At 63.1% G+C, this 56,517-nt stretch carries 52 protein-coding genes and 1 riboswitch (1 of these 53 only partly in view); of the genes, 26 read left to right on the top strand and 26 right to left on the bottom strand.

Annotated features, from left to right (window positions below; translation table 11 throughout):
- Positions 1–40: 40 nt before the first annotated feature.
- Both DMX11_RS21265 and gshB read right to left on the bottom strand, forming a co-directional pair.
- Positions 41–946: an energy transducer TonB gene (locus DMX11_RS21265; protein ID WP_110746506.1), complete on the bottom strand. Its 906-nt coding sequence runs from the start codon at positions 944–946 to the stop codon at positions 41–43.
- A gap of 91 nt (positions 947–1,037) precedes the next feature.
- Positions 1,038–1,991 carry a glutathione synthase gene (gene gshB / locus DMX11_RS21270; protein WP_110746509.1) on the bottom strand — a complete coding sequence of 318 codons (954 nt, stop codon included), beginning with the start codon at positions 1,989–1,991 and terminating at the stop codon, positions 1,038–1,040.
- 252 nt (positions 1,992–2,243) lie between these two features.
- Between gshB and DMX11_RS21275 the strand changes: the two genes are divergently transcribed.
- The 7 genes from DMX11_RS21275 to DMX11_RS21305 all read left to right on the top strand — a co-directional run bounded on the left by DMX11_RS21275 (position 2,244) and on the right by DMX11_RS21305 (position 11,784).
- Positions 2,244–2,645: a PleD family two-component system response regulator gene (locus DMX11_RS21275; RefSeq protein WP_110746511.1), complete on the top strand. Its 402-nt coding sequence runs from the start codon at positions 2,244–2,246 to the stop codon at positions 2,643–2,645.
- Positions 2,646–2,691: 46 nt separating this feature from the next.
- Positions 2,692–3,057 (top strand): twitching motility response regulator PilH, encoded by a 366-nt coding sequence (gene pilH / locus DMX11_RS21280; RefSeq protein ID WP_110746513.1) that lies wholly within the window; start codon positions 2,692–2,694, stop codon positions 3,055–3,057.
- Positions 3,054–3,608 (top strand): chemotaxis protein CheW, encoded by a 555-nt coding sequence (locus tag DMX11_RS21285; RefSeq protein ID WP_110746515.1) that lies wholly within the window; start codon positions 3,054–3,056, stop codon positions 3,606–3,608. The genes pilH and DMX11_RS21285 overlap by 4 nt, the downstream gene beginning before the upstream one ends.
- A 47-nt stretch (positions 3,609–3,655) precedes the next feature.
- Complete coding sequence (locus DMX11_RS21290) at positions 3,656–5,692, top strand: methyl-accepting chemotaxis protein (RefSeq protein ID WP_256590651.1); 2,037 nt, start codon at positions 3,656–3,658, stop codon at positions 5,690–5,692.
- A 9-nt stretch (positions 5,693–5,701) separates the two neighbouring features.
- The gene (locus tag DMX11_RS21295; protein ID WP_110746520.1) at positions 5,702–10,639 is read left to right on the top strand and encodes an Hpt domain-containing protein; all 4,938 of its coding nucleotides are present in this window, start codon (positions 5,702–5,704) and stop codon (positions 10,637–10,639) included.
- A complete protein-coding gene (locus DMX11_RS21300; RefSeq protein WP_110746522.1) occupies positions 10,632–11,105 on the top strand; it encodes a chemotaxis protein CheW in 474 nt (157 codons plus the stop codon). Before DMX11_RS21295 ends, DMX11_RS21300 begins: the two co-directional genes overlap by 8 nt.
- Positions 11,106–11,166: 61 nt before the next feature.
- Positions 11,167–11,784, top strand: a complete 618-nt coding sequence (locus DMX11_RS21305) for a hemolysin III family protein (protein WP_110746525.1) — start codon at positions 11,167–11,169, stop codon at positions 11,782–11,784.
- Here the strand turns inward: DMX11_RS21305 and DMX11_RS21310 are convergent, their stop codons facing one another.
- The 3 genes from DMX11_RS21310 to DMX11_RS21320 all read right to left on the bottom strand — a co-directional run bounded on the left by DMX11_RS21310 (position 11,785) and on the right by DMX11_RS21320 (position 14,559).
- Complete coding sequence (locus tag DMX11_RS21310; protein WP_110746528.1) at positions 11,785–12,504, bottom strand: 16S rRNA (uracil(1498)-N(3))-methyltransferase; 720 nt, start codon at positions 12,502–12,504, stop codon at positions 11,785–11,787.
- Positions 12,505–12,581: 77 nt separating this feature from the next.
- Entirely contained in the window at positions 12,582–13,988 is a 1,407-nt protein-coding gene (locus DMX11_RS21315; RefSeq protein WP_110746530.1) for an adenosylmethionine--8-amino-7-oxononanoate transaminase, read from the bottom strand.
- 79 nt (positions 13,989–14,067) lie between these two features.
- Positions 14,068–14,559 (bottom strand): hypothetical protein, encoded by a 492-nt coding sequence (locus DMX11_RS21320; RefSeq protein ID WP_110746532.1) that lies wholly within the window; start codon positions 14,557–14,559, stop codon positions 14,068–14,070.
- 210 nt (positions 14,560–14,769) lie between these two features.
- Here DMX11_RS21320 and DMX11_RS21325 point away from each other — a divergent pair, with 210 nt between their 5' ends.
- From DMX11_RS21325 to DMX11_RS21335, 3 genes are all read left to right on the top strand, one after another.
- Positions 14,770–16,626, top strand: coding sequence for a flavin monoamine oxidase family protein (locus DMX11_RS21325; RefSeq protein WP_110746534.1), 1,857 nt, complete (start codon positions 14,770–14,772; stop codon positions 16,624–16,626).
- 190 nt (positions 16,627–16,816) lie between these two features.
- Positions 16,817–17,368 carry a cytochrome b gene (locus DMX11_RS21330; protein WP_110746536.1) on the top strand — a complete coding sequence of 184 codons (552 nt, stop codon included), beginning with the start codon at positions 16,817–16,819 and terminating at the stop codon, positions 17,366–17,368.
- A 32-nt stretch (positions 17,369–17,400) separates the two neighbouring features.
- Positions 17,401–17,979 (top strand): YceI family protein, encoded by a 579-nt coding sequence (locus DMX11_RS21335; protein ID WP_110746538.1) that lies wholly within the window; start codon positions 17,401–17,403, stop codon positions 17,977–17,979.
- A 149-nt stretch (positions 17,980–18,128) separates the two neighbouring features.
- Here the strand turns inward: DMX11_RS21335 and DMX11_RS21340 are convergent, their stop codons facing one another.
- The 5 genes from DMX11_RS21340 to ahcY all read right to left on the bottom strand — a co-directional run bounded on the left by DMX11_RS21340 (position 18,129) and on the right by ahcY (position 24,712).
- A complete protein-coding gene (locus tag DMX11_RS21340) occupies positions 18,129–20,024 on the bottom strand; it encodes a DEAD/DEAH box helicase (RefSeq protein WP_110746540.1) in 1,896 nt (631 codons plus the stop codon).
- A 219-nt stretch (positions 20,025–20,243) separates the two neighbouring features.
- Complete coding sequence (locus DMX11_RS21345) at positions 20,244–21,032, bottom strand: ABC transporter substrate-binding protein (RefSeq protein ID WP_110746542.1); 789 nt, start codon at positions 21,030–21,032, stop codon at positions 20,244–20,246.
- 88 nt (positions 21,033–21,120) lie between these two features.
- On the bottom strand, positions 21,121–22,197 hold the full coding sequence (locus DMX11_RS21350; protein ID WP_110746544.1) for a hypothetical protein: 1,077 nt from the start codon (positions 22,195–22,197) through the stop codon (positions 21,121–21,123).
- A 93-nt stretch (positions 22,198–22,290) separates the two neighbouring features.
- Positions 22,291–23,136: a methylenetetrahydrofolate reductase [NAD(P)H] gene (gene metF, locus DMX11_RS21355; protein ID WP_110746546.1), complete on the bottom strand. Its 846-nt coding sequence runs from the start codon at positions 23,134–23,136 to the stop codon at positions 22,291–22,293.
- Between the two features lie 166 nt (positions 23,137–23,302).
- Positions 23,303–24,712: an adenosylhomocysteinase gene (ahcY, locus tag DMX11_RS21360; protein WP_110746548.1), complete on the bottom strand. Its 1,410-nt coding sequence runs from the start codon at positions 24,710–24,712 to the stop codon at positions 23,303–23,305.
- 20 nt (positions 24,713–24,732) lie between these two features.
- Positions 24,733–24,829, bottom strand: a riboswitch (S-adenosyl-L-homocysteine riboswitch).
- Positions 24,830–25,007: 178 nt separating this feature from the next.
- Here ahcY and DMX11_RS21365 point away from each other — a divergent pair.
- On the top strand, positions 25,008–25,409 hold the full coding sequence (locus DMX11_RS21365; RefSeq protein WP_012274534.1) for an acyl-CoA thioesterase: 402 nt from the start codon (positions 25,008–25,010) through the stop codon (positions 25,407–25,409).
- A gap of 32 nt (positions 25,410–25,441) precedes the next feature.
- Here DMX11_RS21365 and DMX11_RS21370 read toward each other — a convergent pair whose 3' ends face one another.
- Positions 25,442–26,677, bottom strand: coding sequence for a sodium:proton antiporter (locus DMX11_RS21370; protein WP_110746551.1), 1,236 nt, complete (start codon positions 26,675–26,677; stop codon positions 25,442–25,444).
- A gap of 191 nt (positions 26,678–26,868) precedes the next feature.
- On the opposite strand from DMX11_RS21370, the gene DMX11_RS21375 reads away from it, so the two are divergent.
- Positions 26,869–27,702, top strand: coding sequence for an EamA family transporter (locus DMX11_RS21375; protein WP_110746553.1), 834 nt, complete (start codon positions 26,869–26,871; stop codon positions 27,700–27,702).
- Positions 27,703–27,728: 26 nt separating this feature from the next.
- On the top strand, positions 27,729–28,115 hold the full coding sequence (locus tag DMX11_RS21380) for an MAPEG family protein (RefSeq protein ID WP_110746555.1): 387 nt from the start codon (positions 27,729–27,731) through the stop codon (positions 28,113–28,115).
- Between the two features lie 49 nt (positions 28,116–28,164).
- On the opposite strand, the gene DMX11_RS21385 is transcribed toward DMX11_RS21380, so the two are convergent.
- Positions 28,165–29,316, bottom strand: a complete 1,152-nt coding sequence (locus DMX11_RS21385) for a murein transglycosylase A (RefSeq protein ID WP_110746558.1) — start codon at positions 29,314–29,316, stop codon at positions 28,165–28,167.
- Between the two features lie 119 nt (positions 29,317–29,435).
- On the opposite strand from DMX11_RS21385, the gene DMX11_RS21390 reads away from it, so the two are divergent.
- Positions 29,436–29,882, top strand: a complete 447-nt coding sequence (locus tag DMX11_RS21390) for a cytochrome c (protein WP_110746560.1) — start codon at positions 29,436–29,438, stop codon at positions 29,880–29,882.
- Positions 29,883–30,070: 188 nt separating this feature from the next.
- Here the strand turns inward: DMX11_RS21390 and DMX11_RS21395 are convergent, their stop codons facing one another.
- Together DMX11_RS21395 and ligB are read right to left on the bottom strand one after the other, a co-directional pair.
- Entirely contained in the window at positions 30,071–30,463 is a 393-nt protein-coding gene (locus tag DMX11_RS21395) for a DUF1090 domain-containing protein (RefSeq protein ID WP_110746562.1), read from the bottom strand.
- A gap of 132 nt (positions 30,464–30,595) precedes the next feature.
- Positions 30,596–32,296, bottom strand: coding sequence for an NAD-dependent DNA ligase LigB (gene ligB / locus DMX11_RS21400; RefSeq protein WP_110746565.1), 1,701 nt, complete (start codon positions 32,294–32,296; stop codon positions 30,596–30,598).
- A gap of 229 nt (positions 32,297–32,525) precedes the next feature.
- Here ligB and DMX11_RS21405 point away from each other — a divergent pair, with 229 nt between their 5' ends.
- Positions 32,526–32,708 (top strand): hypothetical protein, encoded by a 183-nt coding sequence (locus DMX11_RS21405; RefSeq protein WP_110746568.1) that lies wholly within the window; start codon positions 32,526–32,528, stop codon positions 32,706–32,708.
- Positions 32,709–32,747: 39 nt separating this feature from the next.
- Here DMX11_RS21405 and DMX11_RS21410 read toward each other — a convergent pair whose 3' ends face one another.
- Positions 32,748–33,020: a transposase gene (locus tag DMX11_RS21410; protein WP_256590650.1), complete on the bottom strand. Its 273-nt coding sequence runs from the start codon at positions 33,018–33,020 to the stop codon at positions 32,748–32,750.
- Between the two features lie 140 nt (positions 33,021–33,160).
- A complete protein-coding gene (locus DMX11_RS21415) occupies positions 33,161–33,427 on the bottom strand; it encodes a hypothetical protein (RefSeq protein ID WP_110746570.1) in 267 nt (88 codons plus the stop codon).
- A gap of 196 nt (positions 33,428–33,623) precedes the next feature.
- Between DMX11_RS21415 and DMX11_RS26270 the strand changes: the two genes are divergently transcribed.
- A complete protein-coding gene (locus DMX11_RS26270) occupies positions 33,624–33,746 on the top strand; it encodes a hypothetical protein (RefSeq protein WP_256590653.1) in 123 nt (40 codons plus the stop codon).
- On the opposite strand, the gene tnpB is transcribed toward DMX11_RS26270, so the two are convergent.
- From tnpB to DMX11_RS21435, 3 genes are all read right to left on the bottom strand, one after another.
- Positions 33,733–33,912, bottom strand: a complete 180-nt coding sequence (gene tnpB, locus DMX11_RS26525; protein ID WP_110746575.1) for an IS66 family insertion sequence element accessory protein TnpB — start codon at positions 33,910–33,912, stop codon at positions 33,733–33,735. The genes DMX11_RS26270 and tnpB overlap by 14 nt on opposite strands.
- Before the next feature lie 61 nt (positions 33,913–33,973).
- Positions 33,974–35,164 (bottom strand): methionine adenosyltransferase, encoded by a 1,191-nt coding sequence (gene metK, locus DMX11_RS21430; RefSeq protein WP_003249375.1) that lies wholly within the window; start codon positions 35,162–35,164, stop codon positions 33,974–33,976.
- Between the two features lie 18 nt (positions 35,165–35,182).
- Positions 35,183–36,175 carry a metalloregulator ArsR/SmtB family transcription factor gene (locus DMX11_RS21435; RefSeq protein ID WP_110746577.1) on the bottom strand — a complete coding sequence of 331 codons (993 nt, stop codon included), beginning with the start codon at positions 36,173–36,175 and terminating at the stop codon, positions 35,183–35,185.
- A gap of 228 nt (positions 36,176–36,403) precedes the next feature.
- Here DMX11_RS21435 and tkt point away from each other — a divergent pair, with 228 nt between their 5' ends.
- The 9 genes from tkt (at position 36,404) to DMX11_RS21480 (ending at position 45,923) form a co-directional block, all read left to right on the top strand.
- Entirely contained in the window at positions 36,404–38,401 is a 1,998-nt protein-coding gene (tkt, locus tag DMX11_RS21440) for a transketolase (protein WP_110746579.1), read from the top strand.
- A 190-nt stretch (positions 38,402–38,591) separates the two neighbouring features.
- A complete protein-coding gene (epd, locus tag DMX11_RS21445) occupies positions 38,592–39,653 on the top strand; it encodes an erythrose-4-phosphate dehydrogenase (RefSeq protein ID WP_110746581.1) in 1,062 nt (353 codons plus the stop codon).
- Positions 39,654–39,665: 12 nt separating this feature from the next.
- Positions 39,666–40,829 (top strand): phosphoglycerate kinase, encoded by a 1,164-nt coding sequence (locus tag DMX11_RS21450; protein WP_110746583.1) that lies wholly within the window; start codon positions 39,666–39,668, stop codon positions 40,827–40,829.
- Positions 40,829–41,083 (top strand): hypothetical protein, encoded by a 255-nt coding sequence (locus DMX11_RS21455; protein ID WP_110746585.1) that lies wholly within the window; start codon positions 40,829–40,831, stop codon positions 41,081–41,083. Before DMX11_RS21450 ends, DMX11_RS21455 begins: the two co-directional genes overlap by 1 nt.
- Before the next feature lie 115 nt (positions 41,084–41,198).
- Positions 41,199–41,528, top strand: coding sequence for an MliC family protein (locus DMX11_RS21460; protein ID WP_110746588.1), 330 nt, complete (start codon positions 41,199–41,201; stop codon positions 41,526–41,528).
- A 100-nt stretch (positions 41,529–41,628) separates the two neighbouring features.
- Complete coding sequence (gene fba, locus DMX11_RS21465) at positions 41,629–42,693, top strand: class II fructose-bisphosphate aldolase (RefSeq protein WP_012274520.1); 1,065 nt, start codon at positions 41,629–41,631, stop codon at positions 42,691–42,693.
- 254 nt (positions 42,694–42,947) lie between these two features.
- Entirely contained in the window at positions 42,948–45,074 is a 2,127-nt protein-coding gene (locus DMX11_RS21470; RefSeq protein ID WP_110746591.1) for a bifunctional diguanylate cyclase/phosphodiesterase, read from the top strand.
- A 39-nt stretch (positions 45,075–45,113) separates the two neighbouring features.
- Positions 45,114–45,614, top strand: coding sequence for a M48 family metallopeptidase (locus DMX11_RS21475; protein ID WP_110746594.1), 501 nt, complete (start codon positions 45,114–45,116; stop codon positions 45,612–45,614).
- A gap of 12 nt (positions 45,615–45,626) precedes the next feature.
- Positions 45,627–45,923 carry a helix-turn-helix domain-containing protein gene (locus tag DMX11_RS21480; RefSeq protein WP_110746596.1) on the top strand — a complete coding sequence of 99 codons (297 nt, stop codon included), beginning with the start codon at positions 45,627–45,629 and terminating at the stop codon, positions 45,921–45,923.
- Positions 45,924–45,955: 32 nt separating this feature from the next.
- Here DMX11_RS21480 and DMX11_RS21485 read toward each other — a convergent pair whose 3' ends face one another.
- Positions 45,956–46,408, bottom strand: a complete 453-nt coding sequence (locus DMX11_RS21485) for a GNAT family N-acetyltransferase (protein ID WP_110746597.1) — start codon at positions 46,406–46,408, stop codon at positions 45,956–45,958.
- A gap of 155 nt (positions 46,409–46,563) precedes the next feature.
- Between DMX11_RS21485 and DMX11_RS21490 the strand changes: the two genes are divergently transcribed.
- A complete protein-coding gene (locus DMX11_RS21490; protein ID WP_110746599.1) occupies positions 46,564–47,301 on the top strand; it encodes an ABC transporter substrate-binding protein in 738 nt (245 codons plus the stop codon).
- Between the two features lie 41 nt (positions 47,302–47,342).
- Here DMX11_RS21490 and yccS read toward each other — a convergent pair whose 3' ends face one another.
- The 6 genes from yccS to DMX11_RS21520 form a co-directional block, all read right to left on the bottom strand.
- On the bottom strand, positions 47,343–49,526 hold the full coding sequence (gene yccS / locus DMX11_RS21495) for a YccS family putative transporter (protein WP_110746602.1): 2,184 nt from the start codon (positions 49,524–49,526) through the stop codon (positions 47,343–47,345).
- Between the two features lie 83 nt (positions 49,527–49,609).
- The gene (locus tag DMX11_RS21500) at positions 49,610–50,791 is read right to left on the bottom strand and encodes an NAD(P)/FAD-dependent oxidoreductase (protein ID WP_110746604.1); all 1,182 of its coding nucleotides are present in this window, start codon (positions 50,789–50,791) and stop codon (positions 49,610–49,612) included.
- 76 nt (positions 50,792–50,867) lie between these two features.
- On the bottom strand, positions 50,868–52,205 hold the full coding sequence (gene dbpA / locus DMX11_RS21505; RefSeq protein WP_256590652.1) for an ATP-dependent RNA helicase DbpA: 1,338 nt from the start codon (positions 52,203–52,205) through the stop codon (positions 50,868–50,870).
- Between the two features lie 112 nt (positions 52,206–52,317).
- Positions 52,318–53,745: a multidrug transporter subunit MdtD gene (gene mdtD / locus DMX11_RS21510; RefSeq protein WP_110746609.1), complete on the bottom strand. Its 1,428-nt coding sequence runs from the start codon at positions 53,743–53,745 to the stop codon at positions 52,318–52,320.
- A gap of 66 nt (positions 53,746–53,811) precedes the next feature.
- Complete coding sequence (locus DMX11_RS21515; RefSeq protein WP_110746611.1) at positions 53,812–55,131, bottom strand: TldD/PmbA family protein; 1,320 nt, start codon at positions 55,129–55,131, stop codon at positions 53,812–53,814.
- Positions 55,131–56,517 carry the 3' portion of a TldD/PmbA family protein gene (locus DMX11_RS21520; protein ID WP_110746613.1) on the bottom strand. It continues 56 nt past the right edge of the window, so 1,387 of the gene's 1,443 nt are visible here — the last part of the coding sequence; its start codon lies off the right edge, out of view — the gene reads right to left on this strand; its stop codon occupies positions 55,131–55,133. The genes DMX11_RS21515 and DMX11_RS21520 overlap by 1 nt, the downstream gene beginning before the upstream one ends.

Genomic DNA, 56,517 nt, shown 5'->3' on the forward strand with positions numbered 1-56,517 from the left:
GCGCCGCCCCTTACCGAAAGCCCTACAGCCAAAGCAACAATCAGTTACTGGACAAACGGTCCCCACGGGCAAAGCGCCAGGTGCGGATGATTTCCAGCCGGTCAAACTCGGCCATGTCCCCGGTAAACGGTGCAAAGGGGGCCGCCAACCGCACGATACGCTGCGCCGCCTGGTCCAGCACTGGCTGCCCCGATGATTCCAGCACCAGCACTTCGTACAGCGAACCATCCCGGTTGATCGACACCATCATGCGCAAGTTGCCGTAAATCTGTTGGCGGCGGGCTTCGTCGGGGTAGTTCAGGTTACCGACCCGCTCGACCTTCTTGCGCCACTCTTCCTTGTACCAGGCACCCTTGTCGCGCATGGTCGAGGCGGCATTCAGGCGGTGGATGCGTGGGCGCTTGGCATACATCTGCTGCTCGTTGGACAGCTCCGCCTCCAGGCTGGCGATCTGGCTGGACAACTGCGAGCTGTCGAAGTCCGGAGCGGGTGCGGCCGGCTTGGGCTGCGGTTTGCTTTCCTTAGGCTTGGGTTCGACCTTTTGCGCCTTCGGTGCTGTGGTCACTACCGCCGACTTCTGTGGGGTTGGCGGTGGCACCACCTCGGGCCTGGCGGCGGGCGGTGGGGTGATCTTGTTGATCTTGCTGTCCTGGAACGGCGCCAGCTCGGTGGTCTTGGGCACCGCCTTCTTGTCCAGTGTGCCGCTGCCTTGCTGGTTGTCCTGGGCCTCGAAGTCGGCTTTCTCCGGCGGCTTCTCGCTCTTGAAGGTGGCCAGGGTGATATCCATGGTGTGGCGGATTTCGGCCGGTTTGACCACGCTGAAACCGACGCCAAGGATCAGCGCCAGGTGCACCAGGGCAGCCAGGAACAAGGTGAAGCCGAGCCTGTCCATCGGGCGGACGCGGGGTGGCAGCAAGTCGGAGGGGATGTCAGCGGGCAGCGTCATCAGGTATCCAGCAACCGCTGGGCGGGGCAGCGGGTCAGGTAAATAGGACCCGCATCATACCCCACTCTGTGATTGTGCCGCGCGTTGCCGGTCAGCGCGCCTTCAGCTGTCTATCAATGGCGTCCATCAGCTTGCCACCGATATCGGTGTTGTAGGCGTTGTCGATTTCGCGGATGCAAGTAGGGCTGGTGACGTTGATTTCGGTGAGGTAGTCGCCGATCACGTCCAGGCCAACGAACAGCAGGCCCTTCTCGCGCAGGGTCGGGCCGACCTGGGCGGCGATCCAGCGGTCACGCTCGCTCAGCGGGCGCGCTTCGCCACGGCCGCCGGCGGCCAGGTTGCCTCGGGTTTCGCCGCTGGCCGGGATGCGCGCCAGGCAGTAGTCGACCGGCTCGCCGTCGATCATCAGGATGCGCTTGTCGCCGTCCTTGATCGCCGGCAGATAGGCTTGGGCCATGATCTGTTGGGTGCCCAATGCAGTCAGGGTTTCGAGGATCACCGACAGGTTGGGATCGCCCACCCGGTGGCGGAAAATCGAAGTGCCACCCATGCCGTCCAATGGTTTGAGAATCACATCGCCATGCGCGGCTGCGAACTCGCGGATGATGTCCGGGCGACGGCTGACCAGCGTTGGCGGCGTGCACTGCGGGAACAGCGTGGCAAACAGTTTTTCATTGCAGTCACGCAGGCTTTGTGGGCGATTCACCACCAGCACGCCGTCGTTCTCGGCTTGTTCCAGCAGGTAGGTGCTGTAGACGAACTCCATGTCGAACGGCGGGTCCTTGCGCATCAGGATCACATCCAGCTCGGCCAGGGTGCTGTCCTGCTCCTCGCCCAGCTCGAACCAGCGGCTGGGGTCGGCGAACACTTTCAGCGGGCGCATGCGCGCACGGGCCTTGCCTTCACCCTGGTACAAGTCGCGCTGTTCCATGTAGAACAGGCTCCAGCCGCGTGCCTGGGCGGCCAGCAGCATGGCCAGCGAGCTGTCCTTCTTGTAGGAGATGGACGCGATGGGGTCCATGACAATGCCGAGGCGAACGCTCATGGGGTGGTTCCTCTTGGCGGCAGGTGGCCGCGATGGATCGAAAGAAAAGTGGCTCAGGGTGGCGCTGTGAACGTCGCTGGTCAAGGGGCGGCGCAGATGGAACGCTCACCCGGAGTGTGCTAAAAATGCCAGTCATAGCGCTGTGCAGCAGGCCCAGAGGGGCGCGCGATCTGTTCGGGAGCGGCCTTGTGTCGCGATAGGGCGCGCAGCGGCCCCACGATTTCGGCATAAACAGCGACGGTAGCCCAAGTGATGGAACAACCCCTGAAGGTGATGGTGATCGACGATTCGCGCACGATCCGCCGCACCGCGCAGATGTTGCTCGGTGAAGCGGGCTGCGAAGTGATCACGGCCAGCGATGGTTTCGATGCCCTGGCCAAGATCGTCGACCACCAGCCGGGCATCATCTTCGTCGATGTGCTGATGCCGCGCCTGGACGGCTACCAGACCTGCGCGGTGATCAAGCACAACAGCGCCTTCAAGGACACTCCGGTGATCCTGCTGTCGTCGCGTGATGGCTTGTTCGACAAGGCCCGCGGCCGGGTGGTCGGGTCCGATCAGTTCCTGACCAAACCGTTCAGCAAGGAAGAACTGCTCGACGCGATCCGTGCCCATGTGCCCGGGTTTGCCGCACCTCAACAACACGCACCCTGACCGCGCCCCGCCATGGCACGGTCCTACTTCCTGATGGGGAACCAGCATGGCCCGAGTTCTGATTGTCGACGACTCGCCGACAGAGATGTACCGCTTGACCGAGTGGCTGGAAAAGCACGGCCACCAGGTGCTCAAGGCCAGCAACGGTGCCGATGGCGTGGCCCTGGCCCGGCAGGACAAGCCTGATGCCGTACTGATGGATATCGTCATGCCTGGCATGAACGGTTTCCAGGCTACCCGCCAGCTCAGCAAGGACCCGGAAACCAGCGCCATCCCGGTGATCGTGGTTACCACCAAGGACCAGGAAACCGACCGGATCTGGGCCACGCGCCAGGGCGCCCGTGACTTCCTCACCAAACCGGTAGAAGAACACGCGTTGATCGCCAAGCTCAAAGAAGTGCTGGGGGCTTGACCACCCGCCCGCAGGGCGCGTCGTTGACCGCCTTCGAGTTATTGCTGGACATCGACCGGCGCTGCCGCTTGCTGGTGGCTGACCAGCCGCCGCAGGACAACCGCCTGCAGCAGTGGAGCGGCATCGGCTTTCGTATTGCCGGGCAGTGGTTCGTCGCGCCCATGGGCGAAGTGGCTGAGGTGCTGCGCGAGCCACGCAGCAGCCGCGTTCCCGGTGTACAGCCCTGGGTATGCGGGGTGGCCAACCTGCGGGGCCGGCTGTTGCCGGTGATGGACCTGAGCAGCTTCTTCGGCCTGGGCCACGTTGCCCCGGGCAAGCAGCGTCGGGTATTGGTGCTGGACCACGACGACCTGTTCGTCGGCTTGCTGGTGGACGAGGTGCTCGGCCTGCAGCACTTTGCCCTGGACAGCCTGCAGCTGTCGCCGCCACAGCCACTGATCTCCGCCGCCGCGCGTTTTGTGCAGGGGCACTTCCCGCGTGAACGCAACTGGGCGATTTTCAGCCCCTTCGCCCTGGCCCAGGCGCCGGGTTTTCTCGATGTGGCGTTATAGGACATGCGAACGTGAACAAGCCTGCCGCCCCCGTCACAGCTACCACCGTGACCCCACGTACCCGCAGCATCGCGCAGATCACCGTGCTGTTCCTTATCCTGATCCTGTCGATCATCCTGCTGTTCGCCAACTTCGCCTATCTCAACACCCAGTCCAACTACGACAAGCAGTACATCGGCCATGCTGGCGAACTGCGCGTGCTGTCGCAGCGTATTGCCAAGAACGCCACCGAGGCGGCAACCGGCAAGGCCCTGGCGTTCAAGCTGCTGTCGGATGCACGCAACGACTTCGAGCGGCGCTGGGGCTACCTGCGCCAGGGTGACCCGTCCACCGGCTTGCCTGCCGCACCGCCGAACGTGCGCGACGAGATGGAAGCGGTGCGCCGCGACTGGGAAAACCTGCGCAAGAACACCGACACCATCCTGGCCAGTGAGCAGACTGTGCTGTCGCTGCACCAGGTGGCCGCGACCCTGGCCGAGACCGTGCCGCAGTTGCAGGTGGAATATGAAAAAGTGGTCGAGATCCTGCTGCAGAGCGGTGCACCCGCCAACCAGGTGGCAGTGGCCCAGCGCCAGCTGTTGCTGGCCGAGCGCATCCTCGGGTCGGTCAATACCGTACTGGCCGGTGATGACGCGGCCGCGCAGGCAGCCGACGCCTTTGGCCGCGATGCCGGGCGCTTCGGTCAGGTGCTGGAGGGCATGCTCAACGGCGATCCGGCGATCCAGATAACCCGTGTGGAAGATGCCGACGCCCGTGCGCGGCTGGCCGAAATCGCCGAATTGTTCCAGTTCGTTGCCGGTTCGGTGGACGAAATCCTCGAAACCTCGCCAGAACTGTTCCGTGTGCGGGAGGCCGCAGGCAACATCTTCAGCCTGTCGCAGACCCTGCTCGACGAGGCCTCGCACCTTGCCAATGGTTTCGAGAACCTGGCCGGTGGGCGCACTCTCGACACCGTCGGCGGCTACGCACTGGGCCTGCTGGCGCTGGCCTCGATCATTCTCATCGGCCTGGTCATGGTACGCACCACCAACCGCCAGTTGCGCGAGACTGCGGAAAAGAACGAACGCAACCAGCAGGCGATCATGCGCCTGCTCGACGAAATCGAAGAACTGGCCGATGGTGACCTGACCGTGACCGTCTCGGTAACCGAAGACTTCACCGGCGCCATTGCCGACTCGATCAATTATTCTGTGGACCAGTTGCGCGACCTGGTCGCCACCATCAACCACAGCGCCGTGCAGGTTGCCGCCGCCGTGCAGGACACGCAGAACACCGCACGGCAGTTGGCCAAGGCCTCTGAGCACCAGGCCGAACAGATCAGCGAGGCGTCCGAGGCGGTCGGCGACATGGTCGAGTCGATCGACCGGGTTTCTGCGCACGCCTACGAGTCAGCCAAAGTGGCCGAGCGCTCGGTGGCCATCGCCAACAAGGGCAACGAGGTGGTGCACAACACCATCAACGGCATGGACAACATTCGCGAGCAGATCCAGGACACCGCCAAGCGGATCAAGCGTCTGGGCGAATCTTCCCAGGAAATCGGCGATATCGTCAGCCTGATCGACGACATTGCCGACCAGACCAACATCCTCGCCCTCAATGCAGCCATCCAGGCCTCCCTGGCCGGTGAAGCCGGCCGCGGCTTTGCCGTGGTTGCCGACGAGGTGCAGCGCCTGGCCGAACGCTCGTCGTCGGCCACCCGCCAGATCGAGGCACTGGTGCGCACGATCCAGGCCGATACCAACGAGGCGGTGATCTCCATGGAACAGACAACCGCCGAGGTGGTGCGCGGCGCGCGTTTGGCCCAGGATGCCGGGGTGGCGCTGGCCGAGATCGAAGGCGTATCGCAGAACCTCGCTGACCTTATCCACAGCATTTCCGACGCCGCCCAGTTGCAGACATCGTCGGCCGGGCAGATTTCCCACACCATGGCGGTGATCCAGCAGATTACCGCGCAGACCTCCGCTGGCTCCGGTGCCACCGCAGACAGCATCCGCCACTTGGCGCGCATGGCCAGCGAGATGCGCCGTTCGGTGTCCGGCTTCACCCTGCCACCACTGCAGAGCCCAACCGAAGAGCCGCGCTGAGGAGTGCCCATGGCTGTAGCAGCACTAAGCCCAGAGCGCCACGACACGGTGGCGCTGGCATGGACCAAGGCCGCCATTCTCGACTGCCTGGGCCAGGCGCGCCAGGCACTGGAGCGCTTCGCCGGGGAGCCGGGCGACTTGTCGATGCTGGCCTTCGTGGTCGATAACCTGCACCAGGTGCACGGTTGCCTGCGCATGCTCGAACTGCGTGGCGCCACGCGTCTGGCCGAGGAGCTGGAACTGTTTGCCCGGGCTTTGGCCGAAGGCCAGGTTAGCCCAAGGGGGGATTGCCTGGGGGCATTGTTCCGCGGCTTGGAGCAACTGCCTTCATACCTTGAGCGGTTGCGCGGCGCGCGCCACGACTTGCCGTTGGTGATGCTGCCGTTGCTCAACCAACTGCGCGCCTGCCGTGGCGTCGAGCCATTGGCCCAGGCCAGCCTGATCAGTGGTGCCGCGCAGCGCTTTGCCGGCTCCGATGACCTGGCCAACCTCGACCTGTCACTGGGTAATTGGCGCGACCAACTGCAGGCCGGTCCGGGGCGCGATGCCCTGCGCTCGGTGGTGAGCGCACTGTGCGACGACCTGATGCGCATCAAGGAGCGTCTTGACCTGTTCGGGCGCGGTGACCGCCAGCACAGCGAGCAGCTCGACGCCTTGCTGGCGCCGCTGCGGCACGTGGCCGACACCCTGGCCGTGCTGGGTTTCCAGCAACCGCGGCGAGTCATCATCGACCAGGTACTGGTGCTGCAGGCATTGTCCCAGGGCGAGCGGGCAGTGGACGATGCGGTGCTGATGGACGTGGCAGGCGCCTTGCTCTATGTCGAGGCCACGCTCAACGGCATGGTCGGCCCGCTGGAAGAAAACGGCCAGGGCGGCCTGCCGGGTTCGGACCTCGCGGAAATTCGCCAGTTGGTGCTGAACGAGTCGCTGAACGTGCTGCAGCAGGCCAAGGACCTGATCGGCGATTGCCTCGAGTCCGGCTGGCCGCGGCAACGTCTGCAACCCTTGCCGGGTTTGTTGCAGCAGGTGCGTGGCGCGCTGGCGATGTTGATGCTGCCAGCCGTGGCCGAAGTGTTCGCCGGCTGTGCCGGCTATGTGCAGCGCTGGTTGCAACACCTGGAGGTGGAGCCACCTGCCGATGAACTGGCGCACCTGGCCGAGGCCTTGAGCGCCGCCGAGTGGTACCTGCAATGGCGGGTGGCTGACCCGCTGGCCGATGGCCAACCCTTTATCGATATGGCGCGAGCCAGTCTGGCGAAGCTAGGGGTGCACTGTGCGCTGGTCGAAGCCAGTACGGGCCTGGATGGTATCGATGACGAACTGCGCGAAGTGTTCCTCGACGAGGCAGGCGAGCTGCTGCCGGACATCGAGCGCCACTGGCTGCGCTGGCGCGCCGACAACCAGCAGCATGAGGCGCTGGGCGAAGTACGCCGGGCGCTGCACACGCTCAAAGGCAGTGGCCGCATGGTGCATGCCGAAGCGGTGGCCGAACTGGCCTGGGGCGCGGAGCACCTGTTGAACCGGGTGCTGGAAGGGCGCAGCGTGCTCAGCCCGGAAGGTGTGGTGGCCTTGCAGCAGGCATTCGTTCACCTGCCTGACCTGCTGGCCGACTTCGCTGCCGGTCAGCTGCCCCAACTCAGCGAGATCGAGCAACTGGCCGGGCACCTGCATGCGCTGGCTGAAAACGACGTGCCGGCCGTTGCTGATATCGACGGCCTCGACCCTCAGCTGCTGGACATATTCCGCAGCGAGGCGCAGGGCCACCTGGCCAGCCTCGATGCTTTCCTGCAAGGGGCCGACAGCCAGGAAACGCCGGTCAGCGATGGCCTGCAACGCGCGCTGCACACGCTCAAGGGCAGCGCGGCAATGGCCGGGGTCATGCCGGTCGCTGAACTGGCTACCGCCTTCGACCGCCTGGCCCGAGAGTACAAGGGCCACCAGTTGCCGTTGGAAATGGCCGAGCTTGAATGGCTGGAGGCTGCGCGTTCGCTGTTCCACCTGGGCTTGGCGCAACTCGACAGCACGCCGCTGTCAGCCATTCCCGGCGCCGCCGAGCTGATCGAACAGGTCGGCCAGGCCGTGGACGGGCGCTTGGCTGTCCTGCATCACGCGCCGCAGCACGCCCGGCGCGGCAAGCGTGACCCGCAGCAAGTCGCCAGCTTCCTGGCGCAGGCCATGGATATCCTGCTCAACGCCGAAGCGTCACTGGCACACTGGCAGCAAGCACCCGGCCAGCGTGGTGCGCTGGATACCCTGCTTGATGAAATGACTACCCTGGGCCATGCCGCGCACCTGGCTGATCTATGGCAGATGGATGAAGTGTGCGAAGCCCTGCTTGACCTGTACGGGGCGGTGGAGGAGGGCAGCCTGCCGGCCGATGGGCGTTTCTTCGCCCAGGCTCAGCGTGCCCACGAAGCTTTGCTGGACATGCTCGATGAAGTCGCGGCTGGGCAAGATATTCCGCCGCGCGTGGAACTGGTCGACAGCCTGCGCAGCTTGCTGGGCCAGGCCCTGGCGCCGGATGCCACCGGCCTGGTGGGCATCGATACGGTAACGCCGTTGCACCCGGACATGGACTTTGCCGATACCCTGGGCTTGGGAATGCCACGCCCGCCCTTGCTCTCGGAGCTGGACGAGCCGCCGGCGCACGTGCCGGAAAGCCCCGGCGAAGAGCTGCTGGAAGTGTTTCTCGAAGAAAGCTCGGACATTGTCGAGAGCGCCGCCGCTGCTTTGGCGCGCTGGCAAGGCGACCCGCGCAACAGCGTCGAGGTGGACAACCTCATGCGCGACCTGCACACCCTCAAGGGTGTGGCGCGCATGGTCGAAATCGCCCCGATCGGTGATCTGGCCCACGAACTGGAGTTTCTCTACGAACTGCTGGCCGTCGGCCGCCTGCCTCCGAGCCCGCCGCTGTTCGCCCTGCTGCAGAACTGCCACGACCGCCTGGCGCACATGCTCGATGCTGTGCGCCTGGGCCAGCCGTTGCATGCTGCCACTGCACTGATCGACTACATTCGCAACTTCAGCAGTGCGGCGCTGACCGACAGTGCGGCTGGCCAGGGGCCGCTGGAGGCTGCCAGTGCCGATGTGCCGGCAGTCGCCCCGGAGAGGGCGCCGGGCGACATGGTCAAGGTCGATGCCGAGCTGCTCGACGAGCTGGGTAACCTGGCCGGCGAGCACTCGATCATCCGTGGGCGCATCGAGCAGCAGGTCAACGACGCGCAGTTCACCCTCAACGAGATGGAAACCACGCTTGAGCGCATGCGCGACCAGTTGCTGCGCCTGGACATCGAGACCCAGGGGCGGATCTCCAGCCGCCAGCAATTCGAAGGAGATGCCTATGATGACTTCGACCCGCTGGAAATGGACCGTCACTCGCAGTTGCAGCAGCTGTCGCGGGCGTTGTTCGAATCTGCCTCGGACATGCTCGATCTTAAAGAAACCCTTGCCCAGCGCGCCCATGAGGCTTACAGCCTGCTGCAGCAGCAGGCACGGGTAAACAGCCAGTTGCAGGAAGGCCTGACCGCCACACTGATGGTGCCGTTCGAACGCCTGGTGCCACGCTTGCAGCGGGTGGTGCGGCAGGTGGCCAGCGAGCTGGGCAAGCAGGTAGAACTGGTGGTCGGCAATGCCGAGGGCGAGCTGGACCGCAGTGTGCTCGAACGCATGGTCGCGCCGTTGGAGCACATGCTGCGCAATGCCGTCGATCATGGCCTGGAAAGCCGCGAGGTGCGCCTGGCTGCAGGCAAGCCGGAGCAGGGCACAATCCACCTGAACCTGCTGCACGAAGGTGCCGATATTGTCATCGAAATGACTGACGACGGTGCCGGTGTGCCGCTGGAAGCCGTGCGTCGCAAGGCCATCAAGCGCGGCCTGCTGGACCCGCAGGCGCATTTGAGCGATCACGAGATTCTGCAGTTCATCCTGCGCCCTGGCTTTTCCACTGCCGAGAAGATCACCCAGATTTCCGGGCGCGGTCTGGGTATGGACGTGGTGCACGAGGAGGTCAAGCAACTGGGTGGCTCGATGAGCATCGAGTCGGCCCAGGGGAAGGGTGCTCGCTTCTTGATCCGCCTGCCATTCACCGTGTCGATCAACCGTGCGCTGATGGTGCATCTGGGCGAAGAACAGTATGCCATTCCGCTGAATACCATCGAGGGTATCGTCCGCGTGCCGCCGGCAGAACTGGCGGCCTGCTACCAGTTGAGCTCGCCGCGTTATGTCTACGCCGGCCACGAATACGAGCTGCGCTACCTCGGTGAGTTGCTACAGGGGGTGCCGCGCCCCACCTTGCTGGGTTTGAGCGTGCCGTTGCCGGTGCTGCTGGTGCACTCCAAGGAGCAATCGTTCGCTATCCAGGCCGATGGCCTGTCACCCAGCCGGGAAATTGTGGTCAAGAGCCTGGGGCCACAGTTTGCCGCAGTTGCCGGGCTATCGGGGGCGACGCTGCTGGGCGATGGTCGGGTGGTGCTGATTCTCGACCTGCTGGGCCAGCTGCGGGGCCAGCAGCGCCGCCTGGCGCGCCTGCCCGGTGGCGGTGCCCAGCACCCGCTGCTCGGCCCTGCCCCGCGCCGCGCCTTGTTGGTGATGGTGGTGGACGATTCGGTAACCGTGCGCAAGGTCACCAGCCGCCTGCTGGAACGTCACGGCATGAGTGTGCTCACGGCCAAGGACGGTGTCGATGCCATGGCACTATTAGAAGAGCACCGGCCCGACGTGTTGCTGCTGGACATCGAGATGCCGCGCATGGACGGCTTTGAGGTGGCTACGCGGATTCGCCGTGACGAACGGCTCAAAGACCTGCCGATCATCATGATTACCTCGCGCACCGGGCAGAAGCACCGCGACCGCGCGATGGCCATCGGCGTCAACGAATACCTGGGCAAGCCGTACCAGGAATCGCTGCTGCTGCAGAGCATTGCTCACTGGAGCCAGACCCATGCTTGAGTTGATCGCCGGCCAGCGCAGCAGCCTGACCGGGTTGTTGTTGCCGTTGGGTGACCGCACCTTGGTGCTGCCCAACGTGGCGGTCGCCGAGTTGAGCGGCCAGCGCAACCTGATGTGCCAGCAAAATGAACCAGCCTGGCACCTGGGCTGGATCGACTGGCGCCAGCAGCGCTTGCCGCTGATCGGCTTCGAGGCTGCGTGCGGTGGCGAGACGCCTTGCGGCGACCGGGCCAGGGTGGTGGTGCTCAATGCCCTCGGCGATACCGGGCTACGCTACCTGGCGCTGCTGCTGCAGGGCATTCCGCGTTCTTGCAAGCTCGACAGCCAACTGAACTATGTGGACGTGGCGCTGGGGCGCCTGGAGTTGGCAGCGGTGCAAGTGGGTGAGCAGGTCGCGCGGGTGCCTGACCTGGTCGCCCTGGAACGCTTGGTGCGTGACGCGGAACTGCAACCCGACCCTGGGTAGTATGACAGGCAGGAACAGACATCATCTGGAACCCAGCCCACCTCAGGAGGTCTGTGTTTGCATGTATTACGGTGAACGCTTCAACGCATGGACTCACCTGGTAGGGGCTGTCCTGGCCTGTATCGGGGCCATCTGGCTGATCGTGGTTGCGGGCCTGCAAGGTGACCCGTGGAAGATCGTCAGTTTCTCCATCTACGGCAGCACTTTGCTGTTGCTGTACAGCATATCCACCCTTTACCACAGCACGCGCGGGCGAGCGAAGGTGATCATGCGAAAGCTCGACCACCTGTCGATCTACCTGCTGATTGCCGGCAGCTATACGCCGTTCTGCCTGGTCAGCCTGCGTGGCCCCTGGGGCTGGAGCCTGTTCGGCGTTGTCTGGGGGCTGGCTGTGCTCGGCATGCTGCAAGAGATCAAGCCACGTTCCGAGGCACGAATCCTTTCAATCATCATTTACGCGGTGATGGGCTGGATCGTACTGGTGGCCGTCAAGCCGCTGCTGCACTCGCTGGGCACCGCCGGCTTCGTCTGGTTGGCCGCGGGCGGGGTGTTGTACACCGTGGGCATCATCTTTTTCGCGCTGGACAGTCGCCTGCGCCACGCACATGGCATCTGGCACCTGTTCGTGATCGCAGGCAGCCTGATGCACTTCGTGGCGGTGTCGTTCTACGTACGCTAGTTAAAAATCGCCCCACAACTGCTGGGCCACCGACAAGGCCACCACTGGCGCCGTCTCGGTGCGCAGCACACGTGGGCCGAGGCGGGCTGCGTGGAAACCGGCGGCCTTGGCCTGCTCCACTTCGGCTTCGCTCAGGCCGCCTTCGGGCCCGATCAAAAAGGCCAGTGTCGCAGGCTTGGCATGGCGGGTGAGTGGTTCGGCCACCGGGTGCAGGACCAGCTTCAGGTCGGCCTGGCTGCTACTCAGCCATTCGGCCAGGGTCACTGGCGGATGGATGACCGGCAAGGTCGAGCGGCCACATTGCTCGCAGGCGCTGATTGCCACTTGCCGCCAGTGGGCCAGGCGCTTGTCGGCGCGTTCGTCCTTCAGGCGCACTTCGCAGCGCTCGCTGACGATGGGGGTGATTTCGTTGGCGCCCAGTTCTGTGGCTTTCTGAATTGCCCAGTCCATGCGCTCGCCACGCGACAAGCCTTGGCCGAGGTGGACGTGCAGCGGGGAATCGGCCTGGCCGGCGATGGCCTGGTCAAGGCTGACGCGGACGGTTTTCTTGCCCACTTCAAGCAACTGGCCGAGGTATTCCTGGCCGCTGCCGTCGAACAGCTGCACGGCGGCGCCGGGGGCCATGCGCAGTACGCGGCCAATGTAGTGGGCCTGGGCTTCGGGCAGGTCATGCTCGCCGAGGCTCAAGGGGGCGTCGATGAAGAAGCGGGACAGTCTCATGGTTCTGCTCGGACGAAAAGGGATCATGTGACCCTGTGGGAGCGCTCCCACAGGGTTTGGCGGCGGGGATTTCGGGCCTAGCCCGGATCGCGGAAGTCGGGATGGAAGTTGGCCGGTACCGCAACACTGACGCTGTCGCGCGTGGCAATGTCGATGCCTTCGCTGGCGACCTCGGCCAGGAAGTCGATCTGCTCTGGCGTAATTACATACGGTGGCAGGAAGTACACTACGCTGCCCAGCGGCCGCAGCAGGGCGCCGCGGGTCAGCGCATGTTCGAACACCTTCAGGCCGCGTCGCTCTTGCCAGGGGTAGGCGACCTTGCCCGCCTTGTCCTGGACCATCTCGATGGCCAGGGCCATGCCGGTCTGGCGAATTTCGGCGACGTGGGCATGATCGACCAGGTGTGCAGTGGCGCTGGCCATGCGCGTGGCCAGGGCCTTGTTGGCCTCGATCACGTTGTCTTGCGCGAAGATGTCCAGCGTCGCCAGCGCGGCAGCACAAGCCAGCGGGTTGCCGGTGTAGCTATGGGAGTGGAGGAACGCGCGCAGGGTCGGGTAGTCGTCGTAGAACGCCTGGTACACCTTGTCGGTGGTCAGGCAGGCGGCCAGGGGCAGATAACCGCCGGTCAATGCCTTGGACAGGCACAGGAAGTCCGGGCGGATGCCGGCCTGCTCGCAGGCGAACATGGTGCCGGTACGGCCGAAGCCCACGGCGATTTCGTCATGGATCAGGTGCACGTCGTAGCGGTCGCAGGCTTCACGCAGCAGCTTGAGGTACACCGGGTGGTACATGCGCATGCCGCCGGCGCCCTGGATCAGCGGCTCGATGATCACCGCGGAAATGGTCTGGTGGTGTTCGGCCAAGGTCTGTTCCATGGCTGCGAACATGTTGCGCGAATGCTCCTCCCAGCCCATGCCTTCGGGGCGCAGGTAACAGTCCGGGCTCGGCACTTTGATCGTATCGAGCAGCAGCGCCTTGTAAGTCTCGGTGAACAGCGGCACATCGCCGACCGACATCGCGGCGATGGTTTCGCCGTGGTAGCTGTTGGTGAGGGTGACGAAGCGCTTCTTGCCCGGTTTGCCGACGTTCTGCCAGTAGTGGAAGCTCATCTTCAGGGCGACTTCGATGCACGACGAGCCGTTGTCGGCATAGAACACCCGGTCAAGCCCGGCCGGGCTCATGGCCACCAGGCGCTCGGACAGCTCGATCACCGGCTGATGGCTGAAGCCGGCCAGGATCACGTGCTCCAGTTGGTCGACCTGGTCCTTGATGCGCTGGTTGATGCGCGGGTTGGCATGGCCGAATACGTTGACCCACCAGCTGCTCACCGCGTCCAGGTAGCGCTTGCCTTCGAAGTCTTCCAGCCATACGCCCTCGCCGCGCCTGATAGGGATCAGCGGCAATTGCTCGTGGTCTTTCATCTGGGTGCAGGGGTGCCACAGGACCTTGAGGTCGCGTTGCATCCACTGATCATTAAGGCCCATGGGCACTTCTCCTGGCTTTACGGCGTGGTTCGACCGCGTAAGCCTAAGCAATGCTGCTGGGCACCACAACCGCTGCCGTTCAGTGGCGTCGGGTGCCGGTCCATTCGAGGCGGCGGATGTGTACCGTACCGGCCTGCGAGGTGGAGATCGTCAGGCGCCGGAATGGCCCATCGATTACCTGGTGGTAAGGTTGTGTGGCAATGGGCCCCGGGCGCAAATCGCGAAAACCGCTACCTTCAAGCGTGAGCCAGTAGAAGTTGCGGGGGACAGGGGCGCACAGGTCGTAATCAAGGTTCTCGGCATCGAACAGCATGTGCAGGTCGTCACACAGGAAGTCGCTGACCACGTAGTATTCCAGGCGCAGGCACTCGACCTCCTGGGCAAAGGATATTTCCACGTCGCTGTGCTCGCCGATTACCAGCTCGGTGCCGTCCTCGCCTTTGAACGCCTCATGGAAGCCGGTCCATGAGGTGCTGTTGGAGCGGATGCTCAGACCCGAGGGGGTGAATAGGGTCTGCCTGTGCCACAGAAACTGCCGTTCGACGTGCTGGAAATGCTCCTCGAAGATCATGCGCATGCCCTCCTGGTGGGGCTGATGGCCATCCTCGCCAGCTTCGCCTGCCGCGGTGTGACATGGCTACTGGCAAAAATGTCAGTTGCGAAAGGCACTTGATGTCACTGCGCTGGCAGGGTTGGCGGAGCTGACGTATTCTTAACGCATCTCCCCGGGGCATTTCTGCCTCTCCCCGTTTCCATAACCTCTGACTCGGAGTTCGCCGACATGGCTGCTGCTTGGGTGCGTCTGTGCGCGTTGATATTGATTGGTGTTTCCAGCGGCACCGCGCTGGCGAAGGATAAAACGCCCACCGCGATCGTCGTGGGTGGTGGCCTGGCGGGCCTGACCGCGGCCTATGAACTGCAGAACAAAGGCTGGCAGGTGACGCTGCTGGAAGCCAAGGCCGGCATGGGCGGGCGCTCGGGCCTTGCCACCAGCGAGTGGATCGGCAACGCCAAGGCGCAGCCGGTGCTCAACCAGTACCTTGACCGTTTCAAGCTTGAAACACTGCCGGCGCCCGAGTTCGTACGCACCCCGGGATATCTGATCGACGGCGAATATTTCAGCGCCACCGACCTGGCAACCAAGCAGCCGGCCACAGCCGAGGCACTCAAGCGCTACGAGAAAACCCTCGACGACCTGGCCCGTTCGATCGACGACCCGCTGAACCCGCAGGCCACCAGCACGCTGTTCGCCCTCGACCAGATCAACGTTTCCACCTGGCTGGACAAGCTGCAACTGCCGGCCACCGCCCGCCAATTGGTCAACCAGCAGATCCGCACCCGCTACGATGAACCGTCGCGCCTGTCGCTGCTGTACTTTGCCCAGCAGAACCGCGTCTACCGTGGCGTCAGTGACCGCGACCTGCGCGCCGCACGCCTGCCCGGCGGTAGCCCGGTACTGGCCCAGGCTTTCGTCAAGCAGTTGAAGACCATCAAGACCAGCTCGCCGGTCACCGCGATTGTGCAGGACAAGGACAGTGTCACGGTCAAAGTCGGCAGTGTCGGTTATCAGGCCGATTACCTGGTCATGGCCGTGCCGTTGCGCGCCCTGGCCAAGATCCAGATGACCCCAGGCCTGGACGCCAAGCACCTGGCGGCGCTAAGGGGCACCAACTATGGCTGGCGCGACCAGCTCATGCTGAAGTTCAAGAAGCCGGTATGGGAAAGCCGCGCGCGCATGTCGGGGGAAATCTTCAGTAACACCGGGCTTGGCATGCTGTGGATCGAACCGGCGCTAAAGGGCGGTGCCAACGTGGTTATCAACCTGTCTGGCGACAATGCCCGCCTGTTGCAGGCCTTTGGCGACAAGCAGATGGTTGACCAGGTGCTGATCCGCCTGCATGCGTTCTACCCGCAGGCGCGTGGTGCGTTCACTGGCTATGAGGTCAAGCGCTACAGCGTCGATGCCAGTACTGGTGGTGCTTACCTGGCCTACGGCCCGGGGCAGATCAGCAAGTACTGGCGCCTGTGGGAGCGTCCAGTGCAGCGCATCACCTTTGCGGGTGAGCACACCGATGCCCTGTACCCAGGCACGCTGGAAGGCGCGCTGCGCAGTGGCCAGCGTGCCGCCAGCCAGGCGCAAGACCTGCTGGCTGGCAAGTCGTTCGACCCCGCCAAGGCGGCGCCGGTCGCGGCTGCTGCGGCAGGCGCGGCGGCCAAGGAGAACAAGGGTGGCTTCTTCTCGAATATGTTCGGGGGTTCGTCCGACAAGTCGGGCAAGGCTGAGCAGGTGCCAGCCAAGACCGAGGCGAAGCCGGTCGATGAGGCCAAGCAGGACAAGCCAGGCTTCTTCAAGCGTCTGTTCGGTGGGGCGGACAAGCCCGAGGTAAAGGCCGAGCCGATTGCCAAGGCTGAAGCAGTGGCACCGGTAATTGCGCCCGCTCCAGCGCCTGCGCCGCAAGCTGCACCTGCGCCAGTCGTGAAGGAAGCGGCAGCCAAGCCAGCTGCGAGCAAGGCTGCCCCGGCCAAGCATGCGCCGGCGCACAAGCCAGCGCAAAAACCTGCCGAGAGCAAGAAAGCTACTGCCAAGTCTGAGCCGGCGAAAAAAACCGTGGCCAATACCCAGGCCAAGGCCGGTTGAATCATTGCCAGCGCCGGCCATGGGCCGGCACTGGCAACCCTGAATCCTGCGTCTATCGTTAATGTTTCCTTAATGGGACGCTTACACAATACATATCGGATTTCTCGATAATCCTAAGCAATTTTTTCCGCTTTTATTCGATACGTTACGCGATAGTCTGTGCACAGCTTTCACGGGGAAACACGCCAACATGCAACTGCGCAATTCACCTTCTCGCTACGGCGTGGTCAGTATCGTCCTGCACTGGGGCGTGGCGCTGGCGGTTTTCGGTTTGTTCGGCCTGGGCCTGTGGATGGTCGGCCTTGACTACTACAGCCCGTGGCGCAAATCCGGCCCGGACCTGCACAAGAGCATCGGCCTGGTGCTGTTGGCGGTGATGCTCCTGCGGGTGCTCTGGCGCTTCGTAAGCCCGCCACCACCGGCACCGGCCACCCACGGTGCGTTCACCCGCACCGCGGCCAAACTGGGCCATCTGGCACTTTACCTTGGGCTGTTTGCAGTGATGGGCGCCGGTTACCTCATTTCCACCGCTGATGGCGTCGGTATCCCGGTGTTCGGCCTGTTCGAAGTACCGGCCTTGATCAGTGACCTGCCCGACCAGGCAGATGTGGCTGGCGTGATACATCTCTGGCTGGCCTGGGGCTTGGTGATTTTTGCCGTGTTGCATGCCCTGGCCGCGCTCAAGCACCATTTCATCGACCGTGACGCGACCCTGAGCCGCATGCTGGGCCGCAAAGCTTGACTCTCAACCTCAATTGCATAGGAATGAACAGGATGTTGAAAAAGACTTTTGCCGCTCTGGCGCTCGGTACCGCTCTGCTCTCCGCTGGCCAGGCCATGGCTGCCGAGTACAAGATCGACAAGGAAGGGCAGCACGCGTTCGTTGATTGGAAAATCAGCCACCTGGGCTACAGCTTCATCCACGGTACCTTCAAGGACTTCGATGGCAACTTCACGTGGGACAGCGCCAAGCCTGAAGCCAGCAAAATCAATGTCGACCTGAAAACCGCCAGCCTGTGGTCGAACCATGCCGAGCGCGACAAGCACATTGCCAGCGCTGACTTCCTCGACGTCAAGAAGTACCCGGAAGCCAAGTTCGTTTCCACTAGCGTCAAGTCGACTGGCGACAAGACGGCTGACGTGACCGGCGACCTGACCCTGCACGGCGTCACCAAACCTGTCACCTTCAAGGCTACTTTCAACGGTGAAGGCAAGGACCCCTGGGGTGGCGAGCGCGCTGGCTTCAATGCCACCACCACGCTTAACCTGAACGACTTCGGCATCAAGGGCCCAGGCCCGACTTCGCAAACCCTGGACCTGGATATCAGTGTTGAAGGTGTGAAGCAGAAGTAATCTGCGGTAGCTGAAATACCGAGGGGCTGCTGTGCAGCCCTTTCGCTAAAAAGGCCGCCCCCACAGGTATGACGCAGTACGTGAAAACTGCGCAATACCTGTGGGGGCGGCCTTTTTAGCGAAAGGGCCGCAAAGCGGCCCCCTTACTTCTATGAGCCCTTGCGGGTCAGCAGTGCCGGGCGCTCACCGCGCGGGCGGCTTGGCAGGTCGTCCAGCTGTTCTGGCGTCGGGTAACGGTCGAGCTTGGATTCCTTGCGGATGATGACCGGCTGTTTTTCCGGCTGGCGCGGGTTGCGCACCGCCGGCTCTGGCCGGGCAGCGTCATCACGTGCCGGGCGACCACGGCCAGCGCCGCCATCACGACGGGCACCACCACCGTTATTGGCGCGAGGTGGGCGTTTTTCGCCGCTGCTACCACTGCTGCGCTGCTGGCCGCCGTTGCGGGCCTGGCCCTGACCACCGCTGTTGCTGCGCTGGCCGGCACCTTGGCCTTGAGCTTGGCCGGCACCACCACCTGGGCGGCGATTGCGGCCCTGGTTCTTGCCTTGGTACGGGCTGACATAGTCGGCACGGTTACCGAAGTTGTCGATCTCGTCGTCCAGGAACTCTTCCGGGTCACGGTCAGCCGGTGCTTTCGGCACATTGCCACTGCCGGCCTGCTGTTGGCGCGGTTTCTTGTCACGCGGCTTGCGCGGCTGCTGTTGCTTGTCGCCGCTCTTTTCCTTGTCGGCCGGCTTTTCAGCAGCCTGCTGCTTGGCCTTGCCTTTATCCTTGCCCTTGTCCTTGCGGCCGCCGTTGGCGTCTTTGCCGCCTTCGCCACGGGCCTGCTGGTTACGGCCACCGCGGCCGTTATTCTGCGGGCGCTCGCGTACTTCGGGCTTTTCGGCTTCAACCTGGCTGGCGTCGAAGCCCATCAGGTCGCCATCCGGGATGCGCTGCTTGGTGACCCGCTCGATGCTTTTGAGCAGCTTTTCTTCATCCGGCGCGACCATGGAAATGGCCTCGCCCGAACGACCGGCACGGCCAGTACGGCCAATACGGTGTACGTAGTCTTCTTCGACATTCGGCAACTCGAAGTTGACCACGTGTGGCAGCTGATCGATGTCCAGGCCGCGGGCAGCGATGTCGGTGGCAACCAGCACGCGGACGCTGTTCGCCTTGAAGTCGGCAAGGGCCTTGGTGCGGGCGTTCTGGCTTTTGTTGCCGTGGATGGCGGCGGCGGTCAGGCCGTGCTTTTCCAGGTATTCGGCCAGGCGGTTGGCGCCGTGCTTGGTACGGGTGAACACCAGCACCTGTTCCCAGGCGCCCAGGGTGATCAGGTGTGCCAGCAGCGCGCGCTTGTGGCTGGCCGGCAGGCGGTAGACGCGCTGCTCGATACGCTCGACGGTGGTGTTCGGCGGGGTGACCTCGATACGCTCCGGGTTGTGCAGGAGCTTGTCGGCAAGGTCGGTGATGTCCTTGGAGAAGGTGGCCGAGAACAGCAGGTTCTGGCGTTTGGCCGGCAAGCGGGCAAGTACCTTCTTGACGTCGTGGATGAAGCCCATGTCGAGCATGCGGTCGGCTTCATCGAGCACGAGGATTTCAACGTGGGCCAGGTCGACCTTGCCCTGACCGGCCAGGTCGAGCAAGCGGCCCGGGCAGGCGACCAGAACATCGACACCCTTGGCAATGGCCTGGATCTGCGGATTCATGCCGACACCGCCGAAGATGCAGGCGCTGACCAGCGGCAGGTCCCGTGCATAGACCTTGAAGCTGTCATGCACCTGGGCGGCCAGTTCGCGGGTCGGGGTCAGGACCAGTACGCGAGGCTGGCGCGGGCCATGCCGCTGCGACTTGTCAGGGTGGCCGGCCGGGAACAGGCGCTCGAGAATCGGCAGGGCGAAGCCACCGGTTTTACCAGTACCCGTCTGGGCAGCCACCATTAGGTCGCGGCCTTGCAACACGGCGGGAATTGCCCGCTGTTGCACGGGGGTCGGCTGGGTATAGCCCGCAGCCTCGATAGCGCGGACAAGAGCCTCGGAGAGACCGAGGGAAGCAAAGGACATGGGCGATCCTGTTCTCGTTTGGGCTGGGCCCGTTTGGGATGTTCTGCCTGGCGCGACGGGCATCGGTGGGATGCGATCGCGTCCGGTCCAGCTGGGCTTTCACTGCACATCCGGGAAACGGAGGCTGGACGCGAAGGGGCGTCGGTGCCGATCGGGATGCCTGTTGCGAGGCCGAGCGTCCGGGCGTGAGCCGGGCGGGAAGGCCCGAGTATAACAGAGCTATCGCGCTGTGCTGCTTTCCTGCTGCTCAACGGCGTTGAGAATGTTTCCGATGTCGCCTGTGTAGTGGTTGCTGATTGCCGCATAGGCCGGTTCCTGCTTGAAGCGCCGCAACTCTTCAGCAAAGGCCGCGGCCAGTTCCTCGCGCCCGGGTTTGCGCACCAGGCCCAGGTATTGAGTCTGGCGGCTGATGACCAGTGGCAGTTCTTCGACTTGCCGTTGCATGCCCAGTTGGTGCAGCAGATACCGCCCGACCCTGCGGTCGGTGATGGCCAGGTCGATACGGCCCAGCACCAGCTTGCCGAAGTTGGCTTCGTGGGTGGGGGCGGCTTCGCGCGTGAAGTACGTGGCCCCATTGAACGTGTCGCCGTAGGCGTAGCCCGGCGATGTGCCGACGGTGAGGCCGGCGAGGTCTTGCAGTTGGGTAACGGCATGGCGACGTGCACTGGCCTGGAACAGGACGAACTCGACCTCCGACATGGGCTCTTGCGCGTATATGAGATAGGGTTGGCGCGACTCGGTCTGGAAGATGTCGAGAATGCCATCGGCCAGGCCTTGCTCGATCATTACCAGACAGCGCTTCCATGGCAGGAACTGCCACTCCACCTCGACCCCCAGGCGCGCGAACACCTGATTGGTGACTTCATAGTCGATACCGCGCGGCTGGCCGTCGTGCTGATACACATATGGGGCCCAGTCATCGGATACCAGGCGCAAGCGTTCGCCCAGAGCCAACGGGCTCAGGCAAACGAGCAGCAGGATCCAGAACAACCGGGCGATGTGGCGCATGGCCGGAGATTACGCGTTCGGCCGGGGCATGGTAAAGACATGCGCGATCGATGTGGGATCGCGCAAGGCAATGGGTCTTGCGAGCACCTCAGCCCTGGGAGGTTCGCAACAGATGGGCCTCGATATCCTTGCGTCGCTCGCCCAGCGACAGCCGCAACCCCGGATGACGCAGACACTGGCGAAGCCGCTCGGGCTCCATGCGCCCATGGCGGGCATTGAGGTTCTCCAGGGCCTTGTCCCACCAGGCCGGTGCACAGGCACGGTCGAACTCGTTGGGGTAAGGGTAGCAGCCATACAGCAGTTCGCGGGCGAACTGGCGTTCCTGGCTGGGCAGGGTCAGGCTCAGTGCCTTGTAACCCAGCCGATGCAAGGCCGGTGGCCGCGGTAACTGGTCGTTGACCAGGGCCACGTCGGCCAGCGCGGCCTGGCTTAGCGGGTCGTGGCCGTGCTTGCGCAGCCAGGCCTGGATCTTGGCGCGAAACTGCGCCTTGCGGCTCCAGTAGTGGTGAATGACGTCGGTGCATCCGGCCAGCTCCAGCTTGCGATAGGCCGCTACCGCCAGGCAGAACTCTTCGAGGGTATAGGCCTCCCGGGCCAAGGGGTAGAACTCATCCATCATGGCGATGGAGCGGTCCAGGGTGCGGGCGTCATCGGCAGTGAGGCCGATCACCCCGGAGTTGACCAGTGGCATCTGGCAGTCGGCCAGGTCTCGGGACTGGAGAATGGTCAGCAGGTTCTTGTACAGCAGGCACTTCTGGTTCGCCCCGTAGCGTGGGCCGATGGCGTTACACAAAAGCTTGCCGGGCGCCACCCGGGCGAACAGTTGCAGCGGCGATTTGCGGAAGAAGGTATCGGTGTCGATCAGCACGGCCAGCGGGTGTTGCTGCAGCACTTGGCGCAAAAGCACATGCTTGCTGCGAAAGTGGTAGCCGTGAGGGGCGTTCCAGGCCTGGCGTGTGGCCTCATCCAGCACGTGGAGGTTAACGGGTAGCCCTGCATATGGCTGCGGGTTGTCGGTGTAGACCTGGATGTCCATGGCGTCGTGCGCTGCCGGGCCCAGCTGGGCGAGGGCGCTGACGATGCTGAAACAGGCTTCCTGATGGTAGGTTGCCGGGCCAAAAGCCAGGTAGACAAGCTGGGGGCGCGATGGCTGGAGATGCTGCATGGCAGGTATGACCTGTGTAACCCGGAAATAAATAAGGCTTTAGTCTATGACCAAAGCCTTAATCATTTCTTAAGCAGACTTTACCAAAAGATTTCAGCGCGGCAGCTTCAGGTTGTTCCACAGCGCCAGGCTCGCTTCGGCCTGGTTCAAGGTATAGAAGTGCAGGCCCGGTGCGCCGCCTTGCAGCAGCTGTTCGCACATGCGGGTGATCACTTCTTCGCCGAAGGCCTGGATGCTGGCAGTGTCGTCGCCATAGGCTTCCAGTTGCTTGCGGATCCAGCGCGGGATCTCGGCGCCGCAGGCGTCGGAGAAGCGTGCCAGCTTGCTGTAGTTGGTGATCGGCATGATGCCGGGTACCACCGGGATGTCTACGCCCAGCTTCTGCGCGCGCTCTACAAAGTAGAAGTAGCTATCGGCATTGAAGAAATACTGGGTGATGGCGCTGTCGGCACCGGCCTTGACCTTGTGCACGAAATTACCCAGGTCGGCTTCGAAATCGCGCGCCTGTGGGTGCATTTCCGGATAGGCGGCCACTTCCAGATGGAAGTGGTCAGCGGTTTCCTGACGGATGAACTCCACCAGGTCGCTGGCGTAGCGCAGTTCGCCACTGGCCATGCCCATGCCCGACGGCAGGTCACCACGCAGGGCAACGATGCGCTTGATGCCGGCAGCCTTGTACTCGGCCAGCAGGGCGCGCAGTTCGGCCTTGGTGTCACCCACGCACGACAGGTGCGGTGCGGCAGGTACCTTCACTTCGTTTTCCAGCTGCAGCACGGTGTTCAGCGTGCGGTCGCGGGTAGAGCCACCAGCACCGTAGGTGCAGGAGAAGAAATCCGGGTTGCAGGCGGCCAGCTGGCGGGCTACGCCCATCAGCTTTTCGTGACCGGCGTCGGTCTTGGTCGGGAAGAACTCGAAACTGTAGCGGCGTTCTTGTGACATCAGGCGTTCCTCTGGCAACGAGCGTCTAGCGGCAAGCTGCAAGTAAAAGCCAGATCGGTGATGGCCGGTCTGGCTTGGGCGTCGTTCAAGATCTGTGTTTACAGCGCTGCAAGTGGCAACGGCACGGTCCGCCTTTGCTTGCCGCTTGCAGCTCCAAGCTTGCCGCTTAGTAGCGGTAGGCGTGCGGCTTGAACGGGCCTTCGACGGTCACGCCGATGTAGTCAGCTTGCTGCTTGGTCAGTTGGGTGACCACGCCGCCGAAGCCGCGGACCATTTCCAGGGCCACTTCTTCGTCGAGCTTCTTCGGCAGCACTTCAACGGTCAGGCGCTCGGCTTTCTTCTCGGCCGACAGGTCAGCGAACTTCTGTTCGAACAGGAAGATCTGTGCCAGGACCTGGTTGGCGAACGAGCCGTCCATGATGCGGCTTGGGTGGCCAGTCGCGTTACCCAGGTTGACCAGGCGACCTTCGGCAAGCAGGATCAGGTAGTCGTCGTTCTGCGGGTCGAAGCTGCCAGCGCCGGTACGGTGGATCTTGTGCACCTGCGGCTTGACCTCTTCCCAGGCCCAGTTCTTGCGCATGAAGGCGGTGTCGATCTCGTTGTCGAAGTGGCCGATGTTGCACACAACGGCACGCTTCTTCAGGGCCTTGAGCATGTTGGCATCGCAGACGTTGACGTTGCCGGTGGTGGTCACGATCAGGTCGATCTTGCCCAGCAGGGCCTTGTCGATGCTGGCTTCGGTGCCGTCGTTGATGCCGTCGATGAACGGCGAAACCAGCTCGAAGCCATCCATGCAGGCCTGCATGGCGCAGATCGGGTCAACTTCGGTGACCTTGACGATCATGCCTTCCTGGCGCAGGGACTGAGCCGAGCCCTTGCCCACGTCACCGTAGCCGATCACCAGGGCTTGCTTGCCCGACAGCAGGTGGTCGGTACCACGCTTGATGGCGTCGTTCAGGCTGTGACGGCAGCCGTACTTGTTGTCGTTCTTGCTCTTGGTGACCGAGTCGTTGACGTTGATTGCCGGGACTTTCAGCTCGCCCTTGGCCAGCATGTCCAGCAGGCGGTGCACGCCGGTGGTGGTCTCTTCGGTCACGCCGTGCACGCGGTCCAGTACCTGTGGGTACTTCTTGTGCAGCAGTTCGGTCAGGTCGCCACCGTCGTCGAGGATCATGTTGGCGTCCCATGGCTGGCCATCCTTCAGGATGGTTTGCTCCAGGCACCACTCGTACTCTTCTTCGGTTTCACCTTTCCAGGCGAACACCGGGATACCGGCTGCAGCGATGGAGGCAGCGGCCTGGTCCTGGGTGGAGAAGATGTTGCAGGACGACCAGCGCACTTCGGCACCCAGGGCAACCAGGGTTTCGATCAGCACGGCAGTCTGGATGGTCATGTGAATGCAGCCCAGGATCTTCGCACCCTTGAGCGGTTGCTCGGCCAGGTACTTGCGACGCAGGCCCATCAGTGCAGGCATTTCCGATTCGGCGATGATGGTTTCGCGACGACCCCAGGCGGCCAGGGAGATGTCGGCGACTTTGTAATCGGTAAAACCAGCAGGCATGTTTGCAGCGCTCATGAGAGCCTCCATTCGTAGTGTGCGAATGGGCGCCGTTGTGCGTTAAGCGCCCGCGAGAGCGAGCAACGCCCCATCCGAGCCTGACAGGCCTAGCCTGCTGCAGCGCCCCTCGGACGGGTGGCGGGCATGGCTCCGCTGTGGGCAACCATGTAAAGCGGCGGAGATTATAGCCGCGCCTGCCGGCTTGCCCAAGGTTTTCTGTCGATTAATCGCGACGATAGTCGATGTTCAATGGAGCGATGGCGGCCGCTCTGCCATCATTGCTGCACGTTAGCCAAGCAGGTCAGGAGTACAGATGAACTTTCACACCCGCAAGTGGGTTAAACCCGAAGACCTCAACCCCAACGGCACCCTGTTCGGTGGCAGCCTGTTGCGCTGGATCGACGAGGAAGCGGCGATCTACGCCATCGTCCAACTGGGCAACCAGCGCGTGGTGACCAAGTACATGTCGGAAATCAACTTCGTCAGTGCTTCCCGCCAGGGCGACATCATCGAGCTGGGCATCACCGCCACCGAGTTCGGCCGTACCTCGATCACCCTCAAGTGCGAAGTGCGTAACAAGATCACCCGCAAGAGCATCCTGACCGTCGACAAGATGGTGTTCGTCAACCTGGGCGAGGATGGCTTGCCGGCGGCCCATGGGCGTACCGAGATCAAGTATGTGCAGGACCAGTTCCCGGATTCGGCTGTAGAGTGATTTTCTGGGGCTGCAGAGCAGCCCCAGCATTCTCAAGGCTGGGCGCTGACCTTGCGCACCACCCGGCCGATGCTCAACCCCTGCACCAGAATCGACGACAACACCACGATGTAGGTGATCGACAGCAGCAGGTCTCGTTCTTCGCCCAGCGGGAGCGACAGCGCCAGTGCCACCGACACGCCACCGCGCAGGCCACCCCAGGTCAGCACCCGCACCGTGCCTTTGGGCACCGGGCGCCAGCGCCGCAGGAGCACGATTGCCGGGGCCACGGTCAGCAACCGCGACAGCAGCACCGCTAACGCCAGTACGCCACCGGCGGCCAGGTGCATCCAGTTGAACGGCAGCAGCAACAGCTCCAGCCCGATCAGTGCGAACAGCAGGGCATTGAGCATGTCATCGATCAGCTCCCAGAAGCCGTCCATGTAGCGTCGGGTCATGTCATTCATTGCCAGGTTGCGCCCCAGGTTACCGATGATCAGACCCGCCACCACCATGGCGATCGGCGCCGAAACGTGGAGCTCGTAGCACATCGCCGAGCCGCCGATGACCAACGCCAGGGTCAGCATGACCTCCACCTGGTACTGCTCGACGCTCTTGATCATGCGGTAGGTGGCGTAGCCGATCAGGCCACCGAATACCACGCCACCAATGGCCTCGCGGGCGAACAGGAGGGCGGTGTCGGCCATGCTCGGCGTTTCACCCAGCTGGATGATGCCCAGCAACACGGTGAAAACCACGACTGCCGTGCCGTCGTTGAACAGTGACTCGCCGACGATGGTGGTTTTAAGCGGCTTGGACGCATTGGCGGTACGCAGGGCGCCAAGCACCGCAATCGGGTCGGTCGGTGAGATCAGCGCACCGAACAGCAGGCAGTAGATCAGGGGCACCTGCCAGCCGAACATGGCAAACACCCAATGCGACAGGTAACCGATGACCACGGTGGCGATCAGCACGCCCAAGGTGGCAAGCAGGCCGATGGGCCAGCGGTAGCTGCGCAGGTCGCTGAGGTTGACGTGCAGGGCGCCGGCAAACAGCAGGAACGCCAGCATCCAGTGCATCAGCAGGTCGTTGAAGTCGATCTGGTTCATCAGCCCTTCGACGCGTTCTTCCAGGCCAGGGAAGCCGATAAGGCTCAGGCCTTGTAGCATCAGGGAAAACAGCAGCGCCGTGACCATTACGCCGATGGCGGGGGGTAGGCCGATGAATCGGTAGTTCACATAGGTGAGAAGTGTGGTGAGGCAGATAAACGCGGCAACTAATTCAAGCATCCCGAATCCTGTAACAGTGGCTTCCAAGTCGTTACCCGAGTGACTCGGGCAGTTCTTTGATGACCTGGCACGGGGTTCGGGGCACAGGGTTTGACCAATTTCGTCTGAAACGTTCCCAAACAAGAGGCGCGCAGCGACGCTTGGGAACGCTATATATTCAACCTTTGAAACCCTCACAAGGATAAGAAGGCGTGTTGGCAACATCTCTGGTGCTGGTTGCCGCCCTGCTGCATGCGACCTGGAATACATTGATCAAATTCAGCGGCGAGCGCTTGCTGGTCATTGCCAGCATGGACACGGTAGCGCTGGCCTTCGCTGTGCTGGCGGTGCCTTTCGTGGATGTTCCGCCTGCTGAAATCTGGCCTTGGTTGGTAGCTTCGGCACTGGCTGAGCAGTTGTATCGCTATTTGCTGATCCAGGCCTACCGCGTGGGCGACCTGGGTCTGGTCTATCCTCTGATGCGCGGGCTGTCGCCGCTGGTGGTGCTCGGGCTGACCCTGGCCTTTGCTGGGGAATCGCTTAGCCAGCAGCAGGTCATCGGCATCCTGCTGATCCCCTGTGGCATGGCTTGCCTGTTGTGGCAGGGCGGCGGCGGTGACCGGCTGCCCTGGTCGATGCTGCCGGTGGTGGCCCTGATCGGCCTGTGCATCGGCTGCTACACCTGGTTCGACGGCCAGGCCGTGCGTTTGTGGGGTAAACCGTGGGACTACCTGGTATGGCTGACACTGCTCAGTGCCTGGCAATTCCCGCTGCTGGCCAGTGTGGCGCGGCGGGCACCGTTCGTCCTGTTCTGGCGAACGCAATGGCGCCTGGGGCTAGCGGTGGGGTTCTGCGTATTGTTCAGTTATGCCTTGGTGTTGTGGGCCATGCACCTGGGGTCGGTGGCCGAGGCGGCCGCATTGCGGGAGCTGAGCGTGATTCTGGTGGTGCTGCTGGGTATGCGCTACCTCAAAGAACCTTTTGGCGGGCCGAGACTCCTAGCTTGCGGGCTGGTCCTGGCAGGCATGCTGGTGATGAAGCTCTAACCCATTATCGAACAAGGAGTCTGAGCATGACCGTTGCCCTGTGGTGCATCCTGATCGCGCTGCTGCTGAACCCGCTGTGTGCCTTGATCGCCAAGGTGGCTAGCGGCCGTTTCGGTCTCAAGGACAATCACGACCCGCGAGCCTTCCTTGATGCCTTGTCGGGCTTGCCACGGCGGGCCCATGCGGCACAGCAGAATGGCTACGAGGCATTCCCGGCGTTTGCGGCTGCGGTGCTGGTGGCGGATATCGTCGGCAATGCCGAGCAGGTGACGCAGGATGTGCTGGGGGTGATGTACATCACCAGTCGCTTGCTTTACATCATCTGCTACCTGGCCGATTGGGCGGCCTTGCGCTCGCTGGTATGGTTTGCCGGGTTGGCAATTATCGTGTCGTTCTTCGTGGTTTCCATCTGAAACCGCGTTGCCTGCTTCGCGGGCAAGCCCGCGAAGAATCCACCGCCGATCAAGGTACCTTAGGTACCTCAGGTAGTGGCTGGCCTTTAGGCCAGAGCATCCAGATTTGCCCCTGCTGCTTCATGTTCCCCGCCAGCTCGCCGGCTTCCGGCCCGGTGCCCCAGAACAGGTCGGCACGCACTTCACCCGCAATCGCCCCTCCAGTGTCCTGCGCACCCACCGGGCGCACCACTGGCGAGCCGTCGGGGCGCGTGGTGGAAAGCCACAACAGGCTGCCCAGCGGAATCACCTTGCGGTCGATGGCCACGCTGTAGCCGGCGGTGAGCGGCACGTTCAACGAACCGCGCGGCCCTTCGTTGCTGTCCGGGCGGGTGCTGAAGAAGACGTAGCTGGGGTTGCTGGCCAGCAGTTCTGGTACGCGTTGCGGGTTGGCCTGGGCCCAGGCATGAATGGCGCCCATGCTCACTTCTTCTTTTTTCAACTGGCCCTGTTCCACCAGCCAGCGGCCAATCGGCCGGTAGGGGTGGCCGTTCTGATCGGCGTAGCCCAGGCGCAGCTGACGGCCGTCTTCCAGTTGTACCCGGCCCGAACCTTGGATCTGCAGGAATTGCAGGTCCATCGGGTCGGTCAGCCAGGCCAGCACCGGTGCCTTGACGCCGTTACGGTTGATCACTTCGGCAGTGTCGTATGGTTTGAGCACCCGGCCATCGAGCCGACCACGCAGGCGCTTGCCCTTCAGCTCGGGGTACACGCTGGCCAGGTCGACCACGATCATGTCATCCGGGGGCCCGTAAACCGCTACATGGTTGGTCGCCGATTGGCTCAGGCTGCCGGGGTAGACCGGCTCGTAGTAACCGGTAATCAGGCCGTTGGCATTGTTCTCGGCGGAGCGCAGGCCATAAACCTGCAGATTCTGCTCAAGGAAGGTACGCACCTGGGCAGCGCTCGCCGTGTCGCTGCCGGCGGCTTCGCAGGTGGCGGCCCAAACCGGATCGCGCTTGAGCTTCTCACAGCCGCTGCGCCAGGCGTAGAAACCGGCCAGCAGGTCTTCGTCGCTGACTGCGGGCAGGTCTTTCCAGGTAGCCGGGGCGTAGGTGGCGATGGCGTGGGGCTCGGGCTTGGCGCTTTCGCCGCCGTTGCAACCGGCCAGCAAAGCCAGCACTGGAAGTGTCCAGGCCAGGTGGCGCAGGGCAAATGTCATGTGTGTATTCCTGTCATGGGCGAACATGAAAATTCGCCCCTGTTTTTTATGTGTCTATTGGTGTTTGGCCCTTGGGCAGCGATACTGGCCGCCCATTTGCGTAGGCCGAAGTGAGCGTGATGTTGAAGCGATTGACCGTTGTTCTGCTGGCCGCCCTGGCCCTGAGCGGTTGCGACCGGGTTGACCCGAACTCGCCGCTGGGTAAGCGCAAGGTGATCTTCAAGGACATGCTCAAGACCAGTGAAGACCTGGGTGGCATGCTGCGTGGCCGGTTGCCGTTCGACGGACTGAAGTTTGCCGACGGTGCGCTGAAGCTGGACAGCCTGTCGCATCAGCCATGGCAGCATTTTCCACAGGTGCGGGATGGTGGGGATAGCGCCGCCCGCGCCGAAGTGTGGGAGCGCCAGGCGCGTTTTCACGACCTGGCCCGGCAGCTGGAAGGCGTCACCGGCGAATTGGTCGATGTTTCCCGCAACCAGCCACTGGATGCTGCGCAACTGAAGGTACCGATGGACAAGGTCGAGTCTGCATGCAAGGCCTGTCATAGCGAATTTCGTAATCATTGAATGGCTGTGCTGTTCGCGCAAACCTTCGAGGCTTGTACAAATTCCTGTGGGAGCGGCCTTGTGTCGCGATAGGGCCGCTCAGCGGCCCCAGGATTTCAGCAAAAATGCGTGCATAGCTGGAGCCGCCGCGCGGCCCTATCGCGACACAAGGCCGCTCCCACAAAGACCAGGCTTGCTGGCCAGATGCCTTAACGGTCGAGATCGTCGACTGCTTCCTGAAGCTCTTTACGCGACTCGGCCAGTTTGTCCTTGCGCTTGTTGATCTTCTCGGCGTCGCCCTTCTTCTCGGCCTTTTTCAAGTCTTTCTCGCGCTGCGCCACTTCATGGCGTGCGTCGAGCACCTTTTGCTCACGTTCCTTGCGCAGGCTGGCATCGGTGCAGTTGTCGACCCCGCGCAGTGCCTCTTCCAGGCCGGCGACCTGGTCGTTGTTGCCGTGGTCACGGGCAATCTTCAACTGGTTCTCGATGGCACTGCGCTTGGCGGCGCAGCCGGTCAGGCCGGCATCCGGTTGGGCGGCCTGTACCGCGCCTGTGGCAAGGCCAAGGGTCGCGAGCAGGATAAGGGTCGAAATACGTTTCATGAAAAGCCTCCTGAACGGGGCGGGGCAGCAAAAGTTGGGGGAAATCCTGCCTTGGTTTTGCCCATTTAGAAACCCTTGGTGAAGTTTTCTGCTCGACTCTCAGGTTTTTCCTACGCACTATTTGGTAAAAAATCATTGCTCAATGCACTGGGGTGGGGGCCGGAAACCTTCTATGCCGGTTTCGGCCAACTGTGCGGCGATGGCTTGCACCTCAGAGGCCGCGAAAAATTCCACAAGTTGGCGCGAGCGTTTTGCGCCGATGCCGGGCACAGTTTGCCATTGCCCGGCGCTGCGTGAAGCCAGCGCCTGCCAGTCGCCAGTCAGTGGCAAATGCTTGCCAATGGGCACGCCAAGGGCGCGCAGCCATTGATCGAAGGGGCGTGAGCGGGCTTCGTCGAAACTGCCCAGCAGGTGTGCCGCGGTGAGTCTGCTGATGCCGGGGGCCTGCTGCAGGCGCTCGGCATCGAGCTGCAGCCAATCGGTCATGGACGTTACCAAGCCCGCTTCGACCAGCCGACGCCATGTGCCGGGCCCGGTGCGGGGCAAGGCCAGGCCCTGTTGACCGCCAAGCCAGGTAAGCCGGGCAATGAATTGCTCTTCACAGCCTTCGCTGGTCTGCCAGCAGCTGTGGGCATGATGCTGGTCGGGTGCAGGCGCGGTTATCGGTTGGCGCTCTACAGCGCGGTGCACGACGTGTTCGAGCCGCGGAATGGTCAGCCCGGCAAGGCTGATGGCCACCTGATCGCCGGGGCGAATATCCAGGCGTTGCCAGCGCGCCAGCGACCCAAGGCTGACTTGGGTAATGCGCCGGTCATCGAGGGTAACGGGTTGCACGTGAAGAACGGGCGTGACCCTGCCAGTGCGGCCGACCCGAAAGCGCACGTCGCGTACTTCGGCCAAGGCTTGTGCATAGGGGTACTTCCAGGCCGCGATCCAGTAAGGTGCCTTGGCCTGCCAGCGCTCGGCAGGTGGCCGACTGCCCTGGCGCAGGATCACACCGTCGGTGGCGAAGGGCAGAGCAGAGCGATACCAGTGCTCGCGCCAGTGTGCTGCATCCTCCAGCGTGTCGATGGCGATGCTGTAAAGCTGGCTGTCCGGAAACCCCAGCCGTGCCAGCTGGGCGAGGCGTTCGGCCTGTTGCTCGGGGCCGTGCGGCCAGCCCCACACGAACAGGCCGATAGCGTTGCCTTGTTCGCCAGTCAGTTGCTTGCGTGCGAGCAGCCCGGCCACGGTACCCCGGGCGTTGGCGCTGCCTGCCTTGGCTTGCACATGATCGTTCAGGCGCAGATACAGCTCACCTTGCAAGTGCAGGTCCACCGCCTCAGGCAACTGCCGGGTGACAGCGCCGAGCTGTTTGATGTGTCGGCTCCAGTCATGGCCGTGTACACCGTCCCCCCGGCTGGTCAGCTGCACCAATCGGCCCTGTTGGTAGGTGAGGGAAACGGCTACGCCGTCGACCTTGGGCTGAACCCACACGCCGCTCTTGCCGGCCATCCATCGCGCCACGGCCTGGCGGTCTGCCAGCTTGTCGACACCGGTATGCGGCACGGGGTGGGGGACCGGGCCGCGAGCACTGGCCAAGGGCGAGGGGCTGGTGCCAACCGCGAAGCACTGCTGCAGGTGGTTCAGGCGCTCGCGGCTCTGGTCGTACAGTTCGTCGGCCACCAGGGCTATGCCCTGACGATGGTAGTGCTCGTCCCATCGGGCAAGCGTGGCGCGCAGTTGCGCAACTTCTGCCTTGGCCTGTTGCGGGGGCCAGTCGGGGCATGAGGTGGCCCTGGCCTGGGGGGCGATTAGCAACAGCATCAGAGTTAGTAACAGCATCAGCGGCATGGCCAGCATCCTTGCTTGGCGGGGTGAGTCCTCAGCGTAGGCAGGTAGTGCGGTGGGTGAGGTACGAGGTTGTCAGGTGATATGTCCGAGGGGGCTGTCTTGGGGATTGAGGTGGCATCGATCTCACAGGCGCGGGAAAGGTTGTGGCGAACCCCTGGCAGCCCAATCCCAATTTCAAGACATACGCGAATTTTTTATTTGGGCGTGACTGAGTGATGCAGGTGAAGTGGTGGAAGTGGTTGGCCACGACCACGCCAATGAACTGCTAGCCGAAGGTTGGAAGCTGCTGGCAGTGGTTCCCGGCGGTGAGCCCAACGCGAAGATGGTGGTGACCTACGTGCTGGGCAAGACGAAACTGTTCGGTATGGCCGCCGCCATCGCCAATGCTCGAGTGCTTGAGCCTAAGGACTGATGGCCCGGTACCCAGTTCGCAAGGACTGAGGGCTTTTATTTAACTGTGCAGCCGAATCCATTTGTGAACGATCTGGCGCAGCTTGAGGGGCTTCAGGACAACCTCACTGGGGCGGGTTTGCCCGAGGCGACCACGATAGCTGTTGCGGCTGTTTGTCCGATCTGGGCTATTGACATCGAAGCCGGCGCCGCACAGGCCCTCGACATAGAGCTCCCTCCTGCGTTGGGCAGCGAACTGGATCATTTGCTTGAGCAGATCAGCGTCTGTCCCTTTCTCAACCAGCTCAGTCAATGCGACAGTGAGTTTGGTCATTGTGGTTATCCTAGTGAAGGTTAAGTCCGCAAACTCAACGTTAGCCAAGAACCACAATGACATCCTCTTTCTTCCGCAGGGCGCCTTCGGCTGGCTCTGTTACAACACTTCCCAGGACGCGACCTGCAAAACTTTAACTATTAGATATATAACGTGTACAGCTGGTTGCCACCATTCGTAATGCGTAAGTTGGCGTATTGTGCATAACCGGCGTTAAGAGCACGGTATGCCTCAAGTGCCACCATCTTCATCGCTTCCCCGTTCACGGTGAATTGATGTTCGTTGTCATCTTTGTCGGTTGCAATAAGGAGCAGACTATCCTCCCCGTCGAGGTTGTAACCCGCAAGGTGAAGTTTTACAGCCCGCACCACCCAATCTTTAGGAGCAATCGGTTCGTCTTTGTTCATGTCAATCTCCAGAAGTAGAAAACCGCAGAAGCTATTTGACTCTACGCGCCGAAAAAATCCACCACAACTAGCATTTTTATCAGGTACCGGTATGCACACTTATACGTTTCGTCTGGTCAACACGTCTTCCTGATGTCCCGCCGAAGGCCATCGTGTTTACCTTTGTGTGGTGTTTCAGAAGTACAGGTGTCCACTGATGCGGCAACGCCTGCCGTTCGACCTCGTAGAGGACGCCAATCGTCAGAAGCGCCTGCTCGGCCAACTGGCTCTTGTTCGCCGCATGCAAGTCAAAGAACTGGCAAGCACTAAAACCGTGTGATGGTGCTGTTGGCACCCATGTGCTGCCAAGGTAAGCCCACGACGAGCGCCTGAAGTTGCTCGCTGTCCAGTTCCACTTGAGAGCCGTGACGAATGCCCGGCCAGTGGGGTTTGCCCTGGTTGAGTCTGCGTGCCGCCAGCCACACGCCAGTGCCGTCATGCGCAATTTAATAAAAAGCCCCTGCCGATCGCTCGGCAGGGGCTTTCGTCTGGCACTGCAGGAAGCTCTTACAGGCCGGCAGCGTCACGCAGCGACTGGGCGCGGTCGGTGCGCTCCCAGGTGAAGGTGGTGAAGGTGTCGTCGCCGACAGTCTTCTGCTGCGGGGTGCGGCCGAAGTGGCCGTAGGCAGCGGTTTCCTGATACATCGGGTGCAGCAGGTCGAGCATGGTGGTGATGGCGTATGGACGCAGGTCGAAGCACTCACGCACCAGCTGGATGATCTTGTCGTCGGAGACCTTGCCGGTGCCGAAGGTGTTGATCGAGATGGAGGTCGGCTGGGCCACGCCAATGGCGTACGACACCTGGATCTCGCAACGCTCGGCCAGGCCGGCGGCGACGATGTTCTTGGCCACGTAGCGGCCGGCGTAGGCGGCGGAACGGTCGACCTTGGACGGGTCCTTGCCGGAGAACGCGCCACCCCCGTGGCGGGCCATGCCGCCGTAGGAGTCGACGATGATCTTGCGGCCGGTCAGGCCGCAGTCACCCACCGGGCCGCCGATAATGAAGTTGCCGGTCGGGTTGATGTGGTACTGGGTGCCCTTGTGCAGCAGTTCGGCAGGCAGCGTGTGCTTGACGATCAGCTCCATCACGGCTTCCTGCAGGTCTTTCTGCGAAACCTCCGGGTTGTGCTGGGTCGACAGCACTACGGCGTCGATGCCGACAACCTTGCCGTTTTCGTAGCGGCAGGTGACCTGCGACTTGGCGTCCGGGCGCAGCCATGGCAGCAGGCCGGACTTGCGTGCTTCGGCCTGGCGCTCGACCAGACGGTGCGAGAAGCAGATCGGTGCAGGCATCAGCACTTCGGTTTCGTTGCTGGCATAACCGAACATCAGGCCTTGGTCGCCGGCACCCTGGTCTTCCGGCTTGGAGCGGTCGACGCCCTGGGCGATGTCCACCGACTGCTTGCCGATGATGTTCATCACGGCGCAGGTGGCGCCGTCGAAGCCGACGTCGGAGCTGTTGTAGCCGATGTCGATGATGACCTTGCGCACCAGGTCTTCAAGATCGACCCAGGCCGAGGTGGTGACTTCGCCGGCGATGATGGCGACACCGGTCTTGACCAGGGTTTCGCAGGCCACGCGGGCGTACTTGTCCTGGGCGATGATGGCATCGAGGACCGCGTCCGAAATCTGGTCGGCGATCTTGTCCGGATGCCCTTCGGACACGGACTCGGAGGTGAAAAGGGAGTATTCGCTCATCTCGAAGGTTCCTGAAATTTACCGATGGTGTATGTCGCCAGCCGTCCGCTGGAAATGGCGGACCTGAATCTGGAAACCGTTACGCAAGCCTACGTACAGGCTGTCCGCATGGGCCAGCCCGGCAGCGTTGGCCCAGCGGGCCAGGTCGTCCTGTTCGAAGCCAAGCCACAGGTCGCCGCAGGCTTCGCGCGCCCACCCCTGGTCATGGCTGCACAGTTCGGTGACCAGCAGGCTGCCGCCTGCCTTCACCCGTTTGGCCAGCTGGCGCAAGGCCAGGGCCGGGTCGCTGAAATGGTGCAGCACCATGTTCAGCACAACGCAGTCGGCGGCCACATCCGTTGCACCCAGTGCATCGGCCAACTGCAGGTTCACGTTGTCGAGCCCTTCGCGCTGGCACACCTGGCGCGCCAGTTCGAGCATGGTCGGGCTATTGTCCAGGGCTGTGACCTGGGCGAAGCGCCGGGCCAGGTCGGGGAGGAAGCCACCGTCGCCGGGGCCGACCTCCAGGGCACTGGCAGCCGGGTCGAAATGCAGTTTGTCGAGCAGCGCCAGCAGGCTTTCGCGGTATTGCGGCAAGCCGGCGATCAGGTCTTGCTGGGCACGGAACTTCTCTTCCACGCGCAGGAAGAAGTCCTGGCTGGTGGCGGCGCGGCGCTGTTGTACCTGGGCGATGCGAGCCTGCACGTCTGGCGGCAGGGTCAGGTCATCGACCTCTTCAAGCAACGCTGCATGCAGCCGGCCACCCAGGCGCAGGCTGTCGGGCAGCGCGCGGCGGTAGAAGATGGCATTGCCTTCGCGGCGGGTTGCCACCAGTTCGGCCTGGGCCAGCACCTTCAAATGGTGGCTCATGCCCGACTGGCCAACGTCGAAGATCTGTGCCAGTTCCAGTACGCCGAACGAGTCGTTGGCCAAGGCGCGCAATACATTCAGGCGCAACTCGTCACCACTGGCCTTGCACAGGGCGGCCAATGCTTCGCGTTGCTCGGGGATCGATTGCGCACGGAGGTTCATGGGGCGGCAGTCTAGACAGGCATCGATGCCCTAGCAAGGCCAATATCAAAAAGTTTTGATATTGGCTGATGGGTGGAGCGGTTAAGCCGGTTTTGCCCCGAATTGAAGGCCAATCACAGGAAAATCCCCCGACTGCGACCATACGTCATTGCCCCAAGCCCCCCCAGTGGGCGAAAATGGCCGCCTTTTTCGTGACACCACCTATTCAAGCCCCCCAGGAGATCAGCGATGCCCAGCCGTCGTGAACGTGCCAACGCCATTCGTGCCCTCAGCATGGATGCCGTGCAAAAGGCCAACAGCGGCCACCCAGGTGCCCCCATGGGCATGGCGGATATCGCCGAAGTGCTTTGGCGCGACTATCTGAAGCACAACCCGAGCAACCCGAGTTTCGCCGACCGTGACCGCTTCGTGCTGTCCAACGGCCACGGTTCGATGCTGATCTACTCGCTGCTGCACCTGACCGGCTACGACCTGTCGATCGACGACCTCAAGGCCTTCCGCCAGCTGCACAGCCGCACCCCGGGCCACCCGGAGTACGGCTACACCCCAGGCGTCGAGACCACCACCGGCCCGCTGGGCCAGGGTATCGCCAACGCCGTGGGCTTCGCCCTGGCAGAAAAAGTGCTGGCAGCCCAGTTCAACCGTGACGGCCACAACATCGTCGACCACAACACCTACGTGTTCCTCGGCGACGGCTGCATGATGGAAGGTATCTCCCATGAAGTCGCCTCGCTGGCCGGCACCCTGGGCCTGAACAAGCTGATCGCCTTCTACGACGACAACGGCATCTCCATCGATGGCGAAGTGCACGGCTGGTTCACCGACAACACCCCGGCGCGCTTCGAGGCCTACAACTGGCAGGTGATCCGCAACGTCGACGGCCACGATGCCGAAGAAATCAAGATGGCCATCGAGACCGCCCGCAAGAGCGATCGCCCGACCCTGATCTGCTGCAAGACCACCATCGGTTTCGGTTCGCCGAACAAGCAAGGCAAGGAAGACTGCCATGGCGCCCCGCTGGGCAACGACGAAATTGCCCTGACCCGCCAGGCCCTGAACTGGAACCATGGCCCGTTCGAAATCCCGGCCGACATCTATGCCGAGTGGGATGCCAAGGCCGCCGGTGCCAAGGCTGAAGCCGAGTGGAACCAGCGCTTCGATGCCTACGCCAAGGCGTACCCGGAGCTGGCTGCCGAGTTCAAGCGCCGTGCCAGCGGCGAGCTGCCGGCCGACTTCAGCGCCAAGGCCCAGGCCTACATCAATGAAGTGGCTGCCAAAGGTGAAACCATCGCCAGCCGTAAGGCCAGCCAGAACGCCCTGAACGCCTTCGGCCCGCTGCTGCCCGAGTTCCTCGGCGGTTCGGCTGACCTGGCCGGTTCCAACCTGACCCTGTGGAAAGGTTGCAAAGGCGTCGAAGCCGATGACGCCAGCGGCAACTACGTGTTCTACGGCGTGCGCGAGTTCGGCATGACCGCCATCATGAACGGCGTTGCCCTGCACGGTGGCCTGGTGCCTTACGGCGCGACCTTCCTGATGTTCATGGAATACGCCCGCAACGCCGTGCGCATGTCGGCACTGATGAAGCAACGCGTGATCCACGTGTACACCCATGACTCCATCGGCCTGGGCGAAGATGGCCCGACGCACCAGCCGATCGAGCAGCTGACCAGCCTGCGCAGCACCCCGAACCTGGACACCTGGCGCCCGGCTGACGCGGTGGAATCCGCCGTGTCCTGGAAAAACGCCCTGGAGCGCAAGGACGGCCCATCGGCGCTGATCTTCTCGCGCCAGAACCTGCAGCATCAGGACCGCGATGCCCAGCAGATCGCTGACATCAGCCGTGGCGGCTATGTGCTCAAGGACTGCGCAGGCGAGCCTGAGCTGATCCTGATTTCCACCGGCTCCGAAGTGGGCCTGGCGGTCCAGGCCTTCGACAAGCTGACCGAGCAAGGCCGCAAGGTACGCGTGGTTTCCATGCCGTGCACCAGCGTGTTCGACGCCCAGGACGCGGCCTACAAGCAGTCCGTGCTGCCGCTGGAAGTGGGTGCGCGTATCGCCATCGAAGCTGCCCACGCCGACTTCTGGTACAAGTACGTCGGCCTGGAAGGCCGTATCATCGGCATGACCACCTACGGCGAGTCGGCGCCGGCTTCGGCACTGTTCGAAGAGTTCGGCTTCACCCTGGAGAACATCCTCGGTACTGCCGAAGAGCTGCTGGAAGACTGATGTAACAAATGGAGGGCAGTGACGCCCTCCAGGTCGTGCAAGGGGAGGGCTTTGCCCTCCATCGCGACGCAAGGCCGCTCCCACAGAAACGGTGCTGTCCTTCGGATGGCGCGGTCCCTGTGGGAGCGGCCTTGCGTCGCGATGGGCCGCAACGCGGCCCCAAAGCCATCATGCGTTAGCGAGCCAACCAATGCCTCACCCGCGTCCCTACAAAGTTGCACTCAACGGTTATGGTCGTATCGGCCGCTGTGTCCTGCGCGCGCTGTTCGAGCGGGGGGCAAAGGCCGGTTTCGAGATCGTCGCGCTGAACGACCTGGCCGACCAGGCCAGCCTGGAATACCTGACACGCTTCGACTCCACCCACGGGCGTTTCCCCGGTGAGGTGAAGGTCGACGGTGACTGTCTGCATATCAATGGCGACTGCGTGAAGGTAATGCGCAGTGCCACCCCCGAAGGCATCGACTGGGCCGCCCTGAATATCGACCTGGTGCTGGAGTGCTCCGGCGCCTACCACACCCGTGCCGATGGCCAGCGCTTCCTCGATGCCGGCGCGCCGCGGGTGCTGTTCTCGCAGCCGATGGCCAGCGAGGCCGACGTCGATGCCACGGTGGTCTACGGCGTCAACCAGGCCTGCCTTACCGGCAGCGAGCGCCTGGTGTCCAACGCCTCGTGCACCACCAACTGCGGCGTGCCGCTGCTACGGGTGCTGGACCAGGCGTTTGGTATCGAATACGTGCAGATCACCACCATCCACTCGGCAATGAACGACCAGCCGGTGATCGACGCCTACCACCATGAAGACCTGCGCCGCACGCGTTCTGCCTTCCAGTCGGTGATTCCTGTATCCACTGGTCTGGCGCGTGGCATCGAGCGACTGCTTCCGGAACTTGCCGGGCGAATCCAGGCCAAAGCGGTACGCGTACCGACCGTCAACGTCTCGTGCCTGGACATTACCCTGCAGACCGCCCGCGATACCAGCGCGGCCGAGGTCAACCGGGTGCTGCGCGAGGCGGCGCTGGACGGGCCGCTGAAAGGCTTGCTGGCCTATACCGAGCTGCCGCATGCCAGCTGTGATTTCAACCATGACCCGCATTCGGCGATCGTCGATGCCAGCCAGACCCGCGTTTCCGGCCCCCGGCTGGTGAACTTGCTGGCTTGGTTCGACAACGAATGGGGGTTCGCCAACCGTATGCTCGACGTTGCTGAACACTATCTGCACGTCGTTCAACCAACCCGCAACAAACAGCCCTGAAGGACTGCATTCATGACCGTGTTGAAGATGACCGACCTCGACCTGCAAGGTAAGCGCGTACTGATCCGCGAAGACCTCAACGTGCCTGTGAAGGACGGTGTGGTAGCCAGCGACGCGCGTATCCTGGCAGCGCTGCCGACCATCAAGCTCGCCCTCGAAAAGGGTGCGGCGGTAATGGTCTGCTCGCACCTGGGCCGCCCGACCGAAGGCGAATTCTCGGCCGAAAACAGCCTCAAGCCGGTTGCCGAGTACCTGAGCAAGGCGCTGGGCCGCGAAGTGCCGCTGGTTGCCGATTACCTCGACGGTGTCGAGCTGAAGGCCGGTGAACTGGTGCTGTTCGAGAACGTGCGCTTCAACAAGGGCGAGAAAAAGAACGCTGATGAGCTGGCGCAGAAGTATGCTGCCCTGTGTGACGTGTTCGTCATGGACGCCTTCGGCACCGCCCACCGCGCCGAAGGTTCCACTCACGGTGTAGCCAAGTTTGCCAAAGTCGCTGCTGCAGGCCCGCTGCTGGCTGCCGAACTGGACGCCCTGGGCAAGGCCCTGAAGGCCCCGGCCAAGCCAATGGCCGCCATCGTTGCCGGTTCCAAGGTATCGACCAAACTGGACGTACTGAACAGCCTGAGCTCGGTCTGCGACCAGCTGATCGTCGGTGGCGGCATTGCCAACACCTTCCTGGCCGCTGCTGGCCACCCGGTTGGCAAGTCCCTGTACGAGCCTGACCTGGTTGACACCGCCAAGGCCATCGCTGCCAAGGTCAGCGTACCGCTGCCAGTCGACGTGGTAGTTGCCAAGGAGTTCGCCGAGACCGCCGAAGCCACCGTCAAGGCCATCGCCGACGTTGCTGCCGACGACATGATCCTGGACATCGGCCCGCAGACCGCAGCCAACTTTGCCGAACTGCTGAAATCGTCGAAGACCATCCTGTGGAACGGCCCGGTCGGCGTGTTCGAGTTCGACCAGTTCGGCAATGGCACCAAGGTGCTGGCCAAGGCCATCGCCGACAGCGCCGCGTTCTCCATCGCCGGTGGTGGTGACACCCTGGCAGCGATCGACAAGTATGGCGTCAGCAAGGAAATCTCCTACATTTCTACCGGTGGCGGTGCCTTCCTCGAGTTCGTCGAAGGCAAGGTCCTGCCAGCCGTGGCAATCCTGGAAGAGCGGGCCAAGGCCTGATGACCTCGGCGCTTGGCAAAGGGAGTGGCCTGATGGTCAAGCAATTGCCTGTGATGATCGTGGCTGGCCTGCTGAGCGCTTGCTCCGGCAGCCCGTCTTCTAATGCCGATGACCCGGCGCAGCCGCCCAAGGGCGGTTGCTACCAGTCCGAATGGCAGGCCGAGACCGTACCGGTGATCAGTAAGCGCGTGGGCCCGGAAGGCCTGGAAAAGTACGACGAAGACCACCAGCGCAAGGCGCCGGGTTGCCCTTGATCGGGTAACAGGCAACCTGAAGGTTGGTTTGTGGTCTTGAAGAAGGGCCGCTGTGCGGGCCTTTGTGGGCTTGTCCGCGAAGGGCTGCATAGCAGCCCCAAATCGAGGAGACTGAATGAAAGCGCTTTTGGCCGTGACGGCCCTGGCGACACTGGCAGGATGCTCACTGCTGCAGCCGGCGCAACCCGCCCCGGCAGACAACTGGACCCGTTGGGTCTGTGACACCCAGGCCGAAGTGCTGTGGCGCTTCGCCGATACGCAACGTGACCAGGTCGACGTGCGCCTCGGCGGCGGTGACCAGGTCTACCGGCTCAAGGCCGAACCGGGTGCCTCGGGTACGCTGTACAGCGATGGCATGCTGGCCTTCCACACCAAGGGCGAAGAAGGCCTGGTGTACTGGGTGGCGACCAACGACCTGATTGGGCGGGGCTGCAAGGCACCGTGACTGGCCGGGCCGCAACGGTGGCCCACACTACTTGAACAGCAACCGCCCCTGCGGCAGGCTTGCACGAAACAAACGACGCTTGTCGGGAGAGAGATACACAATGGCACTCATTAGCATGCGCCAGATGCTGGACCACGCCGCCGAGTTCGGTTACGGCGTACCAGCTTTCAACGTCAACAACCTCGAGCAGATGCGCGCCATCATGGAAGCGGCCGACAAGACCGACTCCCCGGTGATCGTCCAGGCTTCGGCCGGCGCCCGCAAATACGCTGGCGCGCCTTTCCTGCGCCACCTGATCCTGGCTGCCATCGAAGAATTCCCGCACATCCCGGTGTGCATGCACCAGGACCACGGTACCAGCCCTGATGTCTGCCAGCGCTCGATCCAGCTGGGCTTCAGCTCGGTGATGATGGACGGCTCGCTGGGTGAAGACGGCAAGACCCCGACCGACTACGAGTACAACGTTCGCGTTACCCAGCAGACCGTTGCCATGGCCCACGCTTGCGGCGTATCGGTGGAGGGTGAGCTGGGTTGCCTGGGTTCGCTGGAAACTGGCATGGCCGGTGAAGAAGACGGCATCGGCGCCGAAGGCGTGCTGGACCACAGCCAAATGCTGACCGACCCGGAAGAGGCTGCCGATTTCGTCAAGAAAACCCAGGTCGACGCCCTGGCGATCGCCATCGGTACCAGCCACGGTGCCTACAAGTTCACCAAGCCACCAACCGGTGACGTGCTGGCCATCGACCGCATCAAGGAAATCCACAAGCGCATCCCCAACACTCACCTGGTGATGCACGGTTCGTCTTCGGTACCGCAGGAGTGGCTGGCGATCATCAACCAGTACGGCGGCGACATCAAGGAAACCTACGGTGTGCCGGTCGAAGAGATCGTCGAAGGCATCAAGTACGGCGTGCGCAAGGTCAACATCGACACCGACCTGCGTCTGGCCTCCACCGGTGCCATGCGTCGCCTGATGGCGACCAACCCGAGCGAGTTCGACCCGCGCAAGTTCTTCGGTGAAACCGTCAAGGCCATGCGCGATGTGTGCATCGCCCGTTACGAAGCCTTCGGCACTGCCGGCAATGCCTCGAAGATCAAGCCGATCTCCCTGGAAGGCATGTATCAGCGGTACCTGAAAGGTGAGCTGGCCGCCAAGGTCAACTGATCCACTGGTGACACAAGAAACCCGCAGAAATGCGGGTTTTTTCATTTTCGGGCCAGGGCTGGCATCGGTGCAGGCTTTTGTGCAGGGGGCTTGAAGCATTCAGCACATATTTTCGGCAGAACGACCGTTAGTCGGCTAACGTACAGTTCAGTCATTGATAGCGTTCTGATTGCATTGCGTGTTGCCCGCTCAGGTCTAGAGTATTGAATGGATCCAACCGGATCTTGAAGTCGGTCACATAACAGAGAAGCAGCATGGATGGCGCTCACGCTCAACCACTGCCACTGGATGGCAGCTCGGTTCTTCTGGTAGTTGACGACTACCCCGAGAACCTCATCAGCATGCGGGCCTTGTTGGCCCGGCAGGATTGGCAGGTGCTGACGGCAAGTTCGGGGATGGAAGCCCTGAGCGCGTTGCTCGAGCACGACGTCGACCTGGTCTTGCTCGACGTTCAGATGCCGGAGATGGACGGCTTTGAAGTCGCCCGGCTGATGCGCGGCAGTCAGCGTACCCGGCTGACACCGATCATTTTCCTCACCGCCAATGAACAGTCCGAAGCGGCCGTGCTCAAAGGCTACGCCAGCGGCGCCGTGGACTACATGTTCAAGCCGTTCGACCCGCAAATACTCAAGCCCAAGGTCCAGGCCCTGCTCGACCAGCAGCGCAACCGGCGAATGCTGCAGCGCCTGACTCGCGAGCTGGAGGCGGCCAGGGCGTTCAATGCGTCGATTCTGGAAAATGCCGCCGAAGGCATCCTGGTGCTGGATGCGCAGGGCATCATCAGCTTTGCCAACCCGGCCATCTCCCATTTGCTGGCCGCATCGGTGCAACAGTTGCGGGGCGTCCACCTGCTCGACCTGGTGCAAATGGCCAATGCCAGCCTGTGGGATGAGTCGGAGTTCTACCAGGCTTATCTGGGACGGCAGATTTACCGCGTACACGATGCCCAACTGCGAACCCTTGGCGGCGAACTGGTGCCGGTTGCCTTGTCTTGCGCCCCGTTGCCGGCTGATCAGCAGGCCATGGTGGTGACGGTGCTGGACATGTCGGCAGTGCGCAACTTGCACCAGCAACTGGAGTACCAGGCAGTTACCGACCCGCTTACCGGGCTGCTCAACCGCCGTGGCTTCTACCAGGCGGCCGAAGGTGCGCTGCTGCGCAACGAGCGCTCGGACAAGGCGCAGGCGCTGATGTACATGGACCTGGATGGCTTCAAGCGGATCAACGATTCACTGGGCCACGATGCGGGCGATCGGGTGCTGCTATGGGTCGCCGAGCAGCTCAAGGACTGCCTGGGCAGCGAGGCCTTGCTGGCGCGGATGGGCGGCGACGAATTCACCGCATTGTTCGACAGCCTGCCTTACCCCGAGCAGGCTGGGCGTTATGCCGAACGGTTGCTTGAACGCATATCCATCAGCCATGAGGTAGAAGGGCTGGATGTGTGCCTTGGGGTTAGCATCGGCATCGCTACCTACCCGGATTGCGGCGCCAATGTCGAAGGCTTGCTGCGCGCGGCGGACGCGGCGATGTACGCCGCCAAGCAGGCCGGCCGGCAGCAGTATCGCTTCTACGACCAGGAGCTCAACGGCCGGGCGCGTTCGCGGCTGATGCTTGAAGACAGTGTGCGCGCGGCCATCGAACAGCAGGACTTTACCCTGGTGTATCAGCCGCAGGTGGGTTTCAACGATGGGCGTCTGCGTGGCTTCGAGGCCTTGCTGCGCTGGCAGCACCCGAGTGTTGGCGATGTACCGCCGGGGTTGTTCATTCCGCTGCTGGAGGAGGCGCGGCTGATCAATCGCCTGGCCAGCTGGATTTATCGCCAAGGTGCCGCGCAGCGCCAGGCCTGGTACGACCGGTTCCCGCCGGACCTGGTGCTGGGTATCAGCCTGAGCCGCGCGCAGTTCGTCATGCCTGGCCTGGTCGACGAACTGCAACGGGTTATCCAGCTCTACCAGCTGGAGCCTTCGCAGCTTGAAGTGGAAGTGGCGGAAACCTCGCTGATGTACAACATCGATGCTGCCGTGAAACAGATACACCGCTTGCGCGAGCTGGGGGTGCGGGTAGCCCTGGACGATTTCGGCGCGGGCGACTGCTCGTTGCGCATGCTCCGCGACCTGCCGATCGACACCTTGAAGCTCGACCGCCACCTGGTAGCGCGCCTGCCCGATTCGGCAGTGGATACTGCGCTGGTGCGCAGTGTCATAGGGCTCTGTGCCGACTACTGCATCACAGTGATTGCCGAAGGTGTGGAAACCCCGGCCCAGGCAGCCTGGCTGAGGGCCAATGGTTGCGAATATGTACAGGGCTTCCTGGTGGCATACCCGATGACGGCAGCGGATGCCAGCGGCTTTCCGGCAATTTTCTCCTGGCCGGGGCCCTGATTGGCTAGAATCGGCATTCGTTACGCCGAAAGCAGCGCCATGACCGTATTACGTTACTTGCAAGCCTACCCTCCGCACCTGCAGGAGCAGGTGCGGCAGATGATCGCCAGCGACCGCCTGGGTGAGTACCTGCAGCGCCGTTACCCCGACCGCCATGACGTGCAGAGCGACAAGGCGTTGTACAGTTATGCCCAGGATTTGCGCCAGCAATACCTGCGCAGCGCGCCTGGCCTGGACAAGGTGCTGTTTGACAGCCGGCTGGACCTGACGCACCGGGCCTTGGGGCTGAACACGGCGGTCTCCCGGGTGCAAGGCGGCAAACTCAAGGCGAAGAAGGAAATCCGCATTGCCTCGCTGTTCAAGGAGGCCGCGCCACAGTTCTTGCGCATGATCGTGGTACATGAGCTTGCGCACCTGCGCGAGCGCGATCACAACAAGGCCTTCTACCAGCTCTGCCAGCACATGGAGCCGGACTACCACCAACTGGAATTCGACCTGCGCGTCTACCTGACCTACCGGGAGCTGCCGGGCAATCTCTAAGGAACATGCAGCATGGAAGTGAGCAAGACCAAGAGCAGCTTCTACCGCCGGCTGTACGTGGCCTGGCTGATCGACAGCCACACCGCGACCAGTGTGCCCGCCCTGATGGAAGCCACCGGCATGCCGCGGCGTACCGCCCAGGACACCATCGCCGCCCTGGCCGATTTGGACATTGTCTGCGAGTTCGAGCAGCAGGAAGGCGCCCGCAACCACGCCGGGCATTACCGCATCCATGACTGGGGCGCGATCGACAAGCAGTGGATCATCCGGCACCTGCGGCAAATCCGCGACGTGCTGGGCTACCCCTGAAATCCTCGGGCCGTTCTGCGGCCCCGGTGAGCTCAGCCTTTGCGCATCCCGATATGCAGCATATCGTTCTCCAGGTATTCCTCACCCACTGGTGCAAACCCATGCTGGGCATAAAACCCCTGTAAGTGCGCCAGCGTCGACAGGTACACCGGCGTCCCCGGCCAGCAATGCTCCGCCGCCTCCAAGCCCTTCAGCAGCAGCGGGTGCCCCAGCTTCAGCCCACGCGCTTCAGGCGAGGTCACCATCCGCCCGATCACCACGTCCCCCCCCTGTGACTGCGGGTCGAGCAGGCGCAGGTAGGCCACCAGCTTGTCCTCCTGCCAGGCCATGAGGTGCAGGGTATCGCCGCTCAGGTCCTGGCCATCGACGTCCTGGTAGGCGCAACGCTGCTCGACCACGAACACTTCAGTGCGCAACCGAAGAATGGCGTAGAGCTGATCTTTGCCGAGGTCGGTGTGATGCTTGCAGAGCCAGTCGATGGACATGGGTGCGAACTCCTTGAATGGGCCCTCGATAATCGCATGCCACATGCGCTTCGGCCAAAATAGAGGCTAAATGACACTATTGGCCGCTGCCCTCGGCAACGGCTTTGTGTAATCTCGTTGGCAGTGTGTGCCCTCTACTGCAAAAGGACGTGAGCATGCGGCCACTGCTTTGTGTTCTGGGTTTGCTGGCAATGATGCTGGCGACACCCGCACCGGGTAACGGCAAGCTACGCCTGGTGGCCGACAACTGGCCGCCGTTTACCGATGCCAGCATGCCGGGCGGCGGCCTGGCGACCAGCATCGTCACCACGGCGCTGGCGCGCGCCGGCTACAGCAGTGGCTATGAAGAGGCGCCTTGGGCGCGGGCGTTGCTGGGGGTGGGGGAAGGGCGCTACGACGTGCTGATCAATGCTTGGTACAAGGACGCGCGTGCCAGTTTCGGGCAGTTTTCCAAAGCCTACCTGACCAATCGTATTCGCCTGTTGCAGCGCAAGGGCGAAGTGTTCCGCTACAAGCATCAGTCTGACCTGTACCCCTATAGCATCGCTGTTGTCCGGGATTACGCCTACTCACCCGAATTCGATGGCGATACCCGCCTTGACAAGGTGCCGGTGCGCAACTTTTCCTCGGCGGTGCGCATGCTGGCGGCAGGGAGGGTCAACCTGGCGGTGGAAGACGAGTACGTGGCCCGCTACAACCTGCAGCGGGAGCCGCAAGCGGTGCGTGATGGCGTAATGCTGGTGGAGCCGCCGCTGGGGGAGAACACCCTGCATATCCTGGTCAGCCTGAAGCATCCTGAGCATGCGCAGATCGTCGAGCGCTTCGAGCAGGCGATTGCGGCGATGAAGGCTGACGGCAGCTATGCGCGGCTGCTGCGCCAGCATGGCTTCTAACCCTTATTGCCCGCGATAGGGCCAGTCAGGCAACCCAAGGCTCAGGCGGGGGCACGCTCCTTGATCAGGTGTGCCGCCAAGGTCCGCAACGGCCCCAACTGCCGGCAAATCAAAGCCAACTGTGTCTGCACCAAACGCTGATGTTCATCCAGCTCTTCCGGCATCTGCTCAAGCGCATTGGCCAGCGCCTCCTCGGCATCGCTGTGGATCGCCACCGGCAGCCGCGCTGCCAAGCCGTTGGCAATCTCGTCCAGGCTACTGGCGATGTTTTGCCCGGCACCTTCGATCAACTGCTCCTGCACCTCAGCCGGTAACGCCGTGTCGCGGTGCGCGCCCAGCCCTGACAGGTAGCTGAGCAAGGTGTGCGAAAGCACCAGGAAGCGGAAGCCTACGTCCGCTTCTTTGCGGAAATGCCCCGGTTCCATCAGCATGTTGGCCAAGGTGGTGGACAGTGCAGCATCAGCGTTATGCGCGTTGCGCCGGGCCAGGCGGTAGGCCAGGTCGTCCCGCTTGCCGTGGGCATATTGCTGCATGATCTGGCGCAGGTACACGCTGGCGCAGGCCAGGGTATTGGCCAGCGCCTTGTTCAGCCGCCGGCCCTGCCAGTCTGGCAGGAACAGGAACACCGCAAGTATCGCGATGAGGCTGCCCACCAGGGTATCGAACAGGCGCGGCAGGAACAGGCCGTAGCCATCGCCTATCTGGTTGAAGCAGAACAACACCATCAGGGTGATTGCCGCCGTGGCCAGGGTGTAGCGGGTGGTGCGGTTGACGAAGAACACCACCCCGGCGACCACGGCGAACAACGACTGGATGAGCGGATTGGGGAACAGGTCGAACAAGGCCCAGCCGACTGTCAGGCCCACTGCGGTACCGAAGATCCGTTGCACCAGCTTGCGCCGGGTCGCACCGTAGTTGGGCTGGCAGACGAATAGCGTGGTGAGGATGATCCAGTAACCCTGCGTGGGGTGGATCAGGTGCACCATGCCGTAGCCAATCGACAGGGCCAGTGGCAGGCGCAAGGCGTGGCGGAACAGCAGCGAGGTCGGTGTGAGCTGCGTCCGCAGGCGCGTCCATACGTCCTTCAGCGAACGTGGCGAGCGGTCGAGCAGGCTGCTGTCGCTGGCATCGGCCAGGCTGTCCGGGTTACTGGCGGCACTCAGCAGGCGGTCCAGTGTCTCCAGGTTGGCGGCCAGCGCCCGCAGTGAGCGCAACAGGCTGCGCCAGGCCGGGTTGCTTTGGATGCGCAGGTGTTCCAGCGAGGCGTTCAGGTCTTCAAGGGCCTCGGGATAACCGCTGGCCAGCACGAACGGCTGGCGCAGGCGGATCGAGCGCGCCAGTTCCTGGCAGGATGCACCCTGCTTGCGCAGCAGGCGCTGGCAACGGAACATCACGTCACTGTGGAAAAATGCCTCGGTCAGGGCGTTGTAGGGGTAGTGCGAGGCACTGACCCGCTCGTGGATATCCTGGGCCAGGAAGTACAGCTTGAGGTAGCGGCTGACCTTGGAGTTGGGCTGGCTGTTGCCGACCCGGTGCAGGATGATTTCCTTGGCCGCGTTGAGCGCAGCCACCACCTTGCCGTTCTGCTGGGCCAGCGCCAGGCGCCGGGCCTCGACGTCGAGGGTGCGCACCGGCTCGAACAGGCTGGCCTTGAGCTTGAGGTAGCTGCCCAGTTCGTAGAACAGCTTGGCCAGGCTCTGCTGCACCGGCTGGTTGGAAAACAGTGCCTGCCAAAGAACCGAAAGCAGTCCGTACCACGCCGCGCCTGCTACCAGCAGCAGCGGCTCATGCCAGAAGTCCGTCACCTGGCCACCGCGCTGGTCCACGCCGATCATGGTGTACACCGCCGTGATCAGTGTCGCTGAAGCAATCGCCCCATAGCGCTCGCCCAAGGCGCCGAGCATGGTCAGGCCGAATGCCGCCAAAGCCAGGGCGACGGCGAAGATCCAGGGGTAGGGGAACAACAACTCGACCGCCAGTGCAGCGATGGCGAAACATACCAATGTAACAGCCAGGGCGCTGAGGCGGCCCTGCCAGCTGTCGTCGGTTTCTGCCAGGGCGCTGGCGATGATGCCGAGGAACAGTGGGATCAGCAGGGCCATCTCGTTCTGGTACCAGCACAGGGCCAGGCTGCCGGTGAGGGCGATGGTAACCCTGATGCTGTAGCTGAACTTGTCTTGACCCCACAGGCGACGCAGTGATTGACGGAACGAGCTCGATGACATGATGGCCTGCTAGGCAGTGAGCGAAGAATGCATTGCAGCACGGGCCAGCAAGAAGCGTTCCGTGCTGCTGAATGGATTCTACTCTACACGAACTGCGCTGCGGCGTTGGCCGATGCCCAGGCCCACTGGAAGTTGAAACCGCCGAGGTGGCCGGTGACATCCAGCACTTCCCCGATGAAGTACAGCCCGGGGCTTTTCAGCGATTCCATGGTCTTGGACGACACTTCGCGCGTATCCACGCCGCCCAGGGTCACTTCGGCGGTGCGGTAGCCTTCGGTGCCAGCGGGTACTACTTGCCAGTTCGCGAGCTTTTCGGCGATGTGCGCCAGTTCCGCCGGGGTGTACTGCTTCATTGGCTTCGACTCGAACCACTGCTCGGCCAGCAAGTTGGCCAGCTTGCGCGTGAACACCTCGCCCAGCACGGTCTTCAGTTCGGCGTTGGCGCGCTCGGCTTGCATCTGTTGCAGCCAGGTCAGCGCATCCCGGTCGGGCAGCAGGTTGATCTCGACCGTGTCACCGGCTTCCCAGAACGACGAGATTTGCAGGATCGCCGGGCCGCTCAGGCCGCGGTGGGTGAACAGCAGGTTCTCGCGGAAGCTGGTGCCGTTGCAGCTGGCGGTGCAGTCCAGCGAGGTGCCGGACAACTCGGTGCACAGTGCCTTCAGCTGAGGCTCGGTGATGGTAAACGGCACCAGCCCTGCACGGGTTGGCAGCAGGGTATGGCCGAACTGGCGGGCCACCTGGTAGCCGAAGCCGGTGGCGCCAAGGGTGGGGATCGACAGGCCGCCGGTGGCGATCACCAGCGACTGGCAGGCGAACTGGCCGCCGCTGGTCTGCAGCAGGTAGCCGTGCTCGGTTTTTTCAATGTGTTCGATGCTGGTATGCATGCGGATTTCGGCACCGGCCTCATCGCATTCGGCCAGCAGCATGTCGAGGATGTCGCTGGCCTTGTTGTCACAGAACAGCTGGCCGAGCTTCTTCTCGTGGTAGGCCACGCCGTGCTTGCACACCAGTTCGATGAAGTCCCATTGGGTGTAGCGGGCCAGCGCCGACTTGCAGAAGTGCGCGTTGTGCGAGAGGAAATTGGCCGGCTCGGTGTACATGTTGGTGAAGTTGCAGCGACCGCCGCCGGACATGAGGATCTTCTTGCCTGGCTTGTTGGCGTGGTCGAGCAGCAGTACCCGGCGGCCGCGGCGGGCACTGAGCTGGGCGCACATCAGGCCGGCGGCGCCGGCGCCGAGGATGATCACGTCGGTGGAGTGCACGGTATGAACCTTCAGATTTGAAATGCTGAACCCTGTGTGAGCGGGTAAACCCGCCCCCACAGGACTTTGCCGGACTTTAGATAATGCGGACTTTCAAGGCGCGGCCCTTGATCTTGCCATTGTTCAGCCGCTGCATGGCCTGCTTGGCCAGCGCGCGCTCCACGGCAACGAACGCCTGGAAGTCGAAGATGGCGATCTTGCCCACCTGCTTGCCCGGAATGCCGGCGTCACCGGTCAGCGCACCCAGAATATCGCCAGGGCGCAGTTTGTCCTTGCGGCCAGCGGCAATGCACAGCGTGGTCATAACCGGCAGCAGCGGTTCACCGCCCTTGTTCTTCAGGCTGTCCAACTGGTCCCAGCGCAGCGGGCTCTTCTGCAGCGCCTCGATAGCCTGGGCACGATGGCCTTCGGCCGGTGCCACCAGGCTGACCGCAACGCCTTTCTCGCCAGCACGCCCGGTCCGGCCCACCCGGTGTACGTGAATTTCCGCATCACGCGCCAGCTCGACGTTGATGACCATGTCCAGGCCATCGATATCCAGGCCGCGCGCGGCCACGTCGGTGGCCACCAGTACCGAGCTGCTGCGGTTGGCGAACATGGTCAGCACCTGGTCACGGTCGCGTTGCTCCAGGTCGCCGTGCAGCGCCTGGGCGACGATGCCCTTGGCGGTCAGGTGGGCTACCACGTCCTCGCACTGCTGCTTGGTGAAGCAGAAGGCTACGCACGACTGCGGGCGATAGTGGCCCAGCACCCGGGTAACGGCTTCCAGGCGCTGCTGCGGATCGATCTCGATGAAGCGCTGCTCGATCTGGTTGTCGGTGTGCAGGCTTTCGACCTTGACCTGCTGCGGGTTGCGCATGAAGTCGCTGGCCAGTTGCTTGATGCCGGCCGGGTAAGTGGCCGAGAACAGCAGGGTCTGGCGCCGCGACGGGGTCTTGCCGATGATGCTGGCGATGGCGTCGAAGAAGCCCATGTCGAGCATGCGGTCGGCTTCGTCGAGCACCAGGGTGTTCAGGCCGTCGAGCACCAGTGTGCCCTTGTCAAGGTGCTGCTGGATGCGCCCTGGAGTGCCGACGATGATGTGCGCACCATGCTCCAGCGAAGCGATCTGCGGGCCCAGCGAAACACCACCGCACAGGGTGAGGATCTTGATGTTGTCCTCGGCGCGAGCCAGGCGGCGCAGCTCCTTGGCGACCTGGTCGGCCAGTTCGCGGGTAGGGCACAGTACCAGCGCCTGGCAGCCGAAGTAGCGTGGGTTGATCGGGTTGAGCAGGCCGATGCCGAAGGCGGCGGTCTTGCCGCTGCCGGTCTTGGCCTGGGCAATCAGGTCCTGGCCCTTGAGGATGACCGGCAGGCTCTGCGCCTGGATCGGCGTCATCGAGGCATAGCCGAGGGCGTCCAGGTTGGCCAGCATGGCAGTGGACAGCGGCAAGGTGGCAAAGGCGGTGGATTCGGTGGTCACGAGGCGGGCCTGCGGTGCGAAGCGAAAAATGCCGCATAGTCTACCAGCCTCGTGGCCATTCGCCCTAAGACTCCATGTGTTGTTCCGGACGACGGGCACGCCTTCCGTCCGTCGGTGCCAGCTGCAGGAAGATCGCCGCTGCCAGCATGGCCATGATGCCGATGGTAACGAAGGTCAGCTGAAACGCTCCCAGCGTGGACTCTACGCCCTCGGCGCTGCCGGCGGCGGTGAAACCGCCGAGCAGGGCCCCGGCACAGGCCACGCCCAGGCTCAGCGACAGTTGCGCGACCACCGACAGCAGGCTGTTGCCACTGCTGGCGCTGGCGTCGTCGAGGTCGATCAAAGTGACCGTGTTCATCGCCGTGAACTGCATCGAGTTGACCGCACCCAGCAGGCCCAGCTGCACCAGCAGCACGGCATAGGGCGTCTGCTCGTCAACCAGGCCGAGGCTGGCCAGGAGCAGGCCCAGCAGCAAGGTATTGCTGGTGAGGATGATACGGTAGCCGAAGCGTTCTATCAGCGGCCGGGCGATGGACTTGGCCACCATCGCCGCCGCGGCCAGCGGGATCATGCTCATGCCGGCCTCGGCCGGCGAGTAACCCAACGCTACCTGCAGCAGTAACGGTACCAGAAACGGCAGCGCGCCACTGCCCAGGCGCGAGAACAGGTTGCCGAGGATGCCGATGGCAAAGGTACGCACACGGAACAGACTGGGCGAGAACAGCGGTTCCGGGTCGCGTCCGGCGCGCAGCCAGTAGGCGGCCAGGCACGCCATGCCGGCGAACAGCAGCAACATCACCCGCAGGTGCGGCAGGTGCAGCTCGCCCAGGCCCTCCATGGCAATGGTGATCAGCACCATCGCGGCGCCAAACAGCAGGAAGCCCGGGGTATCGAAACGGGTACGTTCGGCGCCGCGCAGGTCGGGGATGAACTTCCACACGGCGTAGCAGCCGATCAGGCCGACCGGCAGGTTGAGCAGGAAGATCCAGTGCCAGCTGAGAATTTCCACCAGCCAGCCGCCAACCGTCGGCCCCAGCAGCGGCCCCAGCAGGCCGGGGATGGTGATGAAACTCATGATGCGCACCAGTTCGGTGCGTGGGTAGGCGCGCAGCACCACCAGTCGCCCGACCGGGAGCATCAGGGCGCCGCCCAGGCCCTGCACCACGCGGGCAAAAATCAGGAAACCGAGGCTGTTGGCGGCGGCGCACAGCAGCGAGCCGAAGCTGAACAACAGGATGGCGCTGAAGAAGATGCGCTTGGTGCCAAAACGGTCGGCGATCCAGCCTGAGGCGGGGATCAGCAGGGCCACGGTGAGCATGTAGGCAATGATCACGCCCTGCATGCGCAGCGGGTCTTCGGCCAGCGAACGGGCCATGGCTGGCAGCGCCGTGTTGAGGATGGTGCCGTCCAGGGATTGCATGAAGAAAGCGATGGCAACCACCCAGGGGATCCAGCGGGCGGTGACGGGGTCCAGCGGTGCACGATCAGGCATGACGTCCTCTTTTGTCTGGGCCATCCTCTTCGCGGGCTTGCCCCGCGAAAGGGCCGGTAATGCCAATCACAATGTCAGCGTCAGGCCTTTGACCAATGCCCCCGGCAAATGGCTCGACCCGGTACTGCGCTGTCCATAAGTACTGGTCGACAAAATCATCTCGCGCTCCTGGGTCAGGTCCTCCAGCTGGCTACCCAGCAAGCTGTACAGGCTGTCATCGAAGCGCATGGTGCTCAGCGGCCCCTGGATCAGCCCGTTCTCCACCCAGAAGGTAGCAAAGCGGGTAAGCCCGGTCATGCGTGCTGCCGGCAGGTCCGAGTAGTTCAGGTACCACAAGTTGCTGATGTACAGCCCGGTGCCAAGCCGCTGCAGGATCTGCTCGGTGGGCAAACTACCCGGCGCCAGGCTGAGCGCGCAAGGCGACTCGTAGCTGTCGGCGCCATTGGCCAGCAGCTCGAATTCGACCGCACTGCGCGCACTGATCAGCCGTTGCAACGCCTCTCCTTGCTGAATCAATGGCACATCCAGGCGCGGCGAGCCTTCATCGGAAAACGCCGGGCTAAGCGAGCCGCTGACCTGCTCGGTGAAACTTACCAGAGGGCTTAACCGTGCATCGCCGTTATACAGGCGCTGCAAGGCGCTGTTGCCGGTTGCGAGGGCCTGTGCGGAAAAACCGCCCCAGCACAGCATGCCGGCGATTTCGTCCATGGCCGCAGGCGCCAGGTAGGCGCGGTAGCTGCCGGGTTTGAGGGTGACAGCCGGGCGACCGAGGAAGCCTAGCTGTTCACGTGCCTGGCGCAGGCGCTCGGTGAAGTCGTCGGCGCTCCACAGCTGGCCGGCATAGTTGGCCTTCACCGCCTGGCCGTTTTCGTGGAACAGGCTCCAGTCAAAGTTGAAGCTGTTGGCCTGGTGCCAGCCGAAAGCGCCGAACGAGCTGGCGAAGCCCCGGCAGATCGGGCCAGCGGCGTAGATACCGACCAGGTCCAGGTCACCGGCTTCACGCTCCAGCAGTGCCAGCACTTCGTTCAGGTCTGGCAGCGGCTGCGCCTGCTGGCTGTAGCTGTGCCAGGCGCTCTCGTCCAGGCGCAGGTAAGGGTCGACGGCGAGTAGCGGCAGTGTCTGGCGCAGCTGCTTCAGGGCATCCGCCAGGCGTTGGCGATCCAGCTGCGCATCGCCACTCAAGGTCACTTGCTGTTCGGCCTGGCGGCCATCGTGGATCAGGCGCAACTGCACGCTGGCCTGGCTCACTTCGCCGGCCTGGCGCACCTTGGCGTGGTTGAAACGCACGAATTGCGACTGCTCGGCACTGTAGCCCAGGGTGAACTGCTCGCCCGCTTGCAGGACGGCGCGCACATCCCCGACCAGGGTTTCGAAAGCCTGTTTCATCATGCATCTCCTCCGAATACGTCAATCTGGCGGAACACACAGGCTGGTGAGGCGTGGCCCACGCGCACCACCTGGTTGGGTTCGCCCTTGCCGCAGTTGGGCGTGCCCAGCACCTGGAAGGTACTGCGGTCGCCGACCGCCGAGAGGTTGCGCCAGAACTGCGCGGAGATACCACGGTAGTTTGGGTTCTTGACGATGCCCTTGAGCTGGCCGTTCTCGATCAACTGGCCCCATTCGCAGCCGAACTGGAACTTGTTGCGCGCATCGTCGATGGACCAGGAGCGGTTGGTACGCATCAGGATGCCGTGCTCGATGCCTCCGATCAGTTGCTCGAGAGACTGGTCGCCCGGCTCGATATTGAGGTTGGCCATGCGGTCGATCGGTGCCCGGTTCCAGCCGCAGGCGCGGCTGTTGGCCACGCCATCCAGGCCGGAGCGGAACTGCGACAGCGCCCCGCCCAGCGGGCGCAGCAGCAGGCCGTCGCGGATCAGGAACTGCTTGCTGGCTGCACTGCCGTCGTCATCGAAGCTATAGCTGGCCAGCTCTTCGCCGATGGTTGGGTCGAAGGTCACGTTGAGCAGGCTGGAACCGTACTGCAGGTGGCCGAAGTCGCTGGCCTGGACGAAGCTGGTGCCGGCGTAGTTGCGTTCGTCGCCGAGAATGCGGTCCATCTCAAGTGGGTGACCGATGGATTCGTGAATCTGCAGCATCATCTGGTCGGGCATCAACAGCAGGTCGCGCGGGCCGCTGGGGGTGTTCGGTGCCAGCAGCAACTGCAGCGCCTCGTCGGCTACCCGGGTGGCCGCGCCGACCAGGCCACAGCGCTCGATGATCTCGAAACCGCCCTGCTGGCCGAAGTTGTCACGGCCCAGGCTGCGGCTCTGGCTGTCTTGGCCATCGCTGGCCGTTACGCCAAGGCCTGGGAACAGAAAGCGTTGGGCATGGCGCAGTTCGGCGCCGGCCGAGTTGAGGTAGGTTTGCTCGACCAGGCTCAGCCCCAGGCTGGCCTGCCAGTCCACCAGGCGGCTGTCCTTGGGCACGCTGGCCGATTCGGCGGCGAGCAGGCCAAGGCAGTCGGCGAGGCTGGGTACGGGTTGGTCGAAGTTGGGCGAAACATGGTCGTGGCGTGCGCTGGGCACGGTTTGTTCGCGCAGGTCCAACAGGCTGTGCCGGGCGATCTGCCGGGCCAGCGTCTCGGCTTGCTCCAGGGCGCGCTGCAATCCAGCCTGGGACAGGTCTGCAGTGGCCGCATAGGCCTCCACGCCATTGATCCGCACGGTGAGCATGGCGCCTTCGTCCTGGCTGAAGCAGGGCGGTTCGGCGACATTGCGGCGAACCGACAGCGCCTGGTGCGACTGTTTCACATGGCGCAGGGAATACAACTCG

The organism is Pseudomonas sp. LB-090624 (assembly GCF_003205205.1).
GTDB lineage: Bacteria > Pseudomonadota > Gammaproteobacteria > Pseudomonadales > Pseudomonadaceae > Aquipseudomonas.

Bases quoted from the DNA above. Each gene is read 5' to 3' on its own strand.
- DMX11_RS21350 (WP_110746544.1), bottom strand. From the start codon at position 22,197: ATGCAGCATCTCCAGCCATCGCGCCCCCAGCTTGTCTACCTGGCTTTT.
- DMX11_RS21460 (WP_110746588.1), top strand. From the start codon at position 41,199: ATGAAAGCGCTTTTGGCCGTGACGGCCCTGGCGACACTGGCAGGATGC.
- DMX11_RS21450 (WP_110746583.1), top strand. From the start codon at position 39,666: ATGACCGTGTTGAAGATGACCGACCTCGACCTGCAAGGTAAGCGCGTA.
- DMX11_RS21470 (WP_110746591.1), top strand. From the start codon at position 42,948: ATGGATGGCGCTCACGCTCAACCACTGCCACTGGATGGCAGCTCGGTT.
- DMX11_RS21325 (WP_110746534.1), top strand. From the start codon at position 14,770: ATGGCTGCTGCTTGGGTGCGTCTGTGCGCGTTGATATTGATTGGTGTT.
- metK (WP_003249375.1), bottom strand. From the start codon at position 35,164: ATGAGCGAATACTCCCTTTTCACCTCCGAGTCCGTGTCCGAAGGGCAT.
- fba (WP_012274520.1), top strand. From the start codon at position 41,629: ATGGCACTCATTAGCATGCGCCAGATGCTGGACCACGCCGCCGAGTTC.
- DMX11_RS21395 (WP_110746562.1), bottom strand. From the start codon at position 30,463: ATGAAACGTATTTCGACCCTTATCCTGCTCGCGACCCTTGGCCTTGCC.
- DMX11_RS21455 (WP_110746585.1), top strand. From the start codon at position 40,829: ATGACCTCGGCGCTTGGCAAAGGGAGTGGCCTGATGGTCAAGCAATTG.
- DMX11_RS21320 (WP_110746532.1), bottom strand. From the start codon at position 14,559: ATGATCTTCGAGGAGCATTTCCAGCACGTCGAACGGCAGTTTCTGTGG.
- dbpA (WP_256590652.1), bottom strand. From the start codon at position 52,205: ATGCTGGCCAACCTGGACGCCCTCGGCTATGCCTCGATGACGCCGATC.
- DMX11_RS21365 (WP_012274534.1), top strand. From the start codon at position 25,008: ATGAACTTTCACACCCGCAAGTGGGTTAAACCCGAAGACCTCAACCCC.
- DMX11_RS21415 (WP_110746570.1), bottom strand. From the start codon at position 33,427: ATGAACAAAGACGAACCGATTGCTCCTAAAGATTGGGTGGTGCGGGCT.
- DMX11_RS21490 (WP_110746599.1), top strand. From the start codon at position 46,564: ATGCGGCCACTGCTTTGTGTTCTGGGTTTGCTGGCAATGATGCTGGCG.
- DMX11_RS26270 (WP_256590653.1), top strand. From the start codon at position 33,624: ATGCGGCAACGCCTGCCGTTCGACCTCGTAGAGGACGCCAATCGTCAG.
- epd (WP_110746581.1), top strand. From the start codon at position 38,592: ATGCCTCACCCGCGTCCCTACAAAGTTGCACTCAACGGTTATGGTCGT.
- DMX11_RS21435 (WP_110746577.1), bottom strand. From the start codon at position 36,175: ATGAACCTCCGTGCGCAATCGATCCCCGAGCAACGCGAAGCATTGGCC.
- DMX11_RS21275 (WP_110746511.1), top strand. From the start codon at position 2,244: ATGGAACAACCCCTGAAGGTGATGGTGATCGACGATTCGCGCACGATC.
- metF (WP_110746546.1), bottom strand. From the start codon at position 23,136: ATGTCACAAGAACGCCGCTACAGTTTCGAGTTCTTCCCGACCAAGACC.
- DMX11_RS21485 (WP_110746597.1), bottom strand. From the start codon at position 46,408: ATGTCCATCGACTGGCTCTGCAAGCATCACACCGACCTCGGCAAAGAT.
- DMX11_RS21265 (WP_110746506.1), bottom strand. From the start codon at position 946: ATGACGCTGCCCGCTGACATCCCCTCCGACTTGCTGCCACCCCGCGTC.
- DMX11_RS21330 (WP_110746536.1), top strand. From the start codon at position 16,817: ATGCAACTGCGCAATTCACCTTCTCGCTACGGCGTGGTCAGTATCGTC.
- ligB (WP_110746565.1), bottom strand. From the start codon at position 32,296: ATGCCGCTGATGCTGTTACTAACTCTGATGCTGTTGCTAATCGCCCCC.
- gshB (WP_110746509.1), bottom strand. From the start codon at position 1,991: ATGAGCGTTCGCCTCGGCATTGTCATGGACCCCATCGCGTCCATCTCC.
- yccS (WP_110746602.1), bottom strand. From the start codon at position 49,526: ATGTCATCGAGCTCGTTCCGTCAATCACTGCGTCGCCTGTGGGGTCAA.
- mdtD (WP_110746609.1), bottom strand. From the start codon at position 53,745: ATGCCTGATCGTGCACCGCTGGACCCCGTCACCGCCCGCTGGATCCCC.
- DMX11_RS21390 (WP_110746560.1), top strand. From the start codon at position 29,436: ATGTTGAAGCGATTGACCGTTGTTCTGCTGGCCGCCCTGGCCCTGAGC.
- DMX11_RS21310 (WP_110746528.1), bottom strand. From the start codon at position 12,504: ATGAGACTGTCCCGCTTCTTCATCGACGCCCCCTTGAGCCTCGGCGAG.
- DMX11_RS21335 (WP_110746538.1), top strand. From the start codon at position 17,401: ATGTTGAAAAAGACTTTTGCCGCTCTGGCGCTCGGTACCGCTCTGCTC.
- DMX11_RS21410 (WP_256590650.1), bottom strand. From the start codon at position 33,020: ATGACCAAACTCACTGTCGCATTGACTGAGCTGGTTGAGAAAGGGACA.
- DMX11_RS21370 (WP_110746551.1), bottom strand. From the start codon at position 26,677: ATGCTTGAATTAGTTGCCGCGTTTATCTGCCTCACCACACTTCTCACC.
- DMX11_RS21295 (WP_110746520.1), top strand. From the start codon at position 5,702: ATGGCTGTAGCAGCACTAAGCCCAGAGCGCCACGACACGGTGGCGCTG.
- DMX11_RS21340 (WP_110746540.1), bottom strand. From the start codon at position 20,024: ATGTCCTTTGCTTCCCTCGGTCTCTCCGAGGCTCTTGTCCGCGCTATC.
- DMX11_RS21385 (WP_110746558.1), bottom strand. From the start codon at position 29,316: ATGACATTTGCCCTGCGCCACCTGGCCTGGACACTTCCAGTGCTGGCT.
- DMX11_RS21305 (WP_110746525.1), top strand. From the start codon at position 11,167: ATGTATTACGGTGAACGCTTCAACGCATGGACTCACCTGGTAGGGGCT.
- ahcY (WP_110746548.1), bottom strand. From the start codon at position 24,712: ATGAGCGCTGCAAACATGCCTGCTGGTTTTACCGATTACAAAGTCGCC.
- DMX11_RS21300 (WP_110746522.1), top strand. From the start codon at position 10,632: ATGCTTGAGTTGATCGCCGGCCAGCGCAGCAGCCTGACCGGGTTGTTG.
- DMX11_RS21475 (WP_110746594.1), top strand. From the start codon at position 45,114: ATGACCGTATTACGTTACTTGCAAGCCTACCCTCCGCACCTGCAGGAG.
- DMX11_RS21380 (WP_110746555.1), top strand. From the start codon at position 27,729: ATGACCGTTGCCCTGTGGTGCATCCTGATCGCGCTGCTGCTGAACCCG.
- DMX11_RS21515 (WP_110746611.1), bottom strand. From the start codon at position 55,131: ATGAAACAGGCTTTCGAAACCCTGGTCGGGGATGTGCGCGCCGTCCTG.
- DMX11_RS21315 (WP_110746530.1), bottom strand. From the start codon at position 13,988: ATGGGCCTTAATGATCAGTGGATGCAACGCGACCTCAAGGTCCTGTGG.
- pilH (WP_110746513.1), top strand. From the start codon at position 2,692: ATGGCCCGAGTTCTGATTGTCGACGACTCGCCGACAGAGATGTACCGC.
- DMX11_RS21345 (WP_110746542.1), bottom strand. From the start codon at position 21,032: ATGCGCCACATCGCCCGGTTGTTCTGGATCCTGCTGCTCGTTTGCCTG.
- tkt (WP_110746579.1), top strand. From the start codon at position 36,404: ATGCCCAGCCGTCGTGAACGTGCCAACGCCATTCGTGCCCTCAGCATG.
- DMX11_RS21480 (WP_110746596.1), top strand. From the start codon at position 45,627: ATGGAAGTGAGCAAGACCAAGAGCAGCTTCTACCGCCGGCTGTACGTG.